Below are 40,961 nucleotides of genomic sequence, written 5' to 3' on the forward strand. Positions count from 1 at the left end.
GACGCGCAGGTCCGCGCCTTCCTGGAAAAGATCGAGGCCGACGAGATCATCCCCGCCGTGCCGCCGGTGCCTGGCACCGACCTGCAGGCCTATTTCGCCAAGGTGGCCGAGCGCTGCGCCAATCCCAAGATCGGCGACACGGTGCGCCGGCTCTGCCTTGACGGTTCGAACCGGCAGCCGAAGTTCATCGTGCCGACCGTCGCGCATCGGCTGCAGGCCGGCTTGCCGGTCGAGGGGCTGGCGCTGGAATCGGCGCTGTGGTGCCGCTATTGCGCCGGCGTGACCGACAGCGGCGCCGAGATCGCGCCGAACGACCCGAACTGGGACAGCCTGCTGCCCCGGGCGCAGGCGGCGCGGCACGACCCCGCGGCCTGGCTCGGCATGGCCGAGATCTATGGCGCCACGGGGCGCGATCCGCGCTTTGCCGAACCCTTCGCGCGCTGGCTGGCGATGCTGTGGGACAAGGGCACGCGCGCAACGCTCGATGCCTATCTCAAGGGTTAGGCGGTGGTGCGCGGGCTGATCTTCGACTGCGACGGGGTGCTGGTCGATTCCGAGCCGCTGGCGGTGGCCGAGCTGGAGATCCTGCTGCAGGGGCTGGGCGCCCCGATCTCCAGCGCGCGCATCTATGACGAATTCCTCGGCCGCTCGGTCTCGACCATCATCGAGGCGGCGCGCGGCTACGGCATCGACCTTGGCCCGGCGCTGCCCGGCTTTTCCGCGGCGCTGGCCCGGCGCTTTCGCCGCGATCTGCGGCCCATTCCCGGCATGGTCGAGGTGCTGGCGCAGCTATCCGGGCCGCGCGCCGTGGCCTCGTCCAGCGCGCCGGACCGGCTGGCGCTGTCTTTGGCGCTGACCGGGCTGGCGCCGCTGTTCGGCCCGCATGTCTATTCGGCGACCCAGGTGGAGCGCGGCAAGCCGGCGCCGGACCTGTTCCTGTTCGCCGCCGGGCATCTGGGCGTTGCCCCGGCCGATTGCGTGGTGATCGAGGACAGCCCGGCCGGCTTGCGCGCCGCCCGCGCCGCGGGGATGCGGGTGATCGGCTTTCTGGGCGGCAGCCATGCCGACCAGGCGCGGCTGGCCGGGAAGCTGGCCGCCGAAAACCCGGACGCGCTGATTGACCATGCCCGGGATTTGCCCAAAACTCTGGCCGGATTGCGCTGAGGGGGAGTGGGCGAATTGCTGATCGGGGCCGTGGATGTGGGCTCGGCCCGCGCGCGGGCGGGGCTGTTCACCGCCGGGGGGCGACTGGTCGCGCGGGCAAGCCGCGGCTTTTCCACCATCGCCGGTCCCGACCGCCAGGCCATGCATGATTTCGCCGAGATCTGGCAGGCGGTGGCCGAGGCGCTGGCCGAGGCGCGGCGCCAGGCCGGCGCCAGCCCGGCGCAGATCCGTGCCCTGGCCTTCGACGCCACCTGTTCGCTGGTGGTCCAGGCGCCGGGCTTCGCCCCGGACGTGATCGCCTGGCACGATCATCGCGCCATCGCCGAGGCGGCCGAGCTTGGCGCCATCGCGCATGAGGTGGTGGTGCGGGCCGGCGGCTCGGTCTCGCCCGAGATGCAGACGCCGAAGCTGATGTGGCTCAGGCGCCGCCGGCCCGAGATCTGGGCGGCGTTACAGGGGGTGCGCGACCTGTGCGACCACCTGGCCTTTCGCGCCACCGGCCTCGAGGTGCGCTCGCATTGCGCGGCGGCGGCGAAATGGCCCTGGCTGCCCGATCGGGGCGGCTGGCAGACCGATCTGCTGGCCCGGATCGGCATCGCGGATTTCCCGCGCCCCGGCCCGGTCCTGCCGCCGGGCAGCCGCATCGGCCCGCTTTCGCCGCAGGGCGCGGCCGAACTGGGGCTGGAGCCCGAAACGCTGGTCGCCGTCGGGCTGATCGACGCTTTCTCCGGGGCGCTGGGCGCGGCGCCGGACATGCCGGCGCTGATCGCCGGCACCTCGAACTGCGTCATGGCGGCGGGGCTGGCGGCGGCGCCGGCGCTCTGGGGCCCCTATCCCGACGCGATCCTGCCGGGCGAGGCGGTCAGCGAGGGCGGGCAATCCGCCACCGGCGCGCTGCTGGAGCGGATCCGCCGGCTCTATCCGCGCCCGGCCAGCCATGACGAGATCCTGGCGCGTCTTGCCGCGGCGAAGGACGAGCCGGGCCAGGGGCTGCACGTTCTGCCCGATTTCAAGGGCAGCCGCACGCCCTTTGCCGATCCGCTGATGCGCGGCACCATCCACGGCCTGTCGCTGGACGGCAGCCCCGCGGCGCTGGACGGGTTCTACTGGCGTGCGGCGGTCGGGATCGCGCTGGGAACCCGGCAGGTCATCGCCCATATGGGTCTGGCCCCCGCCGCGCTGGCCATGGCCGGCGGGCAGGCGCGCTCGGCCCTGCTGCGCCAGCTCTATGCCGATGCCATCGGCGCCGAGATCCATTGGCAGCCCGAGGACGCGGTGCTGCGCGGCACCGCCATCGCCGCCGCGGCGCCGCTGATGGGGGGGCTGGTGGCGGCGCGCGCCCGCTTCTCGCACCCGGCCGAGATCACCCGCCCCGATCCCGCCGCCCGGGCCCGGCGCGAGCGCGACTGGCGCATCTTCCGGCGGATGCAGCAGCAGCGGGCCGAGATCGCCGCGATGTAGGCTCCTGGCTTTTGCTTATAGGCCTTGCCGGGCGCAAAGCCGGGATCCGCTTTTGCTGGATATGCCTTAGTCCTTCAGCAGCGTCGCCGCGGTGGTCGCGTCGGTGATCAGCCCGCTGATCAAGCCGCCCCGCAACGCGCCGCGGATGGCCGGGATCTTTTCCGCGCCATGCGCCGCGCCGATGACCAGCGTCGTCTCGCGCGGCGGGATCGGCGCCGAGGCGACGCGGTCATTGCTGAGACCCTCGACCAGCCGGCCATGGGCATCATAGGCCCAGCCGGTGATCTCGCCCACCGCGCCGGCGGCGACCAGCGCGTCAAGGTCGGGCCGCGACAGGAAGCCGTCCAGCATCAGCGGGGCGCGGTCGTTCACCGTGCCGATACCGACGAAGGCGACGCTGGCCTCGGCCGACAGGCGGATCAGCCGCTCGATGCTGGGCTGGCCGTTCACCGCCTGCCGCTCGTGCACCGTGGGCGCGATGACCGGCAGCGGCAGGGGAAAGCAGCGGGCCGTCACCAGGTCGGACAGGGTGAACAGCACGTTGTAATAGGCGGTCGAGCCGTCGGGGGCGATATTGCCGGTCAACGAGACGACGCGGTGCTGCGGGCAGTCGAAATGCGGCAATTGCGCTATGGCGCTGCGCAGGGTGCGGCCGGTGCCGATGGCCAGGGTCAGCGGCTCGGGCCGACGCAGCCATTGCTCGATCGCATCGGCCAGCATCAGCGCCACCCCGGATTCCGGGGCGTCGGCCGGCGCGATCTCGCACAGCTCCAACCCCCATTTCCGCCGCATCCCGGCGGCCAGGTCCATGCTCTGCGCGAAAGGATGGTCGATGCGGATCTTGACGATGCCTTCGGCCATCGCCTGCGCGACAAGGCGCTGCGCGGTCTGGCGCGAGACGCCCATGATCCCCGCGATCTCGTCCTGGGTCTTGCCCGCGACATAGGAGAGCCACGCCGCCTTGGCCGCCTGTTCCAGTTTCCGGCCCTGGTTGGTCATGGATCGCGCGCGCCGCCCCGAGATTGTCCTGGTTGGTGTCCGTGTCTAGCTTGCCGCCGGCCGCGCTGTCCAGCGCGGCCCGTCATCGCGACGGTCGCGGAAGCATCGCCTCGACGGTCGGATCCTCGGCACCCAGATCGTCGATCAGCGGGTCCAGCCCTGCCGCACGCGTCAGCAGGGCGCGGTCAACGATGATGATGCGCGGGCCGTCCAGCGCGATGCCCTCGTTCCTCAGCGCCGCCAGGGTCCGCGACAGGCTTTCCGGCGTCATGCCCAGATACGAGGCGAGATGGCGTTTTTCCACCGGCAGCACGAAGCTGGGGACGTCGCCCTCGCGCTGGGACTGGTTCAGCAGCCAGGCCGCCAGCCGCTCGCGGGCGGTGCGCAGCTTCAGGTTCTTGGCCTGCCGCACCATGCCGCGATAGCTGCCGGCCAGCTCGGTCATCACCGCCGCCGCCAGTTCCGGGTCGCGCCGGATCGCCGCGTGCAGGTCGACCGCCGGCAGCATCAGGATGCGCGAGCGTTCCAGCGTGCGCGCCGACATCAGATAGGGCATGTCGCGGATGCAGGCCGCCAGGATGAAGCTGGAGACCGGGCGCAGCACCGCCATCACCGCGTCGCGGCCGTTCCATTCGGCGTGCAGCTCGACCGCGCCCTCGACCAGGATATGCAGGAAATCGGGGTGGTCGCCCTGGCGGAACAGTTCAAGCTGCGGCGGGAAGCTCTGCGAATAGGTGGTCGCCATCAGCCCCTCGAAGGTCGGGGTCGCGACCGAGCGGAACAGCGGCAGATTGCGGATGGCTGGCTTTTCCTCGTCGCGCACGAATCGTCGTCCCGGTCAAAATCAGTTGATTTTTGATAAGCCATAAATGCCGATGGCGCAAGAACAGGATCGGATAACGTCAAGTCATGAAGGCGTATCGGTTATTCGCGACAGCAGAATAACGCAATTCCGGTCCGATTTTCCCGGCAACCGGCGCTGGATTGATTCAGGTCAAGTTTCGAGAGGGGGCTTTCATGGTGCCGCTGTTGCCGAAACCCGCAGGCATCTCTGCATTCGGGGAATCAGGAGCAAGTCATGTCGGAACATCCCATTCCGTCCCGCAGCGACCAGCAACGCGCCTTGTGGCTCAGCACATTGGCCTTTACCCTGTGTTTCGCGGTCTGGACGATCTTCTCGATCATCGGGATCACCATCAAGGCAGAGCTGGGCCTCTCCGAGTTCGAATACGGTCTGCTGATCGCGACGCCGGTGCTGACCGGTTCGCTGACGCGGCTGATCCTGGGCGTCTGGACCGAGCGTTACGGCGGCCGGCTGGTCTTTGCCGCGCAGATGGTCCTGACCGGCCTTGCCACCTATGCGCTGACACTGGCCGACAGCTATGCCACCTTCCTGCTGGCGGCGCTGGGCGTCGGTCTGGCGGGCGGATCCTTCATCATCGGCGTGGCCTATGTGTCCAAATGGTTCCCGGCCGAAAAGCAGGGCCTGGCGCTGGGCACGTTCGGCATGGGCAATGTCGGCGCCGCGGTGACCAAGTTCCTGGCGCCCTTCGTGCTGGTCGCTATGGGCTGGCAGGGCGTGGCCGAAATCTGGGCCACCGCCATCGCGCTGATGGGCGTGGCCTTCTATCTGCTGGCCAAGGACGACCCAGATTTTGCCGAGCGCCGCGCGCGCGGCGTGCAGGGTCCGACGCTGGCCGAGCAGTTCGCGCCGCTGAAGAACCTGCAGGTCTGGCGCTTCTCGCTGTATTATTTCTTCGTCTTCGGCGGCTTCGTGGCGCTGGCGCTGTGGCTGCCGCATTACCTGGTCGCCGTCTATGACGTCGACGTGCGCACCGCCGGCATGGCCGCGGCCTCGTTCAGCTTGGCGGCCAGCGTGTTCCGCGCCTATGGCGGCGCGCTGTCGGACCGCTTCGGGGCGCGGACGGTGATGTACTGGACCTTCGGCTTCTCGATCGTGTTCCTGTTCATGCTGTCCTATCCGCCGACGGATTACGTCATCCACGGCAAGGACGGCGCCATCGCCTTCTCGACCCGCATGGACCTGTGGCCCTTCGTGGCGACGATCTTCGCGCTGGGCTTCTTCATGAGCCTGGGCAAGGCGGCGGTGTTCAAGCACATCCCGGTCTATTACCCGAACCATGTCGGGGCCGTGGGCGGCCTGGTCGGCATGATCGGCGGCCTGGGCGGGTTCGTCCTGCCCATCGTCTTCGGCGCGCTGCTGGACCTGACCGGCGTCTATACCTCGTGTTTCGTGCTGCTGCTGCTGGTGGTCATGGTGTCGCTGGCCTGGATGCACATGTCGGTCCGCGCCATGGAACGCCAGGCGCAGGGCAAGGCGCTGGACCAGTTGCCCGCCTTCCCCGAGCTGAAGGAGATCCATACCCCCGGCAAGACCGAGATGCCGCGGGTGATCGAGGACTGGCGCCCCGAGGATCCGGCCTTCTGGGAAGGCAAGGGCAAGCGCATCGCGCGGCGCAACCTGTGGATCTCGATCCCGGCGCTGACCCTGGCCTTCGCGGTCTGGATGGTGTGGTCGGTGGTGATCGCCCGGTTGCCGGCGATCGGCTTCCAGTTCACCCAGGACCAGTTGTTCTGGCTGGCGGCGCTGCCGGCGCTGTCGGGGGCGACGCTGCGCATCTTCTACAGCTTCATGGTGCCGATCTTCGGCGGCCGGCTGTGGACGACGTTGTCCACCGCCTCGCTGCTGGTCCCGGCCATGGGCATCGGCTATGCGGTGCAGAACCCGCAGACGCCCTATCTGATCTTCGTGGTGCTGGCGCTGCTCTGCGGGCTGGGCGGCGGCAACTTCGCCTCGTCCATGGCGAATATCAGCTTCTTCTTCCCGCGCGCCGAAAAGGGCAACGCCATGGCGCTGAACGCGGGCCTGGGCAATCTCGGCGTGTCGCTGATGCAGTTCCTGGTGCCGGTGATCATCACCGCCGGCGTGTTCGGCGCGCTCGGCGGCCAGCCGCAGCAACTCTCGGACGGCGGCCAGGTCTGGATGCAGAACGCCGGGTTCATCTGGGTGCCCTTCATCCTGATGGCGACTGCCGCCGCCTGGTTGGGCATGAACGACCTGGCGGATGCGAAATCCAGCTTCCGCGAGCAGGCGGTGATCTTCTCGCGCCGGCACAACTGGATCATGTGCCTGCTTTATGTCGGAACCTTCGGCAGCTTCATCGGCTATTCCGCCGCCTTCCCGATGCTGACGAAACTGGCCTTCCCGGGGGTGAACGCGCTGCAATACGCCTTCCTCGGGCCGCTGATCGGCGCGCTTAGCCGCGCGGGCAGCGGCTGGCTGGCCGACCGGATGGGCGGCGCCCGCGTCACCTTCTGGGTCTTCGCCGGCATGATCGCCTCGGTCCTGGTCATCATCCAGGGGCTGGGCAGCACGTCCTTCATGCTGTTCTTCCTGGGCTTCATGGCGCTGTTCTTCTTCAGCGGGGTCGGCAATGCCTCGACCTTCCAGATGATCCCGGTAATCATGCGCAAGGAGATCGCCCGGCTTTGCCCGCAAGCCGATGCCGAGGAGCGCCGCCGCCGGTCCGAGCGGGAATCGGCCGCGATCATCGCCTTCACCGCGGCCATCGGCGGCTATGGCGGGTTCTTCATTCCCAAGGCCTTCGGCAGCTCGATCCAGCTTACGGGCGGGGCCGGTCCGGCGCTTTGGGGCTTCCTGATCTTCTACCTCATCTGCATCGCCGTCACCTGGGGCGTCTACACGCGCCGCGGCGGGTTGCTGCACGACATCGAACATGGGCGGGCGGCCGTCGCCGCCCCCGCCGAATAGCCTGGAAATAAACGGAGAGAGCCATGAGCCATCTTCTGGATCGCTTGAACTTCCTGACCAGCCTGCGCAAGGACCGCTTCGCGGAAGGCCACGGCCAGACCACCATCGAAAGCCGCGACTGGGAGGACACCTATCGCGCCCGCTGGCGGCACGACAAGATCGTCCGCTCGACCCACGGGGTGAACTGCACGGGCTCGTGTTCGTGGAAGATCTACGTCAAGTCCGGGATCGTCACCTGGGAAACCCAGCAAACCGATTATCCGCGCACCCGGCCGGACCTGCCCAACCACGAGCCGCGCGGCTGCGCGCGCGGCGCCTCCTACAGCTGGTATCTCTACAGCGCCAACCGGGTGAAGACGCCGCTGATCCGCGGCAAACTGATGCGGCTCTGGCGCGAGCGGCGCAAGACCATGGCGCCGGTCGAGGCCTGGGCCTCGATCCAGAACGACCCGCAGGCGCGCGAAAGCTATACCCGCATCCGCGGCAAGGGCGGCTTCGTGCGCGCCACCTGGGACGAGGCGACCGAGATCACCGCCGCCGCCAACGCCTATACCGCCCGGAAATACGGTCCCGACCGGGTCTTCGGCTTCTCGCCCATCCCGGCCATGTCGATGATCTCCTATGCGGCGGGGACGCGCTACCTGTCGCTTCTGGGCGGCACCTGCATGTCCTTTTATGACTGGTATTGCGACCTGCCGCCGGCCTCGCCCCAGACTTGGGGCGAGCAGACCGACGTTCCCGAAAGCGCCGACTGGTACAATGCGGGCTATCTGCTGCTCTGGGGCTCGAACGTGCCGCAGACCCGCACGCCCGACGCGCATTTCTATACCGAGGCGCGCTATCGCGGCACCAAGTCGGCGGTGATTTGCCCGGACTATTCGGAAGCGGCGAAGTTCGGCGACATCTGGCTGAACGTCAAGCAGGGCACCGACGCGGCGCTGGGCATGGCCTTCGGCCATGTCATCCTGCGCGAATTCCACCTGGACCGGCAGGCCGAATATTTCGAGGATTACTGCCGCCGCTATTCCGACATGCCGATGCTGGTGCGGCTGGACGATCAGGACGGCCGGCTGGTCCCCGGCCGCCAGCTGCGCGCCAGCGATTTCGACGGCGCGCTGGACCAGGCGAACAACCCCGAATGGAAGACCGTCGCCATAGACGACACCAGCGGCCGCATCGTGGTCCCCAACGGTTCGATCGGCTTCCGCTGGGGTGAGCAGGGGCGCTGGAACCTGGAACAGAAAGCCGGCGAGGACGAGGTCCGCCTGCGCATGAGCCTGATCCTCGACCAGGATCGCGACGACGTGGTGGCGGTGGACTTCCCCTATTTCGGCGGTGCCGCGACCAACGGCTTCGCGGTGGACGATCGCGGCGAGGTGCTGACCCGCAATGTGCCGGTCAAGCGCCTGACCCTGGCCAATGGCGAGCAGGCGCTGGTCGCCACGGTCTTCGACCTGCTCTGCGCCAATTACAGCCTCGACCGGGGCCTGGGCGGCGAGAACGTCGCCAAGAGCTATGACGCCGACGTGCCCTTCACCCCGGCCTGGGCCGAGCGGATCACCGGCGTGCGCCGCGACAAGATCGTTCAGGTGGCGCGGGAATTCGCCAGCAATGCCGAAAAGACCAATGGCAAGTCCATGGTCATCATCGGCGCGGCGATGAACCATTGGTTCCACATGGACATGAACTATCGCGCCGTCATCAACATGCTGGTGATGTGCGGCTGCGTCGGCCAGTCCGGCGGCGGCTGGGCGCATTACGTCGGCCAGGAGAAGCTGCGCCCGCAGACCGGCTGGACGGCGCTGGCCTTTGCGCTGGACTGGGCGCGCCCGCCGCGGCACATGAACTCGACCAGCGCCTTTTATGCCCATACCGACCAGTGGCGCTACGAGACGGTGACGGCACGCGAGCTGCTGTCGCCGACCGCCCCCAAGGGCGACTGGGACCGGCTCAGCCTGATCGACTACAACATCCGGGCCGAGCGCATGGGCTGGCTGCCTTCGGCGCCGCAGCTGCGCCAGAACCCGCTGGATGTCGGCCGGGCCGCCCGGGCCGAGGGCGTCGAGGTCAAGGACTACGTCGCGCGCGGACTGAAATCCGGCCGGCTGGAAATGTCCTGCGAGGATCCGGACGCGCCGGAGAACTGGCCGCGCAACCTTTATGTCTGGCGCTCGAACCTGCTGGGTTCCTCGGGCAAGGGGCATGAATATTTCCTCAAGCATCTGCTCGGCACCGATCACGGCGTGCAGGGCAAGGATCTGGGCGAGGAAGGCGGGGTCAAGCCGGTCGAGGCGCGCTGGCACGACCAGGCGCCCGAGGGCAAGCTGGACCTGCTGGTCACCATCGACTTCCGCATGTCGACCACCGCCGTCTATGCCGACATCGTCCTGCCGACCGCCAGCTGGTACGAAAAGGACGACATGAACACCTCGGACATGCATCCGTTCATCCACCCGCTGCAGGCGGCGGTCGACCCGGCTTACGAGTCGAAATCGGATTGGGAGATCTTCAAGTCCATCGCCCGGAAATTCTCGGACATCGCCCCCGAGGTGCTGGGGGTCGAGACCGACGTGGTGCAGCTGCCGCTGCAGCATGACAGCGCCGGCGAGATCATGCAGCCGCTGGTCGCGGACTGGAAACAGGGCCAATGCGACCTGATCCCGGGCAAGACCGCACCGGCCTATATCGAAGTGACGCGCGATTACCCGAACCTTTACAAGCGCTTCACCGCGCTTGGGCCGCTGATGGAAAAGGTCGGCAATGGCGGCAAGGGCATCGCCTGGGACACCAAGACCGAGGTGCATCATCTGAAGGCGCTGAACGGCACCGTCACCGAGGAGGGACCGACCCAGGGCATGGCCCGCATCGACACCGCCATCGACGCCGCCGAGGTGGTGCTGATGCTGGCGCCCGAAACCAATGGCGAGGTCGCCGTCAAGGCTTGGGAGGCGCTGGGCAAGGCGACCGGGCTTGACCACAAGCACCTGGCCGAGGTCAAGGAGGACGAGAAGATCCGCTTCCGCGACATCGCTGCCCAGCCGCGCAAGATCATCTCGTCGCCCACCTGGTCGGGCATCGAAAGCGAGGAGGTCTGCTACAATGCCGGCTGGACCAACGTGCATGAGCTGATCCCGTGGCGCACCGTCACCGGCCGCCAGCAGCTTTACCAGGACCACGAATGGATGCGGGCCTTTGGCGAGGGGTTCGTGACCTGGCGGCCGCCGGTGGACCTGAAGACCGTGGGTCATGCCGCGACGAAATCGCTGGGCGCCAGCGAAAAGCACGTGGTGCTGAACTTCCTGACCCCGCACCAGAAATGGGGCATCCATTCGACCTATACCGACAACCTGCTGATGCTGACGCTGAACCGCGGCGGTCCGGTGGTCTGGATCTCGGAAATCGACGCCCGCAAGGCCGGTGTCGTCGATAACGACTGGGTCGAGGTCTTCAACTCCAACGGCGCCATCAGCGCCCGCGCGGTGGTCAGCCAGCGCATCAAGGAAGGCAGCATGTTCATGTATCACGCCCAGGAAAAGATCGTGAACACGCCCGGCTCGAAAGTCACCGGCAAGCGCGGCGGCATCCACAACTCGGTCACCCGCATCGTGCCGAAGCCCACCCATATGATCGGCGGCTATGCGCAGCTGGCCTACGGCTTCAACTATTACGGCACCGTGGGCGCCAACCGGGACGAATTCGTCATCGTCCGCAAACTCGATCAGGTCGACTGGCTCGACCAACCCCTGGAAACCGGGGCCGCAACCCAAAAAGTGGAGGCAGCGGAATGAAAGTTCGTGCGCAAATCGGCATGGTGCTGAACCTGGACAAGTGTATCGGCTGCCATACCTGCTCGGTCACCTGCAAGAACGTCTGGACCTCGCGCGAGGGGGTCGAATACGCCTGGTTCAACAACGTCGAGACCAAGCCCGGCATCGGCTATCCCAAGGATTGGGAGAACCAGAAGCGCTGGAACGGCGGCTGGACCCGGACCCGCGCCGGCCACCTGCAACCGAAACAGGGCGGCAAGTGGCGCATCCTGGCCAATATCTTCGCCAACCCCGACCTGCCCGAGATCGACGATTTCTACGAGCCCTTCGATTTCGACTACGACCACCTGAAATCGGCGCCGGAAATGCAGGCGTTCCCGACCGCCCGGCCGCGCTCCAAGATCACCGGCGAGCGGATGGAGAAGATCGAATGGGGCCCGAACTGGGAGGAGATCCTGGGCGGCGAATTCGAGAAACGCAGCAAGGACTACAACTTCGAGGGCGTGCAGAAGGACATCTACGGAGAGTATGAGAATACCTTCATGATGTATCTGCCGCGGCTCTGCGAGCATTGCCTCAACCCGGCCTGCGTCGCCTCGTGCCCCTCGGGCGCGATCTACAAGCGCGAGGACGACGGCGTGGTGCTGATCGACCAGGAGAAGTGCCGGGGCTGGCGCATGTGCGTTTCCGGCTGCCCCTACAAGAAGATCTATTACAACTGGTCCTCGGGCAAATCGGAAAAATGCATCCTGTGCTATCCGCGCCTGGAAAGCGGCCAGCCCACGGTCTGTTCCGAAACCTGCGTTGGCCGCATCCGCTATCTGGGCGTGATGCTCTATGACGCCGACAAGATCGCCGAGGCCGCCGCGACCGAGTCGGAAATGGACCTCTACGACGCGCAGCTTGGCGTGTTCCTGGACCCGAACGACCCCGAGGTGATCGCCGCAGCGCGCGCCGAGGGCGTCCCCGAGGACTGGATCAAGGGCGCGCAGAACTCGCCGATCTGGAAGATGGCGATGGAGTGGAAGATCGCCTTCCCGCTGCATCCCGAATACCGCACGCTGCCGATGGTCTGGTACGTGCCGCCGCTGTCGCCGATCCAGAACGCCGCCGAGGCCGGCAAGATCGCCGCGCAGGACGATATGCCCGACGTGCGCAGCCTGCGCATCCCGCTGCGTTACCTCGCGAACATGCTGACCGCCGGCGACGAGGCCCCGGTCGCCTCGGCCCTGGAGCGGATGCTGGCGATGCGCAGCTACATGCGCTCGAAGACCGTCGACGGGGTGGTGAATCTGGGCGTCGCCAAGCGCGTCGGCCTGACCCCGCATCAGATCGACGAGATGTATCACCTGCTTGCCATCGCCAATTACGAGGACCGCTTCGTCATCCCGACCACGCATCGCGAGCTGGTCGAGGATGCCTATGATCTGAAGGGCGGCTGCAGCTTCACCGACGGCAACGGCTGCTCGTCGGGCCACAGCAGCGGCAAGCTGTTCTCGGGCAAGAAGTTCCGCAGCCCGCAGGAGTTCATCGCATGAAGACCTTCAAGGCATTCTCGCTGCTGCTGAGCTATCCCTCGGCCGAGCTGCAGGAGGCGATCCCCGCCATCGAGGCGACCTTGCGCGACGACGGGCTGCTGGGCCCCAAGCGCATGGAGGCGCTGGCGCCGCTGCTGGCCGAACTGGCGCGCGGCGACCTTTACGAATTGCAGGAACGCTATGTCCTGCTTTTCGACCGCTCGCGCACCCTGTCGCTGAACCTGTTCGAGCATATCCATGGCGAAAGCCGCGACCGCGGCGGCGCCATGGTCGACCTGCTCGAGATGTATCGCGCCGGCGGCCTGGATCTGGGCGGGACCGAGCTGCCCGACCACCTGCCGGTGCTGCTGGAATACCTGTCGACCCGGCCCTTGGCCGAGGCGCAGGCGGTGCTGGCCGACGCCGGCCATATCCTGGTCGCGCTGGCCGAGCGGCTGACGCGCCGCGACACCGCCTATGCCGCGGTGCTCGAGGCATTGGTCATGGTCGCCGGCGCCGATCCCGATACCGAGGAGGTGCAGACGCTTCTGGCCTGCAAGGACGACAACCCCGAGGATCTGGAGGCCCTCGATGCGGTCTGGGCCGAGGCGCAGGTCACCTTCGGTCCCGATCCCAATGCCGGCTGCCCGGTCAGCCGCGACCTGCTTGCCCGCATGGACCCCGCACCGGAACGCAACCCGGCGCGGACCGCCAGCTAACAGGAGGAAGAGATGAACAATTTCCTGTTCGGAATATATCCCTATATCGCCATCACCGTGATGGTCTTCGGCTCGATCGTGCGGTACGAGCGCGATCCCTTCACCTGGAAATCCTCGTCCAGCCAGCTTCTGCGCCGCCGGCAGTTCGTCATCGGCTCGGTGCTGTTTCATGTCGGCGTGCTGGTGATTCTGGGCGGCCATCTGGTCGGGCTTCTGACGCCCATCGCGGTTTTCGACGCGCTGGGGATCAGCCACGGCGCCAAGCAGGTCCTGGCCATGGCGGCCGGCGGCATCGCCGGCCTGATGGCGCTGGTCGGCGGCGCGATCCTGCTGCAGCGCCGGCTGACCGATCCGCGCATCCGGGCCAATTCGACGCTGGCCGATACCGGCATCCTGGCGCTGCTGATGCTGCAGCTGGTGCTGGGGCTGGGGACGATCTTCGTGTCGGCCGGGCATCTGGACGGGCACGAGATGGTCAAGTTCATGAACTGGGCGCAGGGCGTGGTCTATTTCGGCACGGACCCGGCGGCGCATCTGGCGGATGTGTCCTGGATCTTCAAGGTGCATATCGTTCTGGGCCTGACCATCTTCCTGCTGTTCCCCTTCACCCGGCTGGTGCACATGCTCTCGGCGCCGGTGCGCTATCTGTGGCGGCCCGGCTACCAGATCGTGCGCTCGAAACGCGGCGCCCGGCGCGGCGTCGGCCTGAGCCCGCTGCCCCGCGACGCCGAGGCGCGCGAGGCGCTGGCCCGCAAGGTCGCGGCGCATGACCTGGCCCGGCAGCGGCCCGAGCCCCTGCCGCAGGCGGCGGAGTGATGGCCATGGAGATGAAACCGCTTCTGCCGCCGATCGTGGTCAACGGCGTGACCATCCCGGCCGAGCGCATCGCCGCCGAGGCGCAGAACCATCCGGCGCCCAAGGGCAAGCCGGGCCAGGCCTGGAAGGCCGCCGCCCGTGCCCTGGCCCTGCGCGAGATCCTGCTGCAGGAGGCTCGGGCGCGGGGCATCGCACCCGAGCCGGCCGAGCTTGCCCCCGGACAGTGGGAGACCGAGGAGGAGGCGATGATCCGCCAGCTTCTGGAAACCGCCATCCGTCCCGAGCCGGCCGACGAATTCGCCCTGCGCGCGCTTTACGATGGCGCGCCCGAGCGGTTCCGCGCCCCTTCGCTTTACGAGGCGGCGCATATCCTGATCGCCGCCCCGGCGGGCGACGCCGCGGCGCGGGCCGTGGCGCGCGACACCGCCCTGGCGCTGCTGGACGAGCTGCGCCGCGTACCGCGCCGCTTTGCCGAACTGGCGGCGCAGAACAGCGCCTGTTCCTCGCGCCAGAATGGCGGGCTGCTGGGGCAGCTCAGCTCCGGCGACACGGTGCCGGAATTCGAGGCGGCGCTGGCCGGGATGGAGGAGGGCGAAATCTCGGCCCAGCCGGTCGAGACGCGCTACGGCTTCCATCTGATCCGGCTGGACGCCAAGGCGCGGGGCGCGATCCTGCCCTTCGAGACGGTGTTGCCGCATCTGCGCGAGGCGCGCGAGAAAGCCGCCTGGGTCGTGGCCAGCCGCACCTTCACCGCCGAACTGGTGGCGCGGGCCGAGGTCAGCGGCGTGAGCCTGGCGGCGGAAGCCGAAAGGAAAGACCGATGAAACTGGGCTATGTCACCCTGTCCGGCCGCGGCGCCATCGACGCGCTGCTGGCCGGCGTGGTCGCCCGGCTCGAGGCCGAGGGCCTGCGGCTGGCCGGCACCGTGCAGACCAATATCGACCGCGACGACCGGCCGCTTTGCGACATGGACCTGCGGCTGCTGCCGGACGGGCCGACGGTGCGCATCAGCGTCGACCGCGGCGCCGAGGCGCGCGGCTGCCGGCTGGATGCCGAAGCGCTGGAGCGTTCGGTGCTTTGGACCGAGCGGGCGCTGGACCGCGCCGAGTTTCTGGTCGTCAACAAGTTCGGCAAGCAGGAGGCCGAGGGCAGGGGTCTTGCCGGCACCATCGCCGAGGCCCTGGCCCGCGGCCTGCCGGTGCTGGTCGGGGTGAACGGGCTGAACCTGCCGCCCTTCCTGGAATTTGCCGGCGGCCTGGCCGATGCCCTGCCGCCGGAACCCGAGGCCGTCCTGCGCTGGTGCCGCGCCGCCCGCGCGGCGGCCCCGGTCTGCGCCGCCGCCTGAACCGCCCGCCGCTCAGCCGGCCGGTCCGGCCGGTTGCTCCGGCCCGCGGCCGGTCGGATGCAGCAGCGGCAGGAAATCCCCGCGTCGCGCCAGCACATCGGCCAGCGTATAGCCGTCGAGCACCGCCATGAAGGCTTGCAGCGCCTCGTCCAGCATCGAGGTCAGGCCGCAGGCCGGGGCGATGATGCATCCGGCGCAGCCCACCAGATCGAAATCGTCCTCGGTGTGACGGATCAGCGCACCCACGCTGATCTCGGCCGGCGGACGCGCCAGCCGGATGCCGCCATTGCGACCGCGCACGCTGGCAAGATAGCCGGCATTCACCAGGTCGTTGATGACCTTCATCAGGTGATTTTGCGAGATTCCGTAAGCTCTTGCGATCTCGGCGATCGAGCACAGCCGGTCCGGCTGCCGCCCCAGATACAGCAGCACCCGCATGGCAAAATCGGTGTATCGCGTCAGTCGCATTCCGTCTTCCCGAAAACATGCACAGGAATTGCATGATTTCCGGCGCAAGGATAGATGTATCGCGGATACATGATTTTGACCCCGCGTCGCGACAACCCCGGACAGGAGAATTCCCATGACCCAGACTCTCAGCGCCCAGACCATCGCGCTGGTCAAGGCCACCGTTCCCGCGCTCGAGGCGCATGGCATGGAGATCGTGCACGAGATGTATGCCCGCATGTTCCGCGACCCGGCGATCCGCGATCTGTTCAACCAGTCGCATCACGGTGCCGCCGACGCCCAGCCGCGGGCGCTGACCGGGGCGATCCTGGCCTATGCCAGCAATATCGAGAACCTGGGCGCGCTGGCCCCGGCGGTCGAGCGCATCGCCCAGAAGCATGTCGGCCTGCAGATCCTGCCCGAGCATTACCCCCATGTCGCCGAGGCGCTTCTGGGCGCCATCCGCCATGTGCTGGGCGAGGCGGCGACCGACGAGGTGCTGGCCGCCTGGGGCGAGGCCTACTGGTTCCTGGCCAATATCCTGATCGCCCGCGAGACGCGGCTTTACGGTGCCCAGGTCGAGGCCGCCGGCGGCTGGAACGGCTGGCGCGACTTCCGCATCGAGGAGGTGATCCGCGAAAGCAGCGTCATCAAGTCCTTCGTGCTGCGCCCGGTCGATGGCGGTCCGGTGATGGACCACAAGCCCGGCCAGTATCTGACCTTCTGGTTCGAGATCCCCGGCCATCCGGCGGCCAAGCGCAACTATTCCATCTCGGCCGCACCGAACGGCGAAACCTATCGCATCTCGGTCAAGCGCGAGCCGCTGGGGCTGGCATCGAGCTGGCTGCACGAGCAGGCGCCGGGCACGGTGCTGAAGGTGGCGGCGCCGGCGGGCGAGTTCTTCCTGGACGGCCGGCCGACGCGCCCGGTGGTGCTGCTGTCGGGGGGCGTGGGCCTGACGCCGATGGTCGCCATGCTGGAATCGCTGGTCGCCGAAGGGTCCGAGGTGACGGTGCATTACCTCCACGGCACCCATGACCGCGACACCCATGCCATGCGCGCCCATGTCCGGGCCCTGGCGGCGCAGGGCAGGGACGTCCGGGTGACCGATTTCCACCAGACTCCGCTTGCGGACGAGGTCGCCGGCCGCGATTATGACATCGCCGGGCTGATCACCGAGGAATGGCTGCTGGCCAATACCCCGGCCGCCACGGCGGATTACTATATCTGCGGCCCGCGCCCCTTCCTGCGTGCGGCCGTCTCGGCACTGTCGCTGGCCGGGGTGGCTTCGGACCGCATCCATTACGAGTTCTTCGGCCCCGCCGACGAGCTTCTGGCCGCCTGAGGAGAGCGCAGCATGGACGATTTCACCCTGGCGCGGATCGTCCATGTCGTCGCGGTGCTGATGTGGATCGGCGGCGTGGGTTTCGTGACCCTGGTGGTGATCCCGGCGATCCGCCGGCTGCATTCGCCGGGCGAGCGGCTGGCCGCCTTTCACGCCATCGAGGGCCGGTTCTCGCCCCAGGCGCGGCTCTGGGTGGCGCTGGCCGGGGCCAGCGGGCTGTGGATGACCTGGCGCGGCGAAATGTGGCAGCGCTTTTCCGATCCCGCCTTCTGGTGGATGCACGCCATGCTGGCGGTCTGGCTGGTCTTCGCCGCCATGCTGTTCGTGATCGAGCCGCTGTTCCTGCATCGCCGCATGGCGACTTCGCCCCAGGCCGAGCGCGATTTCGACCGGCTGGGTCGGATACATTACCTGCTGCTGGCCGTCGCCCTCGTCGCCGTGATCGGCGCCGTGGGCGGGGCGCATGGCATGTTCTGACAACCTGCGGCAGATCGCGGGTGCCCGCGGCCGCCGTCTTGTCGTAACATGGCCTTTCGATCCGCTGCGAAAGATTCCTTTTCCATGGTGATGCCATGTCCGCGCCCCTGACCCCGGCCCTGCGCCAGATCGCCAGCCAGTCGCGGCTGTTCTCGACCATGCCCCCGGCGCTGTCCGAGCAGTTGCTGGACCAGGCGCGGGTGGTGCAGTACCAGCGCGGCGCACCGATCTTCTACCAGGGCGACATCGCCCGCGCCCTGCATATCGTGGCCGAGGGCTGGGTGAAGCTTTACCGGCTGTCGCCCGGCGGCACCGAGGCGGTGGTGGGCACGATGACGCGCGGCCAAAGTTTCGGCGAGCCGATCGCGCTGCGCCGCGCCGCCTATCCGGTCTCGGCCGAGGCCTCGACCGATTGCCGGCTGATCGCGCTGCCCTCGGACGCGCTGCTTTCGGCGCTGAAATCGCGACCCGAGGCGGCGATCTCGATCATCGCCTCGACCTTCCAGCACCTGCAGGCGCTGGTCGAACAGATCGAGGAGCTGAAGGCGCGCTCGGGCACGCAGCGGGTGGCGGGCTTCCTGCTGGAACTGTGCCCCGAAGGGGCCGAGGACCGCGCCACGGTGACGCTGCCCTATGACAAGGCGCTGATTGCCGGGCGGCTGGGCATGAAGCCCGAAAGCCTGAGCCGCGCCTTTGCCCGGCTGCGCGACCATGGCGTGCAGATCCGCCAGAACAGCGCCGAGATCGGCTCGATCCCGGCGCTGCGCGAGGTGGTCGAGGGCGATCCGGGCGATGCCTGGTCGCGCTAGAGCGCGCTCAGCGTCCCGATCAGCGCCAGCCACAGCAGCAAGGGCGTCATCACCGCCGCCAGCCAGCCCGGCGCGCCGGCAAGGTGCAGGAACTGTCCCAGGATCGCCCGGGCTTTCAGCGCCGCCAGCGCCAGCAGCCCCGCGCCGACCAGCGGTCCCGCGCCCTGCGCCAAGGCCACCGTCACCAACACCAGAGCGAGAAGCCAGAGCCAGGTTTTCATCAAAACGTCCATTGCCTAGCCCAGAAGATAGATCGGTGGCAGGATCAGCACCCAGACCAGGTCGACCATGTGCCAGAACATCGCGCCGGCCTGAACCGCGTCCGACCGGGCGCGCCAGGCCACCAGCGCCAGCAGCGCCACCCCGGCGATGACATGGGCGGCATGAAAGCCGGTGAGCAGGTAGTAGAAGGTGAAGAACGGGCTGGCCTCCATGCTGATGCCGCGCTCCCAGTCGCCGGCATATTCCGCCGCCTTCAGGGCCAGGAAACCCAGCCCGCCCAGGGCGGCAAGGCCCAGGCCCAGCCGCGCCGCGCGCTTGCGGCCCCGCGCCGCGGCCCGCTCGGCCCGGGCGGCGGCATAGCCGGAACTGACCAGGATCACCGTGTTCAGCGCGGCCAGGCGGCCGTCCAGCAGCGCCTGCGCCTCGGCAAAGCCGGCCGGGTCGCGCAGGCGCAGCGCCGCCATCACCGTGATGCCGGCGGCAAAGACCAGCAACTCGGACACGATCAGCACCCACATCAGCAATTCGCCGGGAAGATCGTCCAGCCGCATCACGACACCAGCTGGCGATAGATTTCCGGCAGGGCACCGACCAACCGGTCGGGATCGCGGATCACCGCGAAGCCGCCGCGGCCGAAGATGCGCGGGAACCAGGTCTGCGCCGCGCGGTCGATGGTGATGCCGAAGACCGCATGGCCGGCGCGACGGGCCTCGCGCACCGCCATGGCGCTGTCCTCGATGCCGTGCCGGCCCTCGTAGTGGTCCAGGTCGTTGGGCTTGCCGTCGGTCAGCACCAGCAGCAGCCGGCGCGCCCGGCTTTGTGCGGCGAGCCCGGCCGAGCAATGCCGCAGGGCGGCGCCAAGGCGGGTGTAGAAGCCGGGGCTCAGCGCGTTGATGCGCGCCTCGACCGCCGGGCCCATCGGCTCGTCGAAATCCTTGCAGCCATGCAGCCAGACCCGGTCGCGCCTGAGCGACGAGAAACCCTGGACGGCAAAGCGGTCGCCGCAGCTATCCAGCCCCCAGGCCAGCGCGGTCAGCGCCTCGCGGGCGATCTGGATCACCGGCCGGCCCGAGACCATGCTTTCGGTCGAGCGCGACACGTCGAGCAGGATCGACACCGCCAGGTCGCGCCGCCCCGGCCGGGACTGGCGCCAGATGCGGTCGCTGCCGCGCCCGGTGGCACGCAGATCTGTGACCGAGCGCAAGGCGGCGTCCAGGTCCAGCTCCTCGCCGTCGGGTTGGCCGGACTGCATGGTCCGGGCCGGGCGCAGCGCCTGAAAGCGGCGCTGCACGGCGCGGATGCGGCGGCGGGCGGCGGCATCGGGCGGGGCCTGCAGCGCGGCATCGCCGCCGGCGGGCGCAGCCAGCACCCGGCAATGGTCGGGCAGATAGGTCTGGGCGCGCGCGTCCCATTCCGGATAGGTGAAGGCTGCGGACAGCCGCTCGCGGTCCACGTCCTCGGGGGCGAGGTCCAGGTGCAGCTTCAGCCGCGTCGCCGGCGCCTTCGAGACCTGGCCGAGGCCGATCTCGTCCTGGTCGTCGGCGGCCTTCTTGGCGTTTTCCAGATCGTCATCCTCGACCCGGCGGTTGAGGTTCAGGAATTGCGTCCAGCTCAGCAGGGCCTCGAACTTGTAGAGGATGATGCTGTCCTTGCGCTCGGCCTGGTCGGCCTTGTGGCGGCGGGCCTTGCGGGCCGGGCCGTCCCCGGCTTCCTCGGCATCGCCGCCGGTCGCCGGTTCGGCAGTTTCGGAGGGCGCCGACAGGCGCGGGGCGCGCAGGTCGGGCCACATCGGTACCGGCCGGAACGGACGATAGCCGCGCGGCGCCGGCGGGGCGCGGCCGGGATCGTCCAGCAGCGCGGTATCGGCCGGCACCGGATCGCCCAACGACCGGCGGATCAGCGCCTCGACGGCACCCTCGGTTCCGCCGATGCTGGCCGGCCGCAGCGCCAGATGCGCCTGCGCCAGCCGGTCCCAGACCGGCCGCAGGCCGGGCGCGTCGGCCAGGGTGGCCGCCACCATGGCGCGGGCGCCGGCGATGGCGGCCAGATCGGCGCGCAGCGGATCCGCGGGCAGGGCGGGGCGCGGCGCATGGGCCGCGGCGGCCGCACGCCACAGGTAAAGCGCGGCATTGTCCGCGGCATCGGGAAACTCGGCCAGTCGCGCCGGCAGGCGCAGCACCTCGCCGTCGAAACTGGCGCGCGCCACCCGTTCGGCCGGGGTGGCCAGGCGGCGGCGCAGGCGCAGCCGGTGGCCGCTTTCCTCGTCCGCCACCGGCCGGATCTCGACCGAAGGACCGCCGCCCAAGCCGCGGAATAGCACCGCCAGCCGCGGCTGCATCTGCTCCAGCGTCACCGCCGCGGCGCTGAAATCGGGCGGCGCGTCCAATCGGCTGGCCAGACCGTGCCAGAGCTTGCCGACCGTCTCCTCGGGCTCCCATGGGGCGAGATCATGCGCCATGTCAGCCTGCCAGCGCGCCGACCAGATCGACAAGGCCGCGCTTGACGTCGGCATCGTCGGTCAGGGGCTCGATCATCGCCGCCGCGACGGCCCGGTCGAAGCCCATGCCGCCGGCGATCAGCGTCGCGGCATAGATCACCAGCCGGGTCGAGACGCCCTCTTCCAGATCCTGGCCCTTGAGCCCGCGCAGCTTGCCGGCGATGCGGATCAAGAGCTTGGCGCGGCTTTCGTCCAGCCCGCTTTCGCGGCAGACCACCGGCAGCTCGTGCTGGGGCAGCGGAAAACCGAACTCGACCGACAGGAAGCGCTGCCGGGTCGAGGGCTTCAGGGTCTTCAGGATGTTCTGGTAGCCGGGGTTGTAGCTGGCGACCAGCATGAAGCCGGGTCCGGCCTGCAATTCCTCGCCGGTGCGGTCGATGGGCAGGATGCGGCGGTCGTCGGTCAGCGGATGCAGGACCACGGCCACGTCCTTCCTGGCCTCGACCACCTCGTCGAGATAGCAGATCGCACCCTCGCGCACGGCGCGGGTCAGGGGGCCGTCGACCCAGACCGTCTCGCCGCCCTTGAGCAGGTAGCGCCCGATCAGGTCGGCCGCCGACAGGTCGTCATGGCAGGAGACGGTATAAAGCCGCCGGCCCAGCCTCGCCGCCATATGGGCGACGAAGCGGGTTTTGCCGCAGCCGGTCGGGCCTTTCAGCAGCAAGGGCAGGCCGTGGGCATGGGCGGCGGCGAAGACCTCGCATTCGTCGCCCTGCGGCAGGTAGAAGGGGGCAGGGGTGATGCTTCCGTCCATGGTCTCACTCCGCAGCATGTTTGACGACCGGGCCGGGCTCGATCACTTCGCGGCGCGGCATCAGCGTCGCCCAGATGAACAGGACCACCCCCAGCACCACCGCGACGCCGGCGCCGAAGCGCATCCAGTAGAACAGCGCAAGCTGGTCCTGCACTTCCATGTAGTTCATGCCCAGCACGCGCTGCAGATGGGTCTGCACGGTGCCGGCAAAGGTCAGCACGAAGGTCATGAACAGCATGCCGCCCGCCATCAGCCAGAACGAGGCCATCAGCACCACCTGGTTATAGGGGTCGCGGCCGCGCAGGATCGGCATGGCATAGGTGAACAGCGCCAGGTTCAGGCAGACATAGGCGCCGAAGAAGGCCAGGTGGCCATGCGCCGCGGTGACCTGGGTGCCGTGGGTATAGTAGTTCACCCCGTGCAGCGTGTGCAGGAAGCCCCAGACCCCGGCGCCGAAGAAGGCCAGCACCGCGCAGCCCAGCGACCACAGCAGCGCCGCCTTGTTCGGATGGTCGCGCCGGCCCTTCCAGACCATGACGAAGGCGAAGGCCATCATCGCGAAGAAGGGCACGATCTCGAAGCTCGAGAAGATCGAGCCGATCCACTGCCAATAGGCGGGCATGCCGATCCAGTAGTAATGGTGCCCGGTGCCCAGGATGCCCGAGAACAGCGCCGAGGCGACGATGACGTAAAGCCATTTCTCGACCACCTCGCGGTCCACCCCGGTCAGCTTCAGCATCAGGAAGCCCAGGATCGAGGCCATGATCAGCTCCCACACGCCCTCGACCCAGAGGTGGATGACGTTCCACCAGTATTGCTTGTCGAGCGCCAGGTTCACCGGGTTGTAGAAGGCGAACAGGAACAGCAGCGCCAGCCCCCAAAGCCCCAGCAGCAGGATGGTCGAGATGACCGTCTTGCGGCCCTTCAGCATCGTCATCGAGACGTTGTAGAGGAAGATCAATGCCGCCACGACCAGGCCGACCTTGACCCAGGTGGGTTGTTCAAGGAATTCGCGCCCCTGCATGCCCAGCAGGAAATTGCCCTCGAACAGGTTGAAGGCATAGGTCAGCACCGCGCCCAGCGTGCCGACGACCATGATCGCCAGCTGCAGATAGGCCAGCAGCGGCGAATGGATCTCGCGCTCGGCCTCCTCGGGGATCAGGAAATAGGCCGAGCCGAAGAAGCCGGTCAGCAGCCAGACGATCAGCGCGTTGGAATGCAGCATCCGACCGATGTTGAAGGGCAGGGTCTCGGACAGGAAGTTCGGGTTGACATAGATATAGCCGATCAGCAGCCCCATCAGGACCTGCACGGCAAAGAGCGCGAGCGCCACGTAGATATAGGCCAGCGCGATTTTCTGGGTCTGGTATTTCATCGCTTCGTTCCTTCAGCCCGCATCGTTCGGCGGCCAGTTCTGGGTATTGATCCGCCCGGTCCACAGCAGGAAATCGGTCAGTTCGCGGATCTCCTGGTCGGTCAGGTGGAATTGCGGCATCTGCCGACGGCCCTCGACGCCGGTGGGCTGGGCTTCCATCCAGCCCTTCATTGCCTCGAAGGCGGTCTCGGGATCGTCCTGCACGCCCCAGCGTTTCATCACGTTGCCCAGTTCGGGCGCGAAATAGGCGCCTTCGCCCAGGATCGAGTGGCAGTTGATGCAGGCCTTCTTTTCCCACAGGTGCTTGCCCGCGGCGACCTCGGGCGTCAGCCCGGCCGTGTCCGTCGAGACATGGGTGATATAGTAATGACTATGGGCGAAAAGCCCGATGAAGATGAGAATGAAGAACAGCGACCCGCCATAAAAGATGTTCCGGGCCATGCTCTTCGTCAGGACTTCGCGCATGGCGAGCGACTCCGCGAGCAGTTGGCAATCGCCCTTTGAATGCGCCGGCGGGCGGCGGCGCACCTTAACCAAAGTCAAGGCGCCGGGGAAATTCTCCGGGCAAATTTCTCGGGTATGCAGGAGAAGCGTTTGATGACCGAACATGCCCCGGCGATCTGGCCGATCTGGAAACTGGCGCTGCTGCTTTACGTCTTCGCGGCGGGGGCGGTGGCGATCAACCTGTTCATGCTGGGGCTTCTGGGTCAATCGCTGGGACTGCCGGCGCTTTCGCCGATGACGGTGCTGGCGCTCTCGGTGCCGCTGGGCGTGCCGGCGGCCTGGGCCTCGGGGCTCTGGGTGCGGCATCTGCTTGAACAGGCGCGCTAGCGTGATCGGGGCTGCGGCCCGCGATCCGTTGTGCTAGCCCTGCCCATGCCGGCCCATCCCGCCGGCGCCATGCGCAGGGATCCGATGCCGGAACCGCTTTCCCTTCTGCCGCTTTTCGCCGGGCTCGACCCGGCGCAGCTGGATGTGGTGCGCCAGGGCATGGCTCGGTTGGCGCTGGCGCCGGCCGAGGTGCTGTTCACCCAGGGCGACCCGGCGGCGCGGTTCTTCGTGCTGCTGGACGGCCGGCTGAAGGTCACGCAGGTGACCGAGGACGGCCAGCAGTTCATCGTCCGCATCGTCCATCCCGGCGAGCTTTGCGGTTTCGCCCCGGCGCTTGGCCGCAGCCATTATCCCGGCAGCGCCGAGGCCATGGTGGAAAGCCGCCTGCTGGCCTGGCCACGCGCCCGCTGGGAGCCGCTGATCGGCGCCGCGCCCTCGCTGGCCTTCTCGGCGATCCAGGCGGTGGGGCGCAAGCTCGACGAGGCGCATATCCGCCTGCGCGAGATGAGCACCGAGGAGGCGGGCCGCCGCATCGCCCATCTGCTGCTGCGCCTGGCGCGCGAGGATGCGGGGCCCGACACGGTGCCGCCGCCGCGACCCGGCCCGGTCGAGATTCCCTTTCCCCTGACCCGCCAGGACATCGCCGACATGAGCGGCAACACCCTGCACACCGCCTCGCGCATCATGGCGGCCTGGGAGGCGGACGGCATCCTGCTGCGCGCCCGCCGCAAGGTGATCATCGCCGACGTGCCGGCGCTGGAAGCCATCGCCCAGGCGCAATCCTGATATGAACAGTCTGCAATTTGAGGTAGCGCAAAGTCCCGCCGATTCCCGGGTGCTAGCTGTCGGGCCGGAAGATTGATTTTCCGCAAGGAGACAGGAAATGAAACGCTCTCTGACATTGGCCGCCGCGCTGGCCTTTCTTGCCGTTCCGGCGCTGGCCGCGGACCATCAGGTGCAGATGCTGAACAAGGGCGCGGATGGCGCCATGGTCTTCGAGCCCGCCTTCGTGCAGGCCGAGGTGGGCGACACCATCACCTTCGTGCCCACCGACAAGAGCCATGACGTGGCCTCGCTGCCCGGCATGCTGCCCGAGGGCGTGGCCGAGTTCGAATCCAAGCTGAACGAACAATATGTGCTGACCGTGGACAAGCCCGGCCTTTATGCGGTGAAATGCAAGCCGCACCTGCCGATGGGCATGGTGGCGCTGATCCAGGCCGGCGGCGATGCCTCGAACTACGACGCGGTGGCCGGGGGCAAGCTGCCCAAGAAGGCCCGCCAGCGCATGGATGCGCAATTGGAAAAGGTCGCGCGCTAAGCCTTTCGCCCCCCACGGGGCCTGAGCCTTGGCCCGTCGCCGGTTCCGGGCGGCGGGCCTTTCTGTCTGAGAGGATGCCATGGGCAAATCTGCGAAATCCCTGCGCCCCGAGGGCGGCATTCCGCGCGGTCTGTCGCGGACCGGCCCGGTGCTGTTCTCCTATGGCTTTCGGCCGTTCTTCCTGGGCGGGGCGCTTTGGGCGGTGGTGATCATGCTGCTGTGGATCGCGGCGCTGACCGGCCATGGCGCGCCGGGCGGCGCCTATGGCGCCAGCCATTGGCACATGCACGAGATGCTGTTCGGCTTTTCATCGGCGATCCTGGCCGGATTCCTGATGACGGCGGTGCCGAACTGGACCGGCCGCATGCCGCTGTCCGGGCGGCCGCTGATGGCGCTTTCGGCGCTGTGGCTGGCCGGGCGCCTGGCGATCACCTTTCCGCCGACCGCCTCGCCGCTGCCCGGCGTGGTGCTGGAATCGCTGTTCCTGCCGGTGATGGCGCTGGTCTTCCTGACCGAGATCGTCGCCGGCCGCAAATGGCGCGACCTGAAGGTGGTGGGCGCGGTCGCGGTGCTGGCGCTGGCCAATACCGGCTTTCACCTTGCGGTGCTGCGCGACGGCGACCCGGCCATGGCGGCGCGGGCGGCGATCTCGGCCTATGTGCTGCTGATCATCATCATCGGCGGGCGCATCACCCCCAGCTTCACCCGCAACTGGCTGGCGCGGCGGGGCCCGGGGCCGCTGCCGGTGCCCTACAACAGGTTCGACACCGTGGTTTCCTGCGCCTCGGCCGCCACGCTTCTGGGCTGGGTGCTTGCGCCCGAGGCGCTGCCGGTGGCGCTGGCCGCCTGCGCGGCGGCGGCGCTGAACCTGGCCCGGCTGGCGCGCTGGCGCGGCTGGCTGACCGCGCGCGAGCCGCTGGTCCTGTCGCTGCATGGCGGCTACCTGATGCTCGCCCTGGGTTTCGCCGCCGTGGGCCTGGCCGGTTTCGGCGTGATGAGCACCGCAGCGGCGCTGCATGTCTTCGGCGTCGGCGCCATCGGCGGCGAGATGCTGGCGGTGATGACCCGCGCCACCCGCGGCCATACCGGACGCGAGCTGACCGCCTCGCTGCCGACCAGCCTCAGCTATCTGGCGATCTTCGCGGCGGCGCTGCTGCGGCCGGCGGCCGAGTTCGGCGCCTATGAGCCGTTGATCCACGCCACCGGCGCCGCCTGGATCCTGGCCTTCGGGCTGTTTTGCGTCGAACATGCGCCGATGCTGCTGCGCCAGCGCAAGACCCTGCGCGGCGCCTAGGCTTCGGCCCGCCGCAGCAGCAGCCGGTAGCCGCTGCCGTCCGCGGCATGGTTGCCGGCCCATTGATGACCCGCCGCGGCCAGTTGCGGCAGCAGGGTTGCGGGCTCACGCTCGAGCAGGGCGAAGACCACCTCGCCCGCCGCCGCGGCCTCCAGCGCCGCGGTCAGTCGCGCCAGCGCCTCGGCTTCCGACAGGCCGGTCAGGTCCAGGAAGGCCGAGGGCTCGGGCCAACTGAAGGCTTCCAGTGCGCTGCCGAGGCTCAGCGCCTGTTCGGGGCGGCGGAAGTCGATCTGCCAGGCATTGCCGCCCAGCGGGGTTTCGCTGTGGAGGAAGCCCTGCCGCTCCATCACCCGGAACAGCGGCACCGGCCGGAACGGCGCGATCAGCCGCAGGGTCTGGCCTTCGGCCAGCGCATCGGCGGCAGCCATGATCGCGGCCAGGGGCTCCTGCCCCTCGGCCAGAATCGGTCTTACATCAAGGGTGACGATATCGGTCATGGCGTTCCCGGCTGGTGGCATTCTGGCGCATGGCGCGGGGTCAGGTAAAGCGGGTTTCGCGGCCCTGACCGTCCAGCGCCCGCACCTCGACGCCGGGCAGGGCGGGCAGGGCGGCGCGGATCGCCGGTGCCGGCGCCAGGGCGAAGCCGGTCGAGAGCGCATCGGCCAGCCCCGCCTCGTCGGCGATGACCGAGATCCGCGCCCAGTCGGCGCGCGCCGCGCCGGTGTCGGGGTCGATCAGATGCGGCAGCCGGCCGGCGGCGTCGAAGGTGAAGCCGCCCGCCTCGGTGGTGGCGATGGCGCGGTCGATCAGCGACGCCTCGCCGCCGCCCGCCAGCGCCACGCGCCAGGGTTCGGCGGCGGTGCGGCCGCCGATGGCGCGGATCTCGCCCATGTCGACCAGCGTGTGTTCGGCGCCGCCGGCACGAAGCAGCGCGGTGATGCGGTCGGTGATGATACCCTGGGCGATGCCGTTTAACGTCAGCGCCATGCCGGGGCGCAGCAGGATGCGGTCGTCGTTGACCCGGATGCGGTCGAATCCGACCAGCTGCCGCGCCGCCTGCACCGCCGCCGCGTCCCCCGCCGCATGGGCGCGCCAGAGCGGCTGGATGCTGGGATCGAAGCGTCCGCCGGTCAGCCGGTGTACATGCCGGGCCAGCCGCAGCGCCGCCACCATCTCCGGGCTGGGCGTGACCAGCAGGCCGCTGCGGTTCAGCTCGGACAGTTCGGAACTGTCGCGGTAGAGGGTGAAGATATCCTCGAGCCGCTGCAGCTCGGCCCGGGTTTCGCGGATCAGCGCCTGGGCGCGGGTGCGGTCGGGATGGTTCAGGATCAGCGCCACCGGCGCGCCCATGGCCTGGCCGCGCCAGACCGTCGCGCCCGAGGCATCGTCCGGTGCGGCATGGGCCAGCAGCGGCGCGCCGAGCGCGGCGGCCGAGATGGTCAGGAAACGGCGGCGGTCAATGCGCATCCCCGGCCTCCTCCGCTGCGGTTTCGCCGGCGCCCAGAACCTCGTCGGGGGTCAGCTCGTCGAAGGTCTGCACGCTGCCGCCCTTGTCGGCGGCGAATGCCTCGGCGGCCTCGCGGCTGCCGAAGGGCACGATCTCGGCCCCGCCCATGCCGGCCTGCATGGTCGAGCCGACGACATAGAAGGCTTTTGTCGCGTCGATCCAGTTGTCGGCGCCGGGATCGGCCCAGCTGGCCGCCTTGGCCATGTCCGAGACGTAAAGTCCGCCGTGATCCTTGACCTCGTCCGGCATCATCGAGAAGGCGACCGTGTCGCGGGCCGAGGAGAACCAGTAGGCGCCCATTTCCTTCGACAGCACCACCTGGCCCTTGGGCCCTTCGTGTTCCATCAGGTTCATGCCGCAATAGCGCCCGATGGCCTCGGCGGTCATGGTCACGGGCGGCAGGGCGGCGGTCGTCTCGTCCCGGCAGGCCGGCAGCGCCAGCGTCAGCAGGGCAGCGATCAGCAGCGGTTTCATTACAGGTTCCTTCGCGAGAATGCGGTCATGGCCAGGGTCAGCGGCAACGCGCACCACAGAAGCAGCGCCGCCGCCAGCAGGCCCGGGGTCAGTTGCGAATTGTCATAGACGCCGCCCATGCCGGACAGCATGGCCGAGGCGCCTTCGCCCAGCGTCAGCAGGCGATAGGCGTCGGTCGGGTTCAGCAGCAGCGCCAGGTCCATGATCCAGCCCGGCACCGCGTGGCCGCCGCGCGCCACCAGCGCCGCCAGCAGCGCCATGTCGTAAAGCGCCACGAACAGCAGCCACAGCCCGATGGCGATGCCCGCCGCGGTCGAGCTTTCCTGCACGACCGCGGAAGCCAGCGTTCCCAGTGCCAGGAACACCGCCCCCAGCAGCACCGAAATCGCGGTCATCATGGCAAAGGCCTGCCAGCCCTCGGCGCCGTGGCGCCAGATCACGAAGATCGCCGCGAAGCCGAAGCCGATCACCGTGGCCAGCGCCAGGATGGCGAGCTGGCCCAGGAACTTGCCCGCCACCACCTGCGGCCGCGACAGCGGATGGCTGAGCAGCAGCAGCAGCGTGCCGCGCTCGGCCTCGCGGGTGATGGCGTCATGCGAGAGCAGCAGCGCGATCAGCGGCACCAGGAAGATGGTCAGGCTGGCCAGCCCCACCACCACCACGTCCAGCGCGCCGGTCGCGGTCGAGCCGGTGGGTGCCGAACCCAGCGCGGCGATGACCGAGGCCAGCGCCGCCATGACCACGGTCATCGAGACGACCCAGCGGTTGCGGATGCCCTCGGCCAGTTCGCGGCGGGCGATGGTCAGGATCGCGGACATCAGGCGGCCTCGCTGCGCAGGAAATGGGCGTAGATGTCGTCGAGGCTGGGATCCTCGAGGGTGATCTCGCGCGCGCCGGTGTCGAGCAGGGCGCGCAGTGCCGTGACCTTCTCGGCCTCGGCCAGGTCGATGCGGCGCAGCCCGCCATCCGAGGCGCGGAAGCGCAGGCGCGAGGGCAGGCCGGCCAGCCGCCGCAGTTCCGCCAGCGAGCCGTCGGCGATCTTGCGGCCCTGGTTGATGACGATGACCCGCTCGGCATGGCCTTCCAGTTCGGTCAGCGCGTGCGAGGACAGCAGCACCGTCGCGCCCTGCCGCGCCAGGTCGGCGACGATGCCGTAAAGCTCGCGCCGCAGGGCGGGGTCGAGACCCGAGGTCGGCTCGTCCAGCAGCAGCAGCCGCGGCGCCCCCAGCAGCGCCTGCGCCAGGCCAAGGCGCTGGCGCATCCCCTTGGAATAGCCGCGCACCGGCCGGTCGGCGGCGTCCAGCAGCCCGACCCGCGCGAACAGCGCATCATGGCCGCGCGCCGGCAGGCCCTTGAGCCGGGCGTAGAAGCCCAGTGTCTCGCGCCCGGTAAAGGACAGGTGGAACTGCACGCTTTCCGGCAGGTAACCCAGTTGCGCACGGGCGGCGCGGCCATGGCCGGGATCGGCGCCCAGCACAGAAATCCGCCCGGCATCCGCCCGGGTCAGGCCCAGCATCATCTTGATCTGCGTGGTCTTGCCGGCGCCGTTATGGCCGACCAGCGCCACAACCTGGCCGGGCGGCAGCGTATAGGAAAGCGCGCTGACCACCGGGCGGCCGCCATAGCTTTTGCCCACGCCTTCAAGGATCACGGTCGGGTCGTTCGGGGCGGCGGTCATGGCAGGGGCCTTTCGGAATTCTGAAACATCAGCGGGTGGCTGTCGGTCACGCCGCCGGGCAGCAGGGCGGGAAAGCGGCTTTGCGCGAAACGCAGGATCTGCACCGCCGGGCTGGTCAGCAGCATCCGCGCCTGCGGGGCGGTCCACATCACCTTGTCCACCATGTCGTTGGGGCGATAGGCGCTGTCGGCCAGCCCGTCGCCGTTCAGGTCGAAAGCGGCATTGTCGGACCAGTAGTTGCCGACGCCGTCCAGCGACCATTCCAGATAGCGGGTACCGACATATTTCACCTGGACGCGGTTCTGCACGAAATCGTTGCGCGACATCAGGTTGCCCTCGGCCCCGGCGGTGAAATGGATGCCGATGGCGCAGCCCTCGAAATGGTTGCCGGTGAAGCGGTTCTTGTTGGCATTGTAGATGAACACGCATTTCTCGGGCGCGATGCGGTTTCCGGCCGAGGCGGGGTCGGGGGCCGGCACGCCGGCCTCGAGGCTCTGGCCCATGTCGCGCCAGCGGCTTTCCGGGGCCGGGCGGCCGATCACCCGGTTGCCCGACAGCACCGAGCGGTTGGCCGAGTTGAACAGGAAGCCGTAGTCGCGGTCGTTCTCGGAGGAATTGCCGGTGACGGTCAGCCGGTCCGAGAACATGATCGCATAGCCCATGGCATTGTCGCGCGAGACATTGCCGCTGACCTCGCTGTCCGAGGTGTTCATGTAATGGATGGCGAAGCGGGTGTCGTGGATGCGGTTGTTGCGGAAGGCGTTCTTCTTGGAGACCGAGACGAAGATGCCGTCGCGGCCCTGGGCGATCTCGTTATCCTCGACCGCGGCGCCGGGGGCGTTCCAGACGCTGACGCCGTTGCCAAGCTCGGACTGCCGGCCCAGGCGGCCGGTGATGCGGTTGCCCGAAACCAGCGCGTCGCGCGCGCCCTGGATGCGGATGCCGTGCAGGTTGTCGGTCAGCACATTGCCGTCCACGCGCGCACCGGTGGCGCGCTTGGTCAGGAAGATGCCGGAATCCATCCGGTCGAGATCGCTGCCCGAGCCGGTGACGCCGAGCCCGGTGATGCGCACGTCCGGGGCATCGACCGCGATCACATGGCCCTGTCCCGCGCCATCGACCACCGCGCCGGGTTCGCCGCGCAGGGTCAAGGGCGTCGCGATCAGCAGGGGGCCGCGCCAGCGGCCGGCCCCCAGCAGGATTTCGTCCCCCGGCCGGGCATTCGCCAGCGCCTGCGCCAGCCCGGCATCGTCGGCCGGGCGCAGCCTGTCCGCCGCCAGCGGCGAGGACAGCAGCAGCGCAAGGGCAAGGCCAAGGCCAAGGGCGGGACGCAGCATCAGGCCGGCTCCACCAGCATGCGGCCCTTCATCTCCATGTGCATGGCATGGCAGAACCACGAGCAGTAATACCAGTAGACGCCCGGCCGGTCGGCCTTGAAGGTGACCGAGGCGGTGGCTTGCGGCGCGACCTCGATGTTGATGCCGTAATTGACGATGCAGAAGCCATGGGTCAGGTCTTCGACCTCGTCGATATTGGTGACATAGACCGTGACCTCGTCGCCCTGCTTGACGGTAAAGCTGTCGAGCCCGAAGGCAGGGGCCGAGGAGGTCATATAGACCCGGACCTTGTTGCCGTCGCGGATGACCTCGCTGTCGATCATCAGGTCGATATTGTCCTTTTTCGCCTGCTCGACCGCATCGGCGAAGAACGGATCGTTGCGGTCCCAGAGCGAAACCGGGTTCACCTTGGAGGCGTGGATGATCGTCGCGTCATGCGGCTCGGCGAAGGTGGGGTTGTCGTGGACGATCTTCATCTCGTCGCCCGAGATGTCGATCAGCTGGTCGCATTCCGGCTTCAGCGGCCCGACGTTCAGGAAACGGTCCTTCGAGAACTTGTTGAGCGAGATCAGCCATTTGCCATCGGCTTCCTTGGTCTGTCCCATCGAGGTGTGGTTGTGGCCGGGCTGGTAGTGCACGTCCAGCTTCTGCCGGATCGGGTCGACCTTCTCGCCATTATGGGCGCGGATCGCGTCCTCGATGTTCCACTTGCAGATCTGGCTGTCGATGAACAGCGTCGTATAGGCATTGCCGCGGCCGTCATAGGCGGTGTGCAGCGGACCGAGGCCCAGCTCCGGCTCGGCCACCACGGTGTCGCGCGGCTGGATCTTGCCGGCGAACAGGTCGTCGAACTTGCGCACGTCGAAGACCGTGACCGTGGGCGAGAGCTTGCCGTTGGCGACGATATGGATGCCGTCCGGCGCGGTGTTGATGCCGTGCGGGCCGTTCGGGACGGGGACGTAGCGCACCAGCTTGTTGTCCTCGCCGCGGCCGTCAAGCACGCGCACGCCGTTCAGCTCCTGGCCCTCGCCGGCCTTCACCGCGGCTTCGATGGCCTGGATGTTGAAGATGGTCAGCCAGTCCTGGTCCTTTTCCATCGTCTCTTCCAGCGTCACGCCGCCTTCCGAGTTGTAGCAGGTCGCGAAGGCGTATTTGCCCTGGTAGTCGGCGTCGACGTTGTCGAGGTTGCCGTCGACGATGATCTGCCAGGCCACCTGCATGGTGTCGGCGTCGATGGCCGAGAAGACCGAGTGGTATTGCGAAGGATCGTTCAGCGCCGTGCCGTCATTGGGCAGCGGCACGCCATCCTCGCCATTGGCGAAGACATAGCCGGTCCGGGGGTATTTCTGCAGCCGCAGCCCGTGGACCGTGTGCTGGTTCGGCAGTTCGATGATCTTGTCGCAGCGCATCACGTCCATGCGGATGCGGGCGACGCGGGTGTTGGCCTTGTCGTTGATGAAGAAATAGCGCCCGTCATAGGTGCCGTCGGTGAACGAGGGATGCGGGTGGTGGGCATCGCCATTGCTGAAGAAGCCGCCCTTGTCCTTGAGGAATTCGCGGGTCTGCGGCGTCAGCCCCTCGGTCAGGACCTTGATCGATTCGTTGGACTGCCCCCAGCCGGTGGCGCTTTCGCGGTTGAAGATCGGCACCCGGATCAGTTCGCGCATCGAGGGCAGGCCAAGGATGCGCACCTCGCCCGATTGGCCGCCGGAGAGCAGGACGTAATATTCGTCCAGCTCGCCCGGCGCCACCTCGAAGGATTGCCCCTCGGCGGCGCCTTGCGCGGCCGCCTGTCCGGCGATGGCCGCCGCGCCCAGCCCGGCGCCGGCGCCCAGCAGCGCGCGGGGCGCGACGCTGCCCGCGCCGGCGGCGACGGCCATGCCGCTGGCCAGAAGCTGGCGTCGGTTGGGCCGGAAATCACTGTCTTTGGTCATGTCATGCTCCTTTGAGATCGGGGGGATTGTCGGCGGTCGCGGCGCGCTGTGCGCGGAAGGCGGGCGGCTGCTCGCGGCCGGTTTTGCCGGTGGCGGCGGCGGGTTTCGGCTGCGCGCTGCGGGCGATCTTCTCGCGCCGCGCTTTCTGGGTGATCATGTGCGGGCAGCGCGTGTCGTCGTGGTAGAGCACCTGGCAATTCATGCAGTAGATGCATTCGTTGACGTTGATCTGGCCCTCGGGGTGGATGGCCTTGACCGGGCAGTCATTGGCGCAGCGCTGGCAGGGGCTGCCGCATTCCGGCCAGCGCTTCAGCCATTCGAACATGCGCATCCGGCCCGGGATCGCCAGCGCCGCGCCCAGCGGACACAGATAGCGGCAATAGAAGCGCTCGATGAACAGGCCCGGCAACAGGCAGGCCAGGGCGAACAGCACGAAGCCCCATTCGCGCATGAAGTTCAGGACGATCGCGGTCTTGAACGGCTCGACCTCGGCCCAACGTTCCGCATCGGCCAGCGAATAGAGCGACAGCCCGAACAGGCCCAGGAAGATCATGTACTTGATCGGCCACAGCCTTTCGTGCAGCCCCCAGGGCAGGTCGATCTGCGGCACGCGCAGCTTGCGAGCGATGGTGTTCGACAGTTCCTGCAGCGCGCCGAAGGGGCAGAGCCAGCCGCAGAACGGCCCGCGGCCCCAGAACAGCAGCCCGGCCGCCACCGCGCTCCACAGGATGAAGACCAGCGGCGCCGACAGGAAATATTCCCACGAGAAGCCGGAGAGCAGCGCGTTGACGAAGGTCAGCACGTTCACCACCGACAGTTGCGCATGGACCAGCCAGCCCAGCCAGAGCAGGGTGAAGGCCAGATAGCCGCGCCGGACCCAAAGGAAGGTGCGCGGGTATTTGGTCAGCACGTCCTGGAAGAAGAAGATCGCGGTCAGCAGCGCCAGCGCGGTGCCGAGGATGGCGATGTTCGCCCGGTTCATCTGCCACATGGTCTTCCACAGAGCCGGGCCGTCATCCTCGGCGGTGGGCTGGCCGACCTGCGGCTGCGCCGCGGGCGTGTCGGCGACCGGGGTCGCCGGGGCGGCGGGCGGCGCGGCGGGCAGCAGGTAGCGCTCGGGGATCTGGTAGGCAAGGTCGAAGGGCAGGGTGGCCTTGTCGCGGCCCCGGGTGGCGCGCTGGACCAGAAGCTGCAGCTCGAAGGGCTGCGCCACGTCGAAGGTGAAATCCTGCGGCACGACGAAAAGCGCGATCTCTTTCAGCCGCGGTGCCCCCGCCGCGGCCAGGACCGGAATGCGGGTGTGATCGCGGTCCTTGAAGCGCAGGCCCTGACCGTCCTGCATCAGCTCGATCCGGTCGAAGATGCCGCCGCGCACATAGCCCGAGCCCTTGAAGGAATAGGCGCCGTCGCCCGCGACCAGCACCGCCGCCTGGCCCGGTTGCAGCTTCGCCGCCAGCCGGTCATAGGCGGCATCGCCCAGCAGGCTGCGGCCGATGGCGGGCACCGAGACCGGCGCCAGGTAAAGGTCGATGAACGCGTCCTCGGGATTGCCGGTCTCGGCGTGCTGGGCGGCCAGCGGCTGGCCGGCATCGGCGAAGGCCTTGCTGACCTCTCCGACGCTCATGACCAGCGAGCGCACCGAGCCGTCGCCCAGCAGCGTCTGCCAGTCCTCGGTTCCGGTAACGGCGGGGTCCAGTTCGCGGCGGGTCTCGGCCGGGGCGGGGCCGGCGGCGATGCCGTCCAGCCGCCCCGAACGGATCAGCCTGACCGCCGAACGCACGATGCTGTCGCCCATGACCAGCACCGTCACCGTGGCGCCCGAGACGATCTCGGCCTGCGGCGGCTTGGCCTCGCCCGCCGCGACGCGGCCCAGATCGGCGCCGATCAACCCGTTCAGCGCCGCCAGCACCTTGGGCTCGGGGATACCGATCAGCACGATGGGCTCGTGATGTTCGACCATGTGGATGCCGCGGATCACGCCCTTTCGGTCGATGCCGACGACGATGCGGATCGGTTTGCCGGAATAGCCGGTCGAGGGGGTGAAATCGCTGTTGAGATAGGCGTAACCCAGCGTCTCGCCGCCCTTCAGGACCGGAACGATGGCCGGTTCGCCCTCCGGGGCGCCGTAGCTCTCGGCCCCCTCGAACAGCTGCGAGGGTGGGGTCTTTGCCAGCGCCTCGTCCAGGGTCAGCGCCTGGCCTGCGGAAACCATGCTGCAAAGCACGAGAAAAACCGCAAGCCAGCAGGACTTGAGGAGGCGGACAGGCATGGACATGGCAGGCTCGGGCAGTTGCGGTATCGGGCGCAACATGCCGCGCCGCGCCGGCCCCGACTTTGCGCCAGCGCAAGGTTCGCCGTTTTCCCGGTCAGGCGTCGTGCAGCGTGAATCGCGCAAGACGCTTGATCCGTTGCCTTCTTCCTGTCGCAATGCGGGATCCGGGCGCGGGCGCGCTTGCCGTTCCGCGCCGCACCGGCTCAGTATCGCGGTTGCATGACCCGACTCCGCGCCCGGCTTCGGTCGTGTGGCCTGCCGGGCATGTCCCGGCCGAGAGCGCGTGATGAAAGCCTGCCGGAAGCCCATGGACTTGCACTCGCAGCCGTCGGGTTCCGCCTTTCCGCGAAGAAAATTGCCGGAACCCCGGCCGCGGGCCGGGGTTGGTTTCGCATGACACAGACAGTCCACATCTTGGAAAGGAGTGCGCAATGAACTGGGATATCATCGAAGGCAAATGGAACCAGCTCAAGGGCAGCGTGAAAGAGCAATGGGGCGACCTGACCGATGACGAGCTGACCGAGGTGGCGGGCCAGAAGGACAAGCTGGCCGGCAAGCTGCAGGAAAAATACGGCTGGACCAAGGAAAAGGCCGACGAGCAGATCAACAGCTTCTTCCGCGACCGGGTCTGACCCGGCGGCCCATCACAAGGCAAGGCCCCGGCAGGTTCCCGGGGCCTTGCCCAGCCGGGCGTTCCCGGCCGTCGGTGCGAACAAAATGCGAACCAATCTGCCATTGAACCCGACGGCGCGGCTTCCTATCTTGTCAGCCAGCAGGGGGCGCAGACTGCCTGTCTTAGGGGTTGCGCCTCTTGGCGAGAAAGGACTGATTCCATGAACGAATTCGCCCAAACCACCCATCCGGTCCTGCCTTTGCGGGATATCGTGGTGTTTCCGCACATGATCGTGCCGCTGTTCGTCGGGCGCGAGAAATCGGTGCGGGCGCTCGAGGCCGTGATGGAGCAGGATCGTCCGATCCTTCTCGCAGCCCAGAAGGATGCCGCGGTCGATGAGCCCGCCGCCGAGGGGATCTTCCGCACCGGCGTGCTGGCCAATGTGCTGCAACTGTTGAAACTGCCCGACGGGACCGTGAAGGTGCTTGTCGAGGGGCGCGAACGGGTGCGCGTCACCGATTTCGTGCCGAATGACGATTACTTCGAAGCCCGCTGCGAATCCCTGGCCGAAGAGCCGGGCGATGCCGACACGCTGACCGCGCTGACCCGCGCCGTCGCCGAGGAGTTCGAGCGCTATGTCAAGGTGCGCAAGAACATCCCCGAGGAAGTCGTGGCCGCGGTGGCCGAGGCCCGCGACGCGGCCCGGCTGGCCGATCTGGTCAGCGGCCATCTGGGCATCGCGCTGGACAAGAAGCAGGAACTGCTGGAAACCCTGGTGACGGCCGAGCGCCTGGAGAAGGTCTATGGCCTGATGCAGGGCGAGATGTCGGTGCTGCAGGTCGAGAAAAAGATCAAGTCCCGCGTCAAGACGCAGATGGAGAAGACCCAGCGCGAATACTATCTGAATGAGCAGATGAAGGCCATTCAGAAGGAGCTGGGCGACGGCGAGGATGGCTCGAACGAGCTTACCGAGCTGGAAGAGAAGATCAACCAGACGAAGTTCAGCAAGGAGGCCCGCGAAAAAGCCGAGGCCGAGCTGAAGAAGCTGAAGTCGATGTCGCCGATGTCGGCCGAGGCCACGGTCAGCCGCAACTATCTGGACTGGCTCTTGTCGCTGCCCTGGGGCGTGAAGTCGCGCATTCGCAAGGATCTCGGCAAGGCCGAGGAGGTGCTCGACGCCGATCACTACGGGCTGGAAAAGGTCAAGGAACGCATCGTCGAATATCTGGCGGTGCAGAACCGCTCGACCAAGCTGAAGGGGCCGATCCTGTGCCTTGTCGGGCCTCCGGGCGTCGGCAAGACCTCGCTGGGCCGTTCGGTGGCGCGGGCAACGGGGCGCGAGTTCATCCGCATCAGCCTTGGCGGCGTGCGCGACGAATCCGAGATCCGCGGCCATCGCCGGACCTATATCGGCTCGATGCCCGGCAAGATCATCCAGGCGCTGAAAAAGGCCAAGACCACGAATCCGCTGATCCTGCTCGACGAGATCGACAAGATGGGCCAGGACTTCCGCGGCGACCCGGCCTCGGCCATGCTCGAGGTGCTGGACCCGGAACAGAACGCGACCTTCGTCGATCACTATCTTGAGGTGGAATACGACCTGTCGAACGTGATGTTCGTGACCACGGCCAACAGCTACAACATGCCCGGACCGCTGCTCGACCGGATGGAGATCATCCCGCTGGCCGGCTATACCGAGGACGAGAAGCGCGAGATCGCGCGCCAGCATCTGCTGCCCAAGCAGATCACGGCGAACGGCCTGCGCAAGGGTGAGTTTTCGGTGACCGACGAGGCGCTGACCCATGTGATCCGCTATTACACCCGTGAGGCGGGCGTGCGGTCGCTGGAGCGCGAGATCGCCAAACTGGCGCGCAAGGCGGTGACCGAGATCCTGAAGGGCAAGGTCAAGTCGGTCGAGGTGACGCCCGAGAAGGCCGAGGAATACCTGGGCGTGCGCCGCCACCGCTATGGTCTGGCCGAAAAGGACGATCAGGTCGGCGTGGTGACGGGGCTGGCCTGGACCCAGGTCGGCGGCGATCTGTTGCAGATCGAGGCGCTGAAGCTGCCCGGCAAGGGCCGCATGAAGACGACCGGGAAACTGGGCGAGGTGATGAAGGAATCGATCGACGCGGCGGCGAGCTATGTGCGCTCGATCGCGCCCCAGATCGGGGTGAAGCCGCCGAAATTCGACGCCATCGACATCCATGTCCATGTGCCCGACGGGGCCACCCCCAAGGACGGCCCTTCGGCGGGCCTTGCCATGGTGACCTCGATCGTCTCGGTGCTGACGCAGATTCCGGTGCGCAAGGACATTGCCATGACCGGCGAGGTTTCGCTGCGCGGCAACGCCATGGCCATCGGCGGACTCAAGGAAAAGCTGCTGGCGGCGCTTCGGGGTGGCATCAAGACGGTGCTGATCCCGGTCGATAACGAGAAGGACCTGGCCGAGATCCCGGCCAATGTGAAGGAAGGGCTGAAGATCATTCCTGTCAGCCATGTGCGGGAAGTCCTGCAGCAGGCGCTGGTGCGGATGCCTGAACCCGTCGAATGGGACGAGGCTGCCGAGGAGGCGGCCGAGGCCAGCCGGTTGGCCGCGACCCGCGAACAGGGAAGCGGCGACTCGGCGGTCGCCCACTGATACGAGGCCGCGCGGCATCCGCGCGGCCTTTTTCTTGACCGAGTCTCCAGGGGAAAGGAGTGTTTCCATGGCACGGTCACAGGCAAGATCCGAACCCGAGGCCTTCGCCGATCCCGAAACGGCCAAGGTGCTGCAGAAGCGGCAGCTCCTGTCCCAGGTGGCGCGCCGCACCGGCCTGCGCAACAGCGAAGTCAAGACCGTGGTCGAGGCGACCTTGGCCGAGTTGGGCGATGCGATCGCCTCGGGAATGACGCTGGCGCTGCCGCCTTTGGGGCGGGCGCGCATCAGCCGCCGCCACGACGGCGCGGGCGGCGAGATCATCACCCTGCGCCTGCGTCGCCGCGGTTCCTGACGATTGCGAGCGCGGCATTTTTTCGGCTGCAGCCTCTTGCGGTGCGCTTCGTCTGCGGCTATCTAGCGCGCACCGGGCGATTAGCTCAGCGGTAGAGCGCTTCGTTCACATCGAAGATGTCAGCGGTTCAAATCCGTTATCGCCCACCATTATTCTGAAGGCGCTAAGGCAGGTTTAACACCCCCTTAGCGCCTTTTTCATCCCCTTCCCGACATCTTGTCACCATTTCCGAAGATGTCCGCGGTCACCACGCGGTCACCGGAAATCGGACGACGGTGTCACCGGTGGCCTGCAGCGGCAAGGCCAGAGGCTCGCCGTGTAGCCGCCGTTCGTGATTGCGGATGCACCGCGGTCCTTTCTTCACGGGGAAACGAGCCGTTTCGGCAGCTTCTCCTGGCGGTCGTGATATGCTCCGGACGGGCGTCGGACGAGTGCCGCTGCGGGCGAAGAACACAGGGAAACGGGATCTCTTCTTGGGCTTCATCGACATCACATCGATCCGCCTCTGGATCCGCCATTTGTCAACATGACCTAGAGGCCATCGTCGACTGGATCGGCAGGATCGAAGTTGAGGATCACGGCGGCGCCTACCGCCGACCGTCAGCTAAGGGCTCAAAGTCTCTCTCTGCCAAACAGAGAGATGCCCTTTTCCTGTGTTCTTCGCCCGTAGCGGCACTCGTCCGATGCCGGTCCGGAGCATATCGAGACTGCCAGGAGAAGCCGCCGAAGCGGCTCGTTTCCCCGTGAAGAAAGGACACGCGGTGCATCTGCAATTACGAACAGTGGCTGCACGGCGAGCCTCTGGCCTTGCCGCGGAAGGCCACCGGTGACACCGCCGTCCGAATTCCGGTGACCGCGTAATGATCGCGGACATCTTCGGAAATGGTGACAGGATGTCGGGAAGAGATGAAAAAGATGCTAAGGGATTGTTGAACCTCGCCTAATCTTGCAGTCTTGGCATCGCCGTTCCGGTCATGCACACTTCTTGCAGTTTTAGTTTGCTCATTTCCCCCGCGGAGGCCTTTTTCATGAACGCCCCCCTGCGCCAGTCCGAGCGGCTGGGCCGTTTGACGACCGCCCTCGGCCCCGACACGCTGGCGCTTTTGCGCTTCGACGGCACGGACCACCTGAACGACCTGTTCGAATACCGCGTCGAGGCGCTGGCCACCCGCAACGATCTCGACTTCGACGCGCTGATCGGCACCC

37 protein-coding genes, 1 tRNA gene and 1 pseudogene (1 of these 39 running past the window's edge) are annotated in these 40,961 nt (G+C 67.8%); 22 read left to right on the top strand and 17 right to left on the bottom strand.

Annotated elements, in window-relative coordinates:
* The 3 genes in view from ACFOMP_RS05225 to ACFOMP_RS05235 are tightly spaced (at most 6 nt apart) and all read left to right on the top strand, a layout consistent with a single transcriptional unit that may run on beyond the window.
* Nucleotides 1-504, top strand: the 3' end of a protein-coding gene (locus ACFOMP_RS05225; protein WP_379028362.1) for a mannitol dehydrogenase family protein. 960 nt of this gene lie to the left of the window's left edge; only the last 504 of its 1,464 coding nucleotides appear in the window; its start codon lies off the left edge, out of view; the stop codon is at nucleotides 502-504.
* Between the two features lie 3 nt (nucleotides 505-507).
* Nucleotides 508-1,164: an HAD-IA family hydrolase gene (locus ACFOMP_RS05230; protein WP_379028364.1), complete on the top strand. Its 657-nt coding sequence runs from the start codon at nucleotides 508-510 to the stop codon at nucleotides 1,162-1,164.
* A 6-nt stretch (nucleotides 1,165-1,170) separates the two neighbouring features.
* Complete coding sequence (locus ACFOMP_RS05235; protein WP_379028366.1) at nucleotides 1,171-2,625, top strand: FGGY-family carbohydrate kinase; 1,455 nt, start codon at nucleotides 1,171-1,173, stop codon at nucleotides 2,623-2,625.
* 66 nt (nucleotides 2,626-2,691) lie between these two features.
* Here the strand turns inward: ACFOMP_RS05235 and ACFOMP_RS05240 are convergent, their stop codons facing one another.
* On the bottom strand, nucleotides 2,692-3,624 hold the full coding sequence (locus ACFOMP_RS05240; RefSeq protein ID WP_379028368.1) for a sugar-binding transcriptional regulator: 933 nt from the start codon (nucleotides 3,622-3,624) through the stop codon (nucleotides 2,692-2,694).
* Nucleotides 3,625-3,706: 82 nt separating this feature from the next.
* The gene (locus ACFOMP_RS05245) at nucleotides 3,707-4,447 is read right to left on the bottom strand and encodes a helix-turn-helix domain-containing protein (RefSeq protein WP_289893933.1); all 741 of its coding nucleotides are present in this window, start codon (nucleotides 4,445-4,447) and stop codon (nucleotides 3,707-3,709) included.
* A 255-nt stretch (nucleotides 4,448-4,702) separates the two neighbouring features.
* On the opposite strand from ACFOMP_RS05245, the gene ACFOMP_RS05250 reads away from it, so the two are divergent.
* Genes ACFOMP_RS05250 through ACFOMP_RS05280 form a run of 7 tightly spaced genes read left to right on the top strand, consistent with a single transcriptional unit; the run spans nucleotide 4,703 to nucleotide 15,581 of the window.
* On the top strand, nucleotides 4,703-7,417 hold the full coding sequence (locus ACFOMP_RS05250) for a nitrate/nitrite transporter (protein ID WP_289893932.1): 2,715 nt from the start codon (nucleotides 4,703-4,705) through the stop codon (nucleotides 7,415-7,417).
* 23 nt (nucleotides 7,418-7,440) lie between these two features.
* Nucleotides 7,441-11,205: a nitrate reductase subunit alpha gene (locus tag ACFOMP_RS05255; RefSeq protein ID WP_379028370.1), complete on the top strand. Its 3,765-nt coding sequence runs from the start codon at nucleotides 7,441-7,443 to the stop codon at nucleotides 11,203-11,205.
* Complete coding sequence (gene narH / locus ACFOMP_RS05260; protein ID WP_289893930.1) at nucleotides 11,202-12,722, top strand: nitrate reductase subunit beta; 1,521 nt, start codon at nucleotides 11,202-11,204, stop codon at nucleotides 12,720-12,722. The genes ACFOMP_RS05255 and narH overlap by 4 nt, the downstream gene beginning before the upstream one ends.
* Nucleotides 12,719-13,420 (top strand): nitrate reductase molybdenum cofactor assembly chaperone, encoded by a 702-nt coding sequence (gene narJ, locus ACFOMP_RS05265; protein WP_289893929.1) that lies wholly within the window; start codon nucleotides 12,719-12,721, stop codon nucleotides 13,418-13,420. Before narH ends, narJ begins: the two co-directional genes overlap by 4 nt.
* Nucleotides 13,421-13,432: 12 nt before the next feature.
* On the top strand, nucleotides 13,433-14,236 hold the full coding sequence (gene narI / locus ACFOMP_RS05270; RefSeq protein ID WP_289893928.1) for a respiratory nitrate reductase subunit gamma: 804 nt from the start codon (nucleotides 13,433-13,435) through the stop codon (nucleotides 14,234-14,236).
* A gap of 11 nt (nucleotides 14,237-14,247) precedes the next feature.
* The gene (locus tag ACFOMP_RS05275; protein WP_379028373.1) at nucleotides 14,248-15,060 is read left to right on the top strand and encodes a peptidylprolyl isomerase; all 813 of its coding nucleotides are present in this window, start codon (nucleotides 14,248-14,250) and stop codon (nucleotides 15,058-15,060) included.
* On the top strand, nucleotides 15,057-15,581 hold the full coding sequence (locus tag ACFOMP_RS05280) for a DUF2478 domain-containing protein (protein ID WP_379028375.1): 525 nt from the start codon (nucleotides 15,057-15,059) through the stop codon (nucleotides 15,579-15,581). Before ACFOMP_RS05275 ends, ACFOMP_RS05280 begins: the two co-directional genes overlap by 4 nt.
* A gap of 12 nt (nucleotides 15,582-15,593) precedes the next feature.
* Here ACFOMP_RS05280 and ACFOMP_RS05285 read toward each other — a convergent pair whose 3' ends face one another.
* Nucleotides 15,594-16,049: an RrF2 family transcriptional regulator gene (locus ACFOMP_RS05285; RefSeq protein ID WP_289893924.1), complete on the bottom strand. Its 456-nt coding sequence runs from the start codon at nucleotides 16,047-16,049 to the stop codon at nucleotides 15,594-15,596.
* 115 nt (nucleotides 16,050-16,164) lie between these two features.
* Between ACFOMP_RS05285 and hmpA the strand changes: the two genes are divergently transcribed.
* The 3 genes from hmpA to ACFOMP_RS05300 all read left to right on the top strand — a co-directional run bounded on the left by hmpA (nucleotide 16,165) and on the right by ACFOMP_RS05300 (nucleotide 18,659).
* A complete protein-coding gene (gene hmpA / locus ACFOMP_RS05290) occupies nucleotides 16,165-17,373 on the top strand; it encodes an NO-inducible flavohemoprotein (protein ID WP_379028376.1) in 1,209 nt (402 codons plus the stop codon).
* Nucleotides 17,374-17,385: 12 nt separating this feature from the next.
* Nucleotides 17,386-17,850 carry a hypothetical protein gene (locus ACFOMP_RS05295; protein WP_379028378.1) on the top strand — a complete coding sequence of 155 codons (465 nt, stop codon included), beginning with the start codon at nucleotides 17,386-17,388 and terminating at the stop codon, nucleotides 17,848-17,850.
* A gap of 95 nt (nucleotides 17,851-17,945) precedes the next feature.
* Nucleotides 17,946-18,659 (top strand): Crp/Fnr family transcriptional regulator, encoded by a 714-nt coding sequence (locus tag ACFOMP_RS05300; RefSeq protein WP_289893921.1) that lies wholly within the window; start codon nucleotides 17,946-17,948, stop codon nucleotides 18,657-18,659.
* Here ACFOMP_RS05300 and ACFOMP_RS05305 read toward each other — a convergent pair.
* Genes ACFOMP_RS05305 through ACFOMP_RS05330 form a run of 6 tightly spaced genes read right to left on the bottom strand, consistent with a single transcriptional unit; the run spans nucleotide 18,656 to nucleotide 23,972 of the window.
* Complete coding sequence (locus ACFOMP_RS05305; protein ID WP_289893920.1) at nucleotides 18,656-18,880, bottom strand: cytochrome C oxidase subunit IV family protein; 225 nt, start codon at nucleotides 18,878-18,880, stop codon at nucleotides 18,656-18,658. The two genes, ACFOMP_RS05300 and ACFOMP_RS05305, sit on opposite strands and share 4 nt — an antisense overlap.
* Nucleotides 18,881-18,895: 15 nt before the next feature.
* On the bottom strand, nucleotides 18,896-19,432 hold the full coding sequence (locus ACFOMP_RS05310; RefSeq protein WP_379028380.1) for a cytochrome c oxidase subunit 3: 537 nt from the start codon (nucleotides 19,430-19,432) through the stop codon (nucleotides 18,896-18,898).
* Complete coding sequence (locus ACFOMP_RS05315; RefSeq protein ID WP_379028382.1) at nucleotides 19,432-21,339, bottom strand: nitric oxide reductase D protein; 1,908 nt, start codon at nucleotides 21,337-21,339, stop codon at nucleotides 19,432-19,434. Before ACFOMP_RS05315 ends, ACFOMP_RS05310 begins: the two co-directional genes overlap by 1 nt.
* A gap of 1 nt (nucleotide 21,340) precedes the next feature.
* Nucleotides 21,341-22,132, bottom strand: a complete 792-nt coding sequence (locus tag ACFOMP_RS05320; protein WP_379028384.1) for a CbbQ/NirQ/NorQ/GpvN family protein — start codon at nucleotides 22,130-22,132, stop codon at nucleotides 21,341-21,343.
* A gap of 4 nt (nucleotides 22,133-22,136) precedes the next feature.
* A complete protein-coding gene (locus ACFOMP_RS05325) occupies nucleotides 22,137-23,507 on the bottom strand; it encodes a cbb3-type cytochrome c oxidase subunit I (protein ID WP_019351573.1) in 1,371 nt (456 codons plus the stop codon).
* 12 nt (nucleotides 23,508-23,519) lie between these two features.
* Complete coding sequence (locus tag ACFOMP_RS05330; protein WP_289893914.1) at nucleotides 23,520-23,972, bottom strand: c-type cytochrome; 453 nt, start codon at nucleotides 23,970-23,972, stop codon at nucleotides 23,520-23,522.
* A gap of 132 nt (nucleotides 23,973-24,104) precedes the next feature.
* Here ACFOMP_RS05330 and ACFOMP_RS05335 point away from each other — a divergent pair, with 132 nt between their 5' ends.
* From ACFOMP_RS05335 to ACFOMP_RS05350, 4 genes are all read left to right on the top strand, one after another.
* Nucleotides 24,105-24,338, top strand: coding sequence for a hypothetical protein (locus tag ACFOMP_RS05335; RefSeq protein WP_379028386.1), 234 nt, complete (start codon nucleotides 24,105-24,107; stop codon nucleotides 24,336-24,338).
* A gap of 84 nt (nucleotides 24,339-24,422) precedes the next feature.
* Nucleotides 24,423-25,124, top strand: coding sequence for a Crp/Fnr family transcriptional regulator (locus ACFOMP_RS05340; protein ID WP_379028388.1), 702 nt, complete (start codon nucleotides 24,423-24,425; stop codon nucleotides 25,122-25,124).
* 97 nt (nucleotides 25,125-25,221) lie between these two features.
* Nucleotides 25,222-25,656, top strand: a complete 435-nt coding sequence (locus ACFOMP_RS05345) for a pseudoazurin (protein WP_289893911.1) — start codon at nucleotides 25,222-25,224, stop codon at nucleotides 25,654-25,656.
* 79 nt (nucleotides 25,657-25,735) lie between these two features.
* A complete protein-coding gene (locus ACFOMP_RS05350) occupies nucleotides 25,736-26,950 on the top strand; it encodes an NnrS family protein (protein ID WP_379028390.1) in 1,215 nt (404 codons plus the stop codon).
* Here ACFOMP_RS05350 and ACFOMP_RS05355 read toward each other — a convergent pair.
* Genes ACFOMP_RS05355 through ACFOMP_RS05390 form a run of 8 tightly spaced genes read right to left on the bottom strand, consistent with a single transcriptional unit; the run spans nucleotide 26,947 to nucleotide 36,155 of the window.
* On the bottom strand, nucleotides 26,947-27,447 hold the full coding sequence (locus tag ACFOMP_RS05355) for a DUF2249 domain-containing protein (protein ID WP_379028392.1): 501 nt from the start codon (nucleotides 27,445-27,447) through the stop codon (nucleotides 26,947-26,949). The two genes, ACFOMP_RS05350 and ACFOMP_RS05355, sit on opposite strands and share 4 nt — an antisense overlap.
* 40 nt (nucleotides 27,448-27,487) lie before the next feature.
* Nucleotides 27,488-28,417, bottom strand: coding sequence for an FAD:protein FMN transferase (locus ACFOMP_RS05360; protein WP_379028394.1), 930 nt, complete (start codon nucleotides 28,415-28,417; stop codon nucleotides 27,488-27,490).
* A complete protein-coding gene (locus ACFOMP_RS05365; protein WP_379028396.1) occupies nucleotides 28,407-28,931 on the bottom strand; it encodes a nitrous oxide reductase accessory protein NosL in 525 nt (174 codons plus the stop codon). Before ACFOMP_RS05365 ends, ACFOMP_RS05360 begins: the two co-directional genes overlap by 11 nt.
* Nucleotides 28,931-29,749, bottom strand: coding sequence for an ABC transporter permease (locus ACFOMP_RS05370; RefSeq protein WP_289893906.1), 819 nt, complete (start codon nucleotides 29,747-29,749; stop codon nucleotides 28,931-28,933). The genes ACFOMP_RS05365 and ACFOMP_RS05370 overlap by 1 nt, the downstream gene beginning before the upstream one ends.
* A complete protein-coding gene (locus tag ACFOMP_RS05375; protein WP_379028398.1) occupies nucleotides 29,749-30,609 on the bottom strand; it encodes an ABC transporter ATP-binding protein in 861 nt (286 codons plus the stop codon). Before ACFOMP_RS05375 ends, ACFOMP_RS05370 begins: the two co-directional genes overlap by 1 nt.
* Nucleotides 30,606-31,946 carry a nitrous oxide reductase family maturation protein NosD gene (locus tag ACFOMP_RS05380; protein ID WP_289893904.1) on the bottom strand — a complete coding sequence of 447 codons (1,341 nt, stop codon included), beginning with the start codon at nucleotides 31,944-31,946 and terminating at the stop codon, nucleotides 30,606-30,608. Before ACFOMP_RS05380 ends, ACFOMP_RS05375 begins: the two co-directional genes overlap by 4 nt.
* Nucleotides 31,946-33,880, bottom strand: a complete 1,935-nt coding sequence (gene nosZ, locus ACFOMP_RS05385; RefSeq protein WP_289893902.1) for a TAT-dependent nitrous-oxide reductase — start codon at nucleotides 33,878-33,880, stop codon at nucleotides 31,946-31,948. Before nosZ ends, ACFOMP_RS05380 begins: the two co-directional genes overlap by 1 nt.
* 1 nt (nucleotide 33,881) lies before the next feature.
* Nucleotides 33,882-36,155, bottom strand: a complete 2,274-nt coding sequence (locus tag ACFOMP_RS05390; RefSeq protein WP_289893901.1) for a NosR/NirI family protein — start codon at nucleotides 36,153-36,155, stop codon at nucleotides 33,882-33,884.
* Between the two features lie 428 nt (nucleotides 36,156-36,583).
* On the opposite strand from ACFOMP_RS05390, the gene ACFOMP_RS05395 reads away from it, so the two are divergent.
* The 5 genes and pseudogenes from ACFOMP_RS05395 to ACFOMP_RS05415 form a co-directional block, all read left to right on the top strand.
* Entirely contained in the window at nucleotides 36,584-36,784 is a 201-nt protein-coding gene (locus ACFOMP_RS05395) for a CsbD family protein (RefSeq protein ID WP_019352530.1), read from the top strand.
* Between the two features lie 201 nt (nucleotides 36,785-36,985).
* The gene (gene lon / locus ACFOMP_RS05400; protein ID WP_379028401.1) at nucleotides 36,986-39,403 is read left to right on the top strand and encodes an endopeptidase La; all 2,418 of its coding nucleotides are present in this window, start codon (nucleotides 36,986-36,988) and stop codon (nucleotides 39,401-39,403) included.
* A 67-nt stretch (nucleotides 39,404-39,470) separates the two neighbouring features.
* Entirely contained in the window at nucleotides 39,471-39,755 is a 285-nt protein-coding gene (locus ACFOMP_RS05405) for an HU family DNA-binding protein (protein WP_289893899.1), read from the top strand.
* A 74-nt stretch (nucleotides 39,756-39,829) separates the two neighbouring features.
* Nucleotides 39,830-39,904, top strand: a tRNA-Val gene (locus ACFOMP_RS05410).
* 279 nt (nucleotides 39,905-40,183) lie between these two features.
* Nucleotides 40,184-40,285: pseudogene (locus ACFOMP_RS05415) on the top strand (IS5/IS1182 family transposase); the annotation flags it as partial.
* Between the last annotated feature and the right edge of the window lie 676 nt (nucleotides 40,286-40,961).

The organism is Paracoccus simplex (assembly GCF_042648325.1).
Taxonomy (GTDB): Bacteria; Pseudomonadota; Alphaproteobacteria; order Rhodobacterales; family Rhodobacteraceae; genus Paracoccus; species Paracoccus simplex.

Excerpts from the sequence above, each read along its gene's own strand:
- ACFOMP_RS05240 (WP_379028368.1), bottom strand. The coding sequence starts at position 3,624 with ATGACCAACCAGGGCCGGAAACTGGAACAGGCGGCCAAGGCGGCGTGG.
- ACFOMP_RS05250 (WP_289893932.1), top strand. The coding sequence starts at position 4,703 with ATGTCGGAACATCCCATTCCGTCCCGCAGCGACCAGCAACGCGCCTTG.
- ACFOMP_RS05255 (WP_379028370.1), top strand. The coding sequence starts at position 7,441 with ATGAGCCATCTTCTGGATCGCTTGAACTTCCTGACCAGCCTGCGCAAG.
- narH (WP_289893930.1), top strand. The coding sequence starts at position 11,202 with ATGAAAGTTCGTGCGCAAATCGGCATGGTGCTGAACCTGGACAAGTGT.
- narJ (WP_289893929.1), top strand. The coding sequence starts at position 12,719 with ATGAAGACCTTCAAGGCATTCTCGCTGCTGCTGAGCTATCCCTCGGCC.
- narI (WP_289893928.1), top strand. The coding sequence starts at position 13,433 with ATGAACAATTTCCTGTTCGGAATATATCCCTATATCGCCATCACCGTG.
- ACFOMP_RS05275 (WP_379028373.1), top strand. The coding sequence starts at position 14,248 with ATGAAACCGCTTCTGCCGCCGATCGTGGTCAACGGCGTGACCATCCCG.
- ACFOMP_RS05280 (WP_379028375.1), top strand. The coding sequence starts at position 15,057 with ATGAAACTGGGCTATGTCACCCTGTCCGGCCGCGGCGCCATCGACGCG.
- ACFOMP_RS05285 (WP_289893924.1), bottom strand. The coding sequence starts at position 16,049 with ATGCGACTGACGCGATACACCGATTTTGCCATGCGGGTGCTGCTGTAT.
- hmpA (WP_379028376.1), top strand. The coding sequence starts at position 16,165 with ATGACCCAGACTCTCAGCGCCCAGACCATCGCGCTGGTCAAGGCCACC.
- ACFOMP_RS05295 (WP_379028378.1), top strand. The coding sequence starts at position 17,386 with ATGGACGATTTCACCCTGGCGCGGATCGTCCATGTCGTCGCGGTGCTG.
- ACFOMP_RS05300 (WP_289893921.1), top strand. The coding sequence starts at position 17,946 with ATGTCCGCGCCCCTGACCCCGGCCCTGCGCCAGATCGCCAGCCAGTCG.
- ACFOMP_RS05305 (WP_289893920.1), bottom strand. The coding sequence starts at position 18,880 with ATGAAAACCTGGCTCTGGCTTCTCGCTCTGGTGTTGGTGACGGTGGCC.
- ACFOMP_RS05310 (WP_379028380.1), bottom strand. The coding sequence starts at position 19,432 with ATGCGGCTGGACGATCTTCCCGGCGAATTGCTGATGTGGGTGCTGATC.
- ACFOMP_RS05315 (WP_379028382.1), bottom strand. The coding sequence starts at position 21,339 with ATGGCGCATGATCTCGCCCCATGGGAGCCCGAGGAGACGGTCGGCAAG.
- ACFOMP_RS05320 (WP_379028384.1), bottom strand. The coding sequence starts at position 22,132 with ATGGACGGAAGCATCACCCCTGCCCCCTTCTACCTGCCGCAGGGCGAC.
- ACFOMP_RS05325 (WP_019351573.1), bottom strand. The coding sequence starts at position 23,507 with ATGAAATACCAGACCCAGAAAATCGCGCTGGCCTATATCTACGTGGCG.
- ACFOMP_RS05330 (WP_289893914.1), bottom strand. The coding sequence starts at position 23,972 with ATGCGCGAAGTCCTGACGAAGAGCATGGCCCGGAACATCTTTTATGGC.
- ACFOMP_RS05335 (WP_379028386.1), top strand. The coding sequence starts at position 24,105 with ATGACCGAACATGCCCCGGCGATCTGGCCGATCTGGAAACTGGCGCTG.
- ACFOMP_RS05340 (WP_379028388.1), top strand. The coding sequence starts at position 24,423 with ATGCCGGAACCGCTTTCCCTTCTGCCGCTTTTCGCCGGGCTCGACCCG.
- ACFOMP_RS05345 (WP_289893911.1), top strand. The coding sequence starts at position 25,222 with ATGAAACGCTCTCTGACATTGGCCGCCGCGCTGGCCTTTCTTGCCGTT.
- ACFOMP_RS05350 (WP_379028390.1), top strand. The coding sequence starts at position 25,736 with ATGGGCAAATCTGCGAAATCCCTGCGCCCCGAGGGCGGCATTCCGCGC.
- ACFOMP_RS05355 (WP_379028392.1), bottom strand. The coding sequence starts at position 27,447 with ATGACCGATATCGTCACCCTTGATGTAAGACCGATTCTGGCCGAGGGG.
- ACFOMP_RS05360 (WP_379028394.1), bottom strand. The coding sequence starts at position 28,417 with ATGCGCATTGACCGCCGCCGTTTCCTGACCATCTCGGCCGCCGCGCTC.
- ACFOMP_RS05365 (WP_379028396.1), bottom strand. The coding sequence starts at position 28,931 with ATGAAACCGCTGCTGATCGCTGCCCTGCTGACGCTGGCGCTGCCGGCC.
- ACFOMP_RS05370 (WP_289893906.1), bottom strand. The coding sequence starts at position 29,749 with ATGTCCGCGATCCTGACCATCGCCCGCCGCGAACTGGCCGAGGGCATC.
- ACFOMP_RS05375 (WP_379028398.1), bottom strand. The coding sequence starts at position 30,609 with ATGACCGCCGCCCCGAACGACCCGACCGTGATCCTTGAAGGCGTGGGC.
- ACFOMP_RS05380 (WP_289893904.1), bottom strand. The coding sequence starts at position 31,946 with ATGCTGCGTCCCGCCCTTGGCCTTGGCCTTGCCCTTGCGCTGCTGCTG.
- nosZ (WP_289893902.1), bottom strand. The coding sequence starts at position 33,880 with ATGACCAAAGACAGTGATTTCCGGCCCAACCGACGCCAGCTTCTGGCC.
- ACFOMP_RS05390 (WP_289893901.1), bottom strand. The coding sequence starts at position 36,155 with ATGTCCATGCCTGTCCGCCTCCTCAAGTCCTGCTGGCTTGCGGTTTTT.
- ACFOMP_RS05395 (WP_019352530.1), top strand. The coding sequence starts at position 36,584 with ATGAACTGGGATATCATCGAAGGCAAATGGAACCAGCTCAAGGGCAGC.
- lon (WP_379028401.1), top strand. The coding sequence starts at position 36,986 with ATGAACGAATTCGCCCAAACCACCCATCCGGTCCTGCCTTTGCGGGAT.
- ACFOMP_RS05405 (WP_289893899.1), top strand. The coding sequence starts at position 39,471 with ATGGCACGGTCACAGGCAAGATCCGAACCCGAGGCCTTCGCCGATCCC.